The following is a 51,584-nucleotide window of genomic DNA, read 5'->3' as shown; positions in this document are numbered from 1 at the left end:
CCCTCCCCCTAACCCCCTCCCGCAAGGGGAGGGGGGACAAGAGAAAAATGGATCTCAGCTGTTCCGAAAGGTTTCGCAAGCGAGAGAGGCGACACCGCCTTGATGCGATCGGACGACCCGATCCGACCTCAACTCATCCCGTTCCAGCCAGCGCCAGCGCGGCGAGGACGGCGATCAGGACCAGTTGCGCCCCGGCGATCCACAGCAGCCGGGTGCGGAACGGCTCCTTGCGTGTCTTGTGGCGCAGCAGCCGCTGCCCGGCGATGGCGCCGGGCGTGCCGCCGATCGCCGCCACGGCCAGCAGCGTGCGCTCCGGGATCCGGCGCCGGCCGGCGACGGCGCACCATTTGTCCCAGGCGAACAGGGCGAAGGCGGCCAGGCTGGCGGCGAGGAGATACAGCGCCAGGGCGGTCATTCGATCGGAAGGATGGGTCGGTCGAAGCGGAAGGCGCTTTCCGCCAGCATGGCGCCGCCGAAGCGCTCCAGCCGGTCGGCATAGGGTTCGCCGCCGAGATGGCGGTAGAAGCCGGTGGCGCGGAAATTGGCGGTCAGGGCCCACAGCATGAAGGGGGTCATGCCGCGCTCGGCGAACCAGTCGGAGGACGCGGCCATCAGCGCCCGTCCGTGCCCCTTCCCCTTCGCCCGGTCGAGCAGGTAGAGGGCGAAGATCTCGCCCCAGTTCCAGCCCGGCGCGCCGCGGGCCCGGCCGCACAGGGCGAAGCCGACCGGCACCGCGCCGCCGGCCGGGGTCGGGTCCAGCGCCAGGAAGGTCGCGGTGCCGTCCTCATAGGCCAGCGAGCGCTCATGGCCGCGCTCGCGCTGGGTCACGGTCATGCGGTCGAGATACTCGTCCGGCACCAGGCCGCGATAGGTCTCCTGCCAGGACTGGACATGGATCCGCGCGATCGCCGGCGCATCGGCCAGGATCGCGCGGCGGATCATGTCAGCCTTCCTCTTCCGCCGCCTCGCCGGCATCGGCGGCCTCGCCGACGTCAGTCTCACCGGCCTTCGGCCCGCGCTCCAGCACCGCGAGGAAGAAGCCGTCGGTGCCGTTGGCCGCGGGCGACAGGCGCAGCATGCCGGTGGTCGGGGCCGGGCCGGTGCCGACCGTCTCGTCCCACACCGTCTCGACCGGCAGCAGCCGGTAGTCGGGATGGGCGGCCAGGAAGCCCTCGACCTGCGCCTCGTTCTCCTCGCGCAGCAGCGAGCAGGTGGCGTAGATCACCCGGCCGCCATCCGGCTTGGCCAGGCGGGCGGCGCTGTCCAGGATCTCGCGCTGGACGCCCAGCAGGCGCTCCAGGTCCATCGGCCGCCAGCGCGCATCCGGGTTGCGGCGCCACGCGCCGGTGCCGGTGCAGGGCACGTCGACCAGCACCCGGTCGAACTTGCCGCGCTGCTTCTTCACCCAGCGGTCGCGCTCGTTCTCCAGCAGGCGCGGCTCGACATTGTCGATGCCGGCGCGGCGCAGCCGCTCCTTGCCGCGGTCGAGCCGGCCCTTGGACACGTCGCAGGCGACGACCCGGCCCTTGCCCTTCATCCGCGCCGCCAGGGCCAGCGCCTTGCCGCCGGCGCCGGAGCAGAAATCGACCACCTGCTGGCCCGGCCGGGCGTCGACCAGAAGGGCGACCAGCTGCGAGCCCTCGTCCTGCACTTCGATCAGGCCGGACTGGAAGGCGGGGTGGCGGCCCAGCTGCGGCCGGCCCTTGACCCGGATTCCCAGCGGCGACAGCGGCGTCGCCACGACATCGAGCTTGCCGGCGGTCAGCGTCTGCAGCACCTCGTCGCGGGTGCCGCGCAGCTCGTTGACCCGCAGGTCGAGCGGCGCCTGGTCGAGCAGCGCGTTGACCTCGACCTCGAAGCGGTCGCCGAACATGGCCTCCAGTGAGGGCGAGGCCCAGTCCGGGATCTCGCTGCGCACCGGCTTCGGCATGTCGGGATGGTCGAGCGGCTGGCCGGCCGTGGCCTTGACCAGCTTGTCCTCGGGTCCGTCCAGCGGGATCGGCGCGTAGGTCTCGCCCGAGAACAGGCGGCCCATGTCCTTGACCGCGATGCCCTCGGCCAGAGTGAGCTCGGCGATCACCCGGTTGCGCGGCGTGTCCTCGGCCTCGACCCGGGCTAGCCACCAGCCCAGCCGGGCGTGATGGCGCAGCACGGCGTAGACGCGAGCGGCGACCTCGCTGCGGTCCTTGGACCCGATGAAGCGGCGGGTGCGGAAATAGGCCGAGACCAGGGCGTCGGCGGGGCGGTTCTCGATGCCGAGGCGTTCGAGAATGTCGATCGTGGCCTGGATGCGGGCGGAAGGGGTCATGGACTCAAGCGTAACAGGAAAACGCGCCTTCTACCGCGCTTCGCCTGTGCCGCGCCAGCGTTTGCCCGACGGCGCGGGCGAGCTATGCGTTTGCCGGTATCAGGCTGCCTGGAGCCCCGCCTGCCATTCCTCGCGCACATCGGCCTCGGGATCCTCCGGCCGCGCCGCCGCCGCCCGGCGCAGACCGTCCCGGCCGAGCAGGCGGCCGAGGGCCCAGACCGCGGCGCCGCGGACCAGGGCCGAGGCATCGTCCAGCAGCGGCTCGACCGCCGGCGCCAGCGCCGGATCGCCGCTGTTGCCGATGGCGACCAGCACGTTGCGCAGGAAGCGGTCGCGGCCGATGCGCTTGATCGGCGAGCCGGAGAAGGCGGCGCGGAAGCCGGCATCGTCGAAGCGCAGCAGCGACACCAGCGCCGGGCCGTTCAGCTCCGGCCGCGGCGCCAGCGCCGCCTCGCGACCCGCGGCGGCGAACTTGTTCCACGGGCACACCGCCAGGCAGTCGTCGCAGCCATAGATGCGGTTGCCGAGCAGCGGCCGCATCTCGCGCGGGATCGGGCCCTTGTGCTCGATCGTCAGGTAGGAGATGCAGCGCCTGGCGTCGAGCCGGTAGGGCGCCGGGAAGGCCGATGTCGGGCAGATGTCGAGGCAGGAGCGGCAGGAGCCGCAGCGGTCGCGCTCCGGCTCATCCGGCGGCAGCTCGATCGCCAGGTAGATCTCGCCCAGGAACAGCCAGGAGCCCCAGTCGCGCGACACCAGGTTGGTGTGCTTGCCCTGCCAGCCGATCCCGGCCTGCATCGCCAGCGGCTTCTCCATCACCGGCGCGGTGTCGACGAAGACCTTCAACTCGGTCTCGAAGCTGCGGTGGATCCAGCCGCCCAGCGCCTTCAGCTTCTTCTTGACCACGTCGTGGTAGTCGCGGCCCTGGGCGTAGACCGAGATCACCCCCCTCTCCCGCTCCCGCAGCAGCGGCAGCGGGTCCTCGGCCGGGCCGTAGTTGAGGCCGAGCGACAGCACGGTCAGGGCGTCGGGCCACAGAATCTGCGGGTCGGCGCGGCGGTCGGCATTCGCCTCCAGCCAGCCCATGTCGCCGTGCTGGCCCTCGCCGAGGAACAGCTCCAGCCGCTCCCGCAGCCTGGGATCGGGCGCGGCGGCGGCGAAGCCGGCGCTGCCGAAGCCGAGGGCGAAGGCCTCGGCCCGGATACGGTCTTTGATGGCGGCCGCGCCGCTCATCCCCGTCCGCGGTAGGGCGGCACGCCCTGGTCGGGCAGCCACAGCCCGTCGGGCGCCGGCCCGCTCTGGTAGAACACGTCGATCGGGATGCCGCCGCGCGGGTACCAGTAGCCGCCGATGCGCAGCCAGCGCGGCTTCATCGCCTTGATCAGCCGCTCCGCCACATAGACGGTGCAGTCCTCGTGGAAGGCGCCGTGGTTGCGGAATGAACCGAGGAACAGCTTCAGCGACTTGCTCTCGACGATCTTCGCCGCCGGGGCGTAGTCGATCACCAGATGGGCGAAGTCGGGCTGGCCGGTCATCGGACACAGCGAGGTGAACTCCGGCGCGGTGAAGCGCACCAGATAGAGCTGCTTCGGGCGCGGGTTCGGCACCGTCTCCAGCACAGCCTCTTCCGGCGAGGCCGGCAGCGCCGTGGCCTGGCCGAGCTGGGTGAGCGCTTCCGTGCCCTTCGTCTTGCGGGCCATGGTGTCTCCTCAGAGGGCCGCGATGTCGCCCAGCGCCTGCTCCGCCTCGAAGGCGGCGGCGAAGGCGTCGAGCGTGCCGGCGGCGATGGCGCCGCGCAGCCCGGCCATCAGGTCCTGATAATAGGTCAGATTGTGCTGGGTCAGCAGCATCAGACCCAGCACCTCCTCGCTGCGCACCAGATGGTGCAGATAGGCGCGGCTGTAGCTGCGGCAGGCCGGGCAGCGGCAGCTGTCGTCCAGCGGCCGCTGGTCGTCCTGGTGGCGGGCGTTGCGCAGGTTGACCGTGCCGCGGCGGGTGAAGGCCTGGCCGGTGCGGCCGGAGCGGGTCGGCAGCACGCAGTCGAACATGTCGACGCCGCGGCGCACCGAGCCGACCAGGTCGGACGGCTTGCCCACCCCCATCAGGTAGCGGGGCCGGTCGTCCGGCAGCGCCGGCACGGTGACGTCGAGGGCGGCGAACATCCGCTCCTGCCCCTCGCCCACCGCCAGGCCGCCGATGGCGTAGCCCTCGAAGCCGATCGCGGTCAGCGCCGTGGCGGATTCCAGCCGCAGCTCAGGGTACACGCTGCCCTGGACGATGCCGAACTGGCCGAAGCCGGGCCGGGCGACGAAGGCGTCGCGCGAGCGCTGAGCCCAGCCCATCGACAGGCGCATCGAGCTGGCCGCCACCTCCGGCTCCGCCGGGAACGGCGTGCACTCGTCGAAGGCCATGGTGATGGTGGCGTCGAGCAGGTGCTGGATCTCGGTCGACCGCGCCGGGGACAGCCGGTGCTCGCTGCCGTCGAGATGCGAGCGGAAGGTCACCCCGTCCTTGTCCATGCGCCGCAGCTGCGACAGCGACATCACCTGGAAGCCGCCGGAATCGGTCAGGATCGGGCCGGGCCAGTTCATGAAGCGGTGCAGGCCGCCCAGCCGGGCCACCCGCTCCGCCCCCGGGCGCAGCATCAGGTGATAGGTGTTGCCCAGCACGATCTGCGCGCCGGTGGCCGCCACCTCCTCCGGCCGCATCGCCTTCACCGTCGCGGCGGTGCCGACCGGCATGAAGGTCGGGGTCTGGACCACGCCATGGGCGGTGTGCAGGCGGCCGGTGCGGGCGGCGCCGTCGCGCGCCAGGGGCTCGAGGCGGAAGGCGGGTTCAGTCATCTCGATCCGACCGGTGCAGCAGGCAGGCGTCGCCATAGGAGTAGAAACGGTAGCCCGTGGCGATGGCATGGGCATAGGCCCGGGTCATCCGATCCATGCCGGCGAAGGCGCAGACCAGCATGAACAGGGTCGACCGCGGCAGGTGGAAATTCGTCACCAGCAGGTCGACGGCGCGGAAGCGGTAGCCCGGGGTGATGAAGATCGCGGTCGACCCGTCGAAGGGCCGCACGGTGCCGTCATCGGCCGCCGCGCTCTCCAGCAGGCGCAGGCTGGTGGTGCCGACCGAGACGATGCGGCCGCCGGCGGCGCGCGCGGCGTTGACCCGGTCCGCGGCCTCGGCGGTCAGCACGCCGCGTTCGGCATGCATGACATGGCCTTCGACCGTGTCGCTCTTGACCGGCAGGAAGGTGCCGGCGCCGACATGCAGGGTCAGGCGCACCGTCTCGATGCCCCGCGCGGCCAGCGCGTCGAGCAGCGGCGGGGTGAAGTGCAGCCCCGCGGTCGGTGCGGCGACGGCGCCGTCATACCGGGCGAAGACGGTCTGGTAGTCGGCGCGGTCGCGCTCGTCCGGCCCATCCGGCCGGTCGATATAGGGCGGCAGCGGGATCTCGCCGTGGCGCTGCAGCTGGGCGGCCAGGTCGGCTGGATCATCAAACGCGACCTCGACCTCGCCGGCCTCGCCCTTGGCGACGATGGTGGCGGCGAAATCATCGGCGAAGCGCACGACGTCGCCGGGCTTCAGCTTCTTCGCCGGGCGGGCGAAGGCGCGCCAGCGACCGGCCTCGGCCGGCTGGTGCAGCATGATCTCGATACCCGCCAGGCCGCGCTTGCCGTGCAGCCGGGCGGGGATGACGCGGGTATCGTTGACCACCAGCAAGTCGCCGGCCCTGAGCCGCCCCGGCAGGTCGCCGATCCGGCGGTCGGTCAGGCCGTCGGCCGCGACCTCCAGCAGCCGGGCGGCGTCGCGCGGCTCGGCCGGCCGGTCGGCGATCAACTGCCGCGGCAGGTCGAAATCGAACTCGTCGACACGCATGGCGAAGGCCGGGTCAGCCGTTCTGCAGCGCCGGCATCGGCATGAAAAGGTTCATCAGCGCCCGGAACGGGGCCAGGAACAGCAGGGCGCAGGCCAGCTTCACCGCCAGGTCGCCGGCCATCAGGGTCAGCAGCGGCAGGCCGGTGCCGGCGAAGGCGATGGTGAAGAAAAGCGCGGTGTCGACCACCGAGCCGAGGGCCGAGCCGATGAAGGGGGCGCGCCACCAGGCGGCGCGGCGCAGCCGGTCGAAGATGTGGATGTCGAGCAGCTGCCCGACCAGGAAGGCGGTGCCGGAGGCGACGGCGATGCGCCAATCCGCCAGCCACAGCGACAGCAGGATGGCGAGCGCGAAGCCGACATAGACGACCTGGCGGGCGCGGCGCGGACCGAAGAAGCGGTTGGTCAGGTCGGTGACCAGGAAGGTGACCGGATAGGTGAAGGCACCCCAGGTCAGCCAGTCGTTGATCGGGAACTGGACCAGATAGTTCGAGGCCACCACGACGGTGATCATCGCGATCAGCGCCAGGCCCATGCCGCGGGTTTCGGTGCGCAAGACAGGCTCTTCCAATACAAAACGCCCGCGGCGCAGCCCTCGGCGCCCGGGTCCGGTGGGGCTTTTAGCGCAACTCGGGCGGCTTGGCCACCCTTACGCCAGGCGTGGTCACGCCAAGCGAGGCCGCAGCATCCGCCCCAGCAGGAACAGCACGATGCCGATCACCAGGAAGACGCCGAAGATCATGGCGAACAGGCCGGGCAGGAACCAGCGCCCGACGAAGCCGTCGATCGACGCGTCGGCCGGATCGGCAGGGTCGTAGGCGACCGGCACGCGCTGGCCGAGCGCGAAAGAGGTGCTACGCACGCCGCTGCGGAACTGCGCCGTTGCCCCCTGTCCCGTCGTGAATTCGACCACCGGACCGACGGCGAAATCGACGATGACGCCGTTGGCCTTGGCCTGCCGGCTGCTATTCATCTCCAGCAGGCCCAGCACGCCGGCGGCGACCAGCCCCAGCAGGCCGAGACAGACAAAAACCAGACCGACCTTCGATAATGCCCTGACGCCGGTGACTCGTGCCGTCGCCGCCTCCCCTCGTTTCGCTCGGGATCGGACATAAGCCGGTATTGTGGCAATCTCCGGGACGGTCAAGGCTGGACCAGCAGGAACACAACCGCACCGGCACCCAGCAGCAGGAAGGGGCTGACCCGGGTGAGCAGCAGGGACAGGCAGGAGATGCCGGCCATGGCCCAGGCCAGCACCCCGCCCTCTGCCGCCTGCAGCAGGGTGAAGGACGCGGCCAGCACCATGCCGGCGGCGACCGGCGCCAGCCCGGTCTCGACCGCGCGCTGCCACGACGCGCCGCGGTACCGCGCCCACAGCCGCGCCAGGCCGTAGACCAGCAGCGAGGACGGCACGAAGATCGCGGCGGTCGCCACCAGCGCCCCGGCCCAGCCGGCGGCCTGCCAGCCGACCAGCGTCACCAGCAGCGACCCCGGCCCCGGCGTCATGCGCGACAGGCCGAACAGGTCGAGGAAGCGGGCGTCGGTCATCCAGCCATAGACGCCGACCGACTGGCGGTGGATGTCGGCGACGATGCTCTGGCCGCCGCCGACGCTGAGGAAGGACAGCGGCACGAAGACGATCAGCAGCCGCAGCAGGATGCTGTCCATCGGCTCAATCCTTCCGCGGCCGCCAGGCGGCGTAAGCGACGCTGAGCGGCGCCAGCACCGCCATCACCGGCAGCAGCGGCAGGCGCAGCACGCCGATCGCCACGAAGGTCACGATGATGATAGCGACCGGCACGGCGGAGCGGGCCGCCCGGCGCGCGGCGTGGACGCCCATCTGCAGCGACAGCCCGACCGCGGCGGCCGCCGCCCCGGCCAGGGCCAGGTGGACGGACGGGTACTGCGCCACCTCGGCGAAGGCCGCGGCGGCGGCGATGGCGACCAGCATCGCCGGCACGATCATGCCCAGCACCCCGGCCAGCGCCCCCGGCCCGCCGCGCAGCCGGAAGCCGATCCACAGCGCCAGGTTGACGACGTTGACGCCAGGGAACGCCTGGGCCAAAGCGAGGCCGTTGAGGAAATCGGCCTCGGAGACCCAGCGCCGGTTCTGCACGAACTCCCTCAGCATCCAGCCGCTCAGGCCGCCGCCGAAGCTGGTCAGCCCGATCTTGCTGAAGGCCAGGAAGATCTGCCCCAGGCTCGGCGGCCCGGCCGGCGCCGCCGTCTCCGCTGCGGTCTCAGCCATGCCGGCCCCCGATTCTCCGCGATGCCCTCACTCAAGCGCACGTGCTGCACGACAACAAGGGGCGCGGCAATGGATCTGAGCGGATCGCCATGCCAATCCCGCCGACGTATCGACAGCTGTTGACACGGAGCGGTTCACGACCAATGTTTATACGGATGTATCTACAGTAGATCATGTGAGGGTCCGGATGCGGATGACTGTGAAGAAATGGGGCAACAGCGCCGCCGTGCGCATCCCCGCTTCGATCATGGAGGTCGCCCAGATCTCGATCGACCAGCCGGTGGATGTGCGGCTGGAACGTGGCCGGATCGTCATCGAGCCGATCTTGGAAGACGGCATCGCCGGCGCCGATCTCGACACCTTGCTGGCCGGCGTTACCGACGAAAACCGGCACGACGCGGTGGAATTCGGTCCAGCCGTCGGCAAGGAAGTCTGGTAGATGGCCAAGCCGCCCGCCTACGTCCCTGATCGCGGCGATGTCATCTGGATCGACTTCGATCCCCAGGCAGGCCATGAGCAGGCTGGGCACCGCCCCGCCCTCGTCCTGTCGCCTGCGGTCTACAATGCCAAGGTCGGACTGCTGATCGCCTGCCCGATGACGACGAAGCTCAAGGGCTACCCCTTCGAGGTTCCAATCGCCGGCGCCGCCCCCAGTGCAGCGCTGGCCGATCAGGTGAAGTCTCTCGACTGGCGAGCACGTGGTGCGGCCTTCAAAGGCCGAGCCTCAGCCAACGAAGTGATGGACGTCCGCAAGAAGCTTCGCGCGTTGGTCTAGCGCCGCGCCTCAGAACTCCTCGACGCTGAGCACGCCGGGCACCGACTTCAGCGCCGCCTTGGCCCGGCCGCCGACGGCGTAGCCGCCGGGCAGTTCCATCTCGACCTCCTCGGTCGGCGACAGCAGCAGCTGCAGGTTGACCTTGCAACGCCCCTGCCCTTCGCGGTCGAGCAGCCCGTGCAGCGGCTGGATCGCATGCACCCCGTCGACATAGATGACGAAGCGGGCGGGGCTATTCGCCAGGGCCTGATCGATCGGCTCGACCGACGTCGCGGTCAGCCGCAGCTCCTCGCCGCGGCTCTGGATCTCCACGGTCATCGCCAAAGCGGCGCCGACCTCGAGCAGCTGCCGGGCCGTGGCCAGGGTCTCGGCGAAGAAGGTGACCTCGAACACGCCGCTGGCGTCGGAGAAGGTGCCGAAGCACATGCGGTTGCCGGTCTTGGTCGTCATCTCGCGCTTCGCCATCAGGATGCCGGCGAGGCGGAGCTGGGTCTGGCCGAGCCGTATCTTCTGGCCGATCTCGGCCGAGCGCACCGAGCGGAGGCGCTTGGTGTTGTAAGTGTCGAGCGGATGGGCCGACAGGTAGAAGCCGACCGCGTCGAACTCCTGCCGCAACCGCTCCAACGAATCCCAGTCCGGGATGCTGGGCAGCGGCGGCGCGCTCAGCCCGCCGCCTGATGGGCCGCCGAACAGGCCGATCTGGCCGCTCTCGCGCTCGGCCGCCATGGTGTGGGCGTAGCGCAGCAGTGTCTCGAAGGAGGCGACGACGCGGGCACGGTTGCCGTCGATCGAATCGAAGGCGCCGGCGCGGGCCAGGTTCTCCAGCTGGCGCTTGTTCATGAGCTTGAGGTCGAGCCGCCGGGCCAGGTCGAACAGGTCTTTAAAGGGCCCGCCGCGCTCGCGCTCGATCACCAGGCTGCGCATCGCCTCGGGCCCCACGCCCTTGATCGCGCCGAGGGCGTAGCGGATGGCCTTGTTGCCGTCGGGCAGCGCCTCGACCGCGAACACCGCCTCCGATTTGTTGATGTCGGGGATCAGCAGCTTGATGCGCAGGCGCGTCAGCTCCTGCCGGAAGACGTTCAGCTTGTCGGTGTTGCCGAGGTCGAGCGTCATCGACGCCGCCAGGAACTCGACCGGATGGTTCGCTTTCAGATAGGCGGTCTGGTAGGCGACGATGGCATAGGCGGCGGCATGCGACTTGTTGAAGCCGTAGCCGGCGAACTTCTCGACCTGGTCGAAGATGGTGGAGGCCTGGCCGGCCGGCACGCCGCGGGCCACCGCGCCCTCGACGAAGGTGGCCTTCTGGGCATCCATCTCCGCCTTGATCTTCTTGCCCATGGCGCGGCGCAGCAGGTCGGCGCCGCCGAGCGAATAGCCCGCCAGCGTCTGCGCCACCTGCATCACCTGCTCCTGATAGACCATGATGCCGTAGGTCTCTTCCAGGATCGGCTGCAGCGACGGATGCAGGTAGTCGGGCGCCTTGGTGCCGTTCTTGACCTCGATGAAGGTGGGGATGTTGTCCATCGGGCCGGGGCGGTACAGCGCCACCAGCGCGATGATGTCGCCGATGCGGCTCGGCTTCATCCGGCGCAGCACGTCGCGCATGCCCGAGCTTTCCAGCTGGAACACGCCGGTCGCCTCCGCCCGGCCGAGCATGGTGTAGGTCGGCGTGTCGTCGAGCGGGATATGCGCCAGGTCGATCTCGACGCCGCTGGCCTTCAGCAGGTTCTCGGCGGTGCGCAGCACGGTGAGCGTCTTCAGGCCGAGGAAGTCGAACTTCACCAGCCCGGCCTGCTCGACATACTTCATGTTGAACTGGGTGGCCGGGATCGGCGAGCGCGGGTCTCGGTACAGCGCCACCAGCTCGTGCAGCGGCCGGTCGCCGATGACGACGCCGGCGGCGTGGGTCGAGGCGTGGCGGTACAGCCCCTCCAGCTTCATCGCCAGGTCGATCAGGTGGCGCACCGCCGGGTCGTTGTCGCGCTCCTGCTGCAGCGCCGGCTCGCCCTCGATCGCCTGGGTCAGGGTGACCGGGTTGGCCGGGTTGTTCGGCACCAGCTTGCAGATCCGGTCGACCTGGCCGTAGGGCATCTGCAGCACGCGGCCGACGTCGCGCAGCACGGCGCGGGCCTGCAGCTTTCCGAAGGTGATGATCTGCGCGACCCGGTCGTGGCCGTATTTGTCGCGGACATAGGTGATCACCTCGTCCCGCCGGTCCTGGCAGAAGTCGATGTCGAAGTCCGGCATCGACACGCGCTCGGGATTCAGGAAGCGCTCGAACAGCAGGCCGAAGCGCAGCGGGTCGAGATCGGTGATGGTCAGCACCCAGGCGACGACCGAGCCGGCGCCGGAGCCGCGGCCCGGCCCGACCGGGATGTCGTGCGCCTTGGACCATTTGATGAAGTCCGCGACGATCAGGAAGTAGCCCGGGAACCCCATCTTCTCGATGACGTCGAGCTCGTAGTCGAGCCGGGCGGTGTATGTCTCCCGCACCGCCGCGCGCTCCTCCGCCGTCATCTCCGGCGTGTAGACATGCGCCTCCAGCCGGGCTTTCAGCCCCTCATGGGCCTGGGCACGCAATTCCTCCACCTCGGTCCGGCCGGCCTCGCTCGGGAAGGTCGGCAGGATCGGGTCCCGCTTCTTCGGCATCACCGCGCAGCGCCGGGCGATCACCATCGTGTTGTCGACCGCCTCCGGCAGGTCGGCGAAGAGCTGGCGCATCTCCTCGGCCGAGCGGAAGCGGTGGTCGCGCGTCACCCGCCGGCGGTTGGCCTCGACCACATAGGTGCCGTCGGCGATGCACAAGAGGGCGTCATGCGCCTCGTACATGTCCTCGCCGGCGAAGAAGCAGTCATTGGTGGCGACGAGCGGCACGTCCTCCTGATAGGCGAGGTCGATCAGCCCGGCCTCGATCCGGTCCTCCTCGTCCATGCCGTGGCGCATCAGCTCGACATAGAGCCGGCCGGGGAACAGCGACTTCAGGGTGCGCAGCGTGGCCAGCGCCCGGTCCGGATGCTCGGCCAGCAGCAGGCGGCCGACCGGGCCCCGCGGCCCGCCGGTCAGGGCGATGACGCCCTCGGTGTGGCCCTCCAGCGCCTCCAGCGCGAGCTGCGGCGCCAGCCCCTGCTCGGTCTCCAGATAGGCGCGGCTGGTCAGCGCCATCAGGTTCTCGTAGCCGCGCTCGTCCTGCGCCAGCAGCACCAGGCAGTCCGGGTCGGCGATGGCCGGGCCGCCGACGCGGGCGCCCGACTCCGTTTCCGCCCGGGTGATGCTGAGGATGGTGCCGATGATCGGCTGGATGCCGTAGTCCTTGGCGGCGAAGGAGAATTCCAGCGCGCCGAACAGGTTGCCGGTGTCGGTGACCGCGACGGCGGGCATCTGCAGCTTCTTGCAGATGCCGACCAGCTCCTTGGTCTTGATCGCCCCTTCCGAGAGGGAATAGGCGCTGTGCACGCGCAGATGGACGAAATCGGCGTGTGGCATGCGGCGGCTCTCCGCGGCGACGGAACAGGGGCGGCCCGATGGAATCGGGCAACGGCTTATTGATAGGCTATCTTACACAATAACCGAACCAAAAACTGTCATGCCCGGGCTTGACCCGGGCATCCAGAAACTGTCGAGATCTTCTGGATTGCCGGGTCAAGCCCGGCAATGACAATAAAAGAACTATCGTGTCAGTCGTATATTCTCGCTAACGCCGTTGCCCGAGCCATCGCGCCATGCGCTGCATGGCCTCGTCCTGCGTCAGCGTTCGCCCATCCTCGACCGCCTGATCGCCGTGGGCGATGCCTTCGAGCTGCGCAATGAGGACCGATTCGCGGTTCCGCTCCAACTCGGCGAGGAGGTCGATGGCCCTGCGCCCAAGGGTTGTCGTCGGTTCGCTTCGCATGTCGCAATCTTAAGGGATCGCCTTACCCCGAGCAAACATTCACTCGTATCGCAAGGCCTCGACCGGGTCGAGCCGCGCGGCCCGCCAGGCGGGGTAGATCGAAGCCAGCAGCGACAGGGCCAGCGCCATGCCGCAGACCAGCAGGACCTCGGCGGTGTCGATCTCGGTCGGGATCCGGGTCAGGGAGTATTGCCTGGGGTCGAAGATCGGCGTGCCGGTCAACTGCTGCAGCCATTGCCGCAGAGTTTCCAGGCTGTCGGCCAGGGCGATGCCGAGGCCGAGCCCGGCCAGGGTGCCGATGACGCCGATGGTGGCACCGGCCAGGAAGAAGATGCGCAGGATCGATCCGCGCGTGGCGCCCATGGTGCGCAGGATGGCGATGTCGGCACCCTTCTCCTTCACCAGCATGATCAGGCTGGAGATGATGTTGAAGGCGGCCACCAGAACGATCAGCGACAGGATCACGAAGAGCACATTGCGTTGCCCGGCGACGATGTCGAGATAGCCGGACAGCCACTGCTTCCAGTCGAGGAAGCGGACTCCGGAACCAGCGGCTTGCTGCAGGGCCATGGCGATCTCGCCGATCCGGTCCGGGTCGCGGACCATGAGGTCGAGCCGGGAGACGCCCTGGCCGAGGCCGAGGAGCGACTGCGCCGCCGGCAGCGGCAGCACGGCGACGCTCGTGTCGAAATCGTAGAGACCGGCGTCGAAGATCGCGGCCACGGTGAAGGCGCGCGCGGTCGGGCCGGCGGATTGCGCGCCCTGCCCCGCGGCGCCCGGCGCCAGCAGCGTCAGCTTCCCGCCGAGGCCGAGACCGAGCTTCTCGGCCAGGCCGCGGCCGATCGCCACCGCGTCGCCGCCGGTGAAGGCGCCGGGCGCTTGCAGCTGCAGGTTCTGCGCGATCAGCGGCCGGGCCAGGAAATCCTCCGGCCTCTCGCCGCGGATCTGCACTCCGGCCGCGGCCCTGCCGGCGCTGGCCAGCGCCTGGCCCTCGACCACCGGCAGCACCCGGGTGACGCCGTCGACCCCGCGCAGCCGATCGGCCCTCTCCTCGTAGTCGCCCATGTCGCGGCCGCCCAGCGGGGCAACACTGACATGGGCGTTGAGGCCGAGGAACCGGGCCAGCAGCTCGGTCTGGAAGCCGTTCATCACCGAGGTCACGGTGATCAGCGTGGCGACGCCGATGATGATGCCGAGCAGCGAGAAGCCGGCGATCAGCGAGACGAAGCCCTGGCCGCGGCGGGCCCGCAGGTAGCGGAAGGCGACGGTGCGTTCGAAGGCGTTGAACATCGGATAGCTCTTACACTCGCCGGTACAGCAAGGCACGTCCTGATGGAATCAACTGCAGCAGGATGTCGAAGTCGGCGATGTTCGCCGTCAACACGGCCAAGCCAAGCTTCTGCGCCTGCAGGAATAGGGTACAGTCGTGCAGGGTACGCATCTTGTGGTCGGCGGCATAGCCCTGAAGACGGCACAGCATCCCGGACAGCAGCGCCGCCCGCCCCAGGACATCCGGGTCCGGTGCGAACACCCGATGAGGTGGCATCGACCTGATCACCAGGCGGATCTGGGCGATGGCCGCCGGCGTCCGGGTATCGGTCGGGTCGAGCGCACCGACCAGATGCATGAGTTCCTGAATCGCAATCGTCGAGTGGTTGGTCGGGCGACGCTCGATCAGGTCATTCAGACTCGCAGGCGAGCGGTTCCCAATTTGGTCGATATAGACGCAAGTATCGAGCAACACCCCCCGCCGATCGATGTCACCCTCGGTGATGAAAGGGAGTGCAACATCCTGCCGCCGCGCGAGCGTTCGCTGCCGATCGAAGCGTGCCCATCGCAGGGCAGCATCGAAATCGAAATCGGCCACTCAGTATTCGAGTTTCAAATTAGAATCGACCGTACCGCGGATATCCTCAAAAACCTCGACAAAATTACTTTCCAGCGCCAGACAGGCCAGGGCGAACTCGATCAGATCGGTGTCGCTCTCGATGCCAGTTAGCCGCTTGGCTTCCGCGACCAGCCGCGGGCTGACCTGGACACCGATACGGTCACTCTTGTCGCGCAGCAGGCCCAACCGTCTGGCCGCCGCCATCACCGATTCAAACCGGGCCTTGTCGATCTCGGACGGCCGGTTGCGCGCCTTCTTCGCGGTGGCGGGCATCGATCTGGCCCCTTCATTGAAGAGAACGGAATTCTGTCAACATAGGCATGTCCACGATCAGCGACAAGCGGAGGGGCCGTATCCTTCACCGCGCCGCCAGCACGCCGTCGCGCATCTCCACAACCCGGTCCATGCGCGCGGCCAGATCCAGGTTGTGGGTCGCGATCAGGGCGCCGACGCCGGTCGAGCGCACCACCTCGACCAGCATCTCGAAGACGGCGTCCGAGGTGGTGTGGTCGAGATTGCCGGTCGGCTCGTCGGCGATCAGCACCTTCGGCGCGTTGGCCAGCGCCCGGGCGATGGCGACGCGCTGCTGCTCGCCGCCCGAGAGCTGCGCCGGGCGATGCTCCAGCCGGCCGGCCAGGCCGACCCGGGCCAGCAGCTCCTGCCCGCGCTGGCGGGCCTCGGTGCGCGAGCGCCCGGCGATCATCTGCGGCAGCACCACATTCTCGATGGCGCTGAACTCCGGCAGCAGGTGGTGGAACTGATAGACGAAGCCGATGGCCGTGCGGCGCAGCGCCGTGCGCGGCCCGTCGCCCAGGCCGTCGCAGCGCTGGCCGGCGATGGTGATCGTGCCGCCATCCGGCTGCTCCAGCAGACCGGCGATGTGCAGCAGGGTCGATTTGCCGGCGCCGCTGGGGCCGACCAGGGCGACGATCTCGCCCCCGGCCAGCGACAGTTCGGCGCCGCGCAGCACGTCCAGCCGGGTCTCACCCTGGTGGAAGCTGCGGCGGATCCCTTCGAGGCGCAGGACCTCGGCGGCGGAAGACGACATGGCGTCACTCATAGCGCAGGGCCTCCACCGGATCGAGCCGGGCGGCCCGCCAGGCCGGGAAGATCGAGGCCAGGAAGGTCAGGCCGATGGCGAGGAGGCAGACCGCCACCACCTCGCCCGGGTCGACCAGCGCCGGCAGCGAGGCCAGGAAGCTGAACTCGGCGGCGAAGGTGCCGGGGCCGAGCACGCTCTGCAGCCATTCGCGGATGGCGTCGATATTGGCGGCGAGCCCGAGGCCGAGCGCCAGCCCGGCCAGGGTGCCGACCGCGCCGATGGTGGCGCCGGCCAGGAAGAAGATGCGCAGGATCGAACCGCGCGAGGCGCCCATGGTGCGCAGGATGGCGATGTCGCCACCCTTGTCCTTCACCAGCATCACCAGGCTGGAGACGATGTTGAAGGCGGCCACCAGGATGATCAGGGTCAGGATGATGAACATGGCGCTGCGCTCGACCTGCAGCGCCGTGAAGATCGTGGCGTTGGCGTCGCGCCAGTCCGACACCTTGAGGTCCGGTCCCACCGTCTCGGCCACCCTCGCCCGCACGGTATCGAGCCGCTCCGGATCGGTGGTGAAGATGTCGAGGCCGCCGGCCTGGTCCTTCATCTGGAACAGCTGCTGCGCCGCCTCGAGCGGCATGAAGACAGTGGCGGAATCGACCTCCTGCAGCCCGGTCGTGAAGATCGCGGCCACGGTGTAGGTCTTGGCCCGCGGCACCAGCCCGAAGGCGGTGCGATTGAAATGCGGCGTGACCAATGTCAGCTCGTCGCCCAGGCGGACGCCGAACTGCCCGGCCAGGCCGCTGCCGATGGCGACCCCGTCGGTGCCGGAGAAATCCTCCGGCCGGTCGATCAGGATCGACCGGGCGATCGCGGGCCGGGCCAGGAAATCCGCCGGCTCGACGCCCCGCACCGCCGCCGGCGCGCCCTGCAGGCTGGTGAAGTCGGAATCGCGGCTGACCAGCGCCTGGTCCTCGATCACCGGCGTCACCCGCACCACGCCCGGCACCTGCCGCAGCTTGTCGGCCAGCGGACCATAATCCGGCAGGCCGGCCCCGGCCGCGGCGCTGACCTTGAGATGGGCGTCGAAGCCGAGCACGCGCTGCACCAGCTGGGCGCGGAAGCCGTTCATCACCGACATGACGATGATCAGCGTCGCCACCCCCAGCAGGATGCCGAGGAAGGAGAAGCCGGCGATGACGGAGATGAAGCCCTCCTTCCTGCGGGCCCGCAGGTAGCGGAAGGCGACGGTCCGTTCGAAGGCGTTGAACATGCGGGGCGCCGGCCGTTCCCTGCCTCAGCCCTTGATCCGCGCCACCACGGCGTCGAGCGGCAGCTCGATCTTCTCGCCGGTGGCCCGGCGCTTGATCTCGGCCACGCCGTTGGCGGCGCCGCGCGGCCCGATCACCACCTGCCAGGGCAGGCCGATCAGGTCCATCTCGGCGAACTTCGCCCCCGCCCGCTCGTCGCGGTCGTCGTAGAGCGGGTCGAGGCCGGCGGCCTGGAAGCGCTGGTACAGGTCCTGGGCCGCCGCGTCGCAGGCGGCGTCGCCCGGCTTCAGGTTGATCAGCCCGACATCGAAGGGCGCCACCGCATCCGGCCAGATGATGCCGGCCTCGTCATGGCTGGCCTCGATGATGGCGCCGGCCAGGCGCGACACGCCGATGCCGTAGCTGCCCATCTCGACCGGCCGCGGGGTGCCGTCCGGCCCGGCCACGGTCGCGCCCATCGGCGCCGAGTATTTGGAGCCGAAATAGAAGATGTGGCCGACCTCGATGCCGCGCCGGGTCTGCAGCTCGGCCGCCGGAACCGGGCAGTTGGCGGCATCGTGCATCTCGTCCGCCGCGGCGTAGAGGCCGGTGACGCGGTCGACGAAGGCGGCGAGATCGTCGTCGGGGCCGAGCTGCCGGGCCTCGGTGTCCAGCTCCAGCAGCCGGGGATCGACATAGACCTGGCTCTCGCCGGTTTCGGCCAGGATCTGGAACTCGTGGCTCAGGTCGCCGCCGATCGGGCCGGTGTCGGCCTTCACCGGCACCGCCTTCAGCCCCAGCCGGGCGAAGGTGCTGAGGTAGCAGACGAAGAACTTGTTGTACGACCGCCGCGCGGCCTCGTAGTCGATGTCGAAGCTGTAGGCGTCCTTCATCAGGAACTCGCGGCCGCGCATCACGCCGAAGCGGGGGCGCACCTCGTCGCGGAACTTCCACTGGATGTGGTACAGCAGCTGCGGCAGTTGCTTGTAGCTCTTCACCGACGAGCGGAAGATGTCGGTGACCATCTCCTCGTTGGTCGGCCCGTACAGCATGTCGCGGTCGCTGCGGTCGCGGATGCGCAGCATCTCCTTGCCGTAGTCGTCGTAGCGGCCGCTTTCGCGCCACAGATCGGCCGGCTGGATCGTCGGCATCAGGATCTCTTGGCAGCCGAAACGGTCCTGCTCCTCGCGCACCACCTGCTCGATCTTCTTCAGCACCCGGAAGCCCAGCGGCAGCCACGAATAGATGCCGGCCGCCTGCTGCCGGATCATGCCGGCGCGCAGCATCAGCCGGTGCGACACGATCTGCGCCTCGCTGGGATTCTCCTTCAGGGTGGGCAGGAAGAACTGGGACAGGCGCATCGAGCGGGCCTTCGTCTGGAACCGTTGGGAAAACTTCAGGCGCGCGACTTTAGGGAAGGACCGGCAGCCTGTCCATGCGGGGTTCCGCGGCACCGCGATTCTCCCGATGCTCGCCACAATGATCATGCCCCGAGGAGTGGTGTAGGAGGCCGCCTGCAGGGCGGCGGCCGGTCATCGGGTTCCAGCCCGACTCACATCATCCTCCTGCGGCGAGACTGCTCGCTCCGGACCCACTGGGTCCGATCCAGCACCCTCCGGCGGCGGCGCTGCTCGCTCCGGATCATCTGCGTCCGATCCACCCCCCTCTGACTGCGGTGGCGTGGACGCCACGTTCGATATCCGGTCCTCTTCGATCGCCCGGGGCACCGTCTGGGTGTAGACAAGCACGGTGAACAAGGCGCTCTCCGCGTCAGTCTGCAAAGTGGCTGCGCGTTGCGCGATGAGATTGGGCAGGTCCGCTATCGGGATCGGTACTTCCGCCGCGACCACCTCACCGTAAAACGCGTCCAGGGCAGCTTCCACTCGATGGTGCCCTTCGCTGTTTTCGCTCAAGGTCTCGCTCGGCTTCTTCTTCTTCGGCGTGCCGAATTGCATTTCGTACAGATGGCACAGGGCCTGACAAAAGATACTTGAAATCACCGTATTGGTGAAGATGCGGAGCGCTTCGTTCGGGATCGCATCTTTCCCGGCCGGACCCAACCGCATTCCTCCGTTGAGCGCCAGATATGTATTGAACACCAAGACAAATGCGAAGAACTTATTGATATCGTTTGCAATCACAAATCCTTCCTTCAGTAGCTCCTTTGGGCTTTTCAATTGCCACTTGGCTTCATATTCGAGTGGGCCGATCGTCCCGAATTCGTTGCCCGCGATCAGTTTCACGAGCGGCGGAGTCAGCAGGCCGTAACCGACCAGCGCCGTGGCCCAGAAAAGGGCGACTTGGCCCCCTTTTCGAAGGCGGTCGCCGGGATCCAGGTCCGGATATCCCCCGGGCCCGGTAAAATCGTTTGAATATGACCAAGGGGTGGCGAGGAGGAAGCTCAAGGTAAAGGTGGTGGCCCCCGCCGCAAATGTCGCGACCTTTCCCCAACCGGTCGGCTCGACGCCGGCAAGCTGCGGCACCTTGATCGTCTTGAATCTCTTCAAGACTTCAAGGACGGTTGCAAAGAAAGCGGCACCTGCCGTCTGCGTAGAGAGGCCGGCAGCGACACCGTAGCCTTTCGCGAACCCCACAGCACCAAGCATGGAGAAGGCATAGATAAGGTCTCCGATGGTCGCATCCCAGTTCTCGTCTTTGGCGTTGAAGGCAGCCGAGGTAAGCAGGATAAGAGAGCTGACTGCTTGACCCGTGTAATAGACGCCTTCGGCAAGCCCGGTACGCTCGTCAGGCTGGCCGAGCTTCAGCGACTGAGCGGTTCCAGATTGGACACCTGTCCGGAAACCAAACCCTAGGACGCCGATCAGACCCATCGTCTTGGCAATGGCCCAGAAGTTGAGCCCCCAGCGTATAGCGGCATTCTTGTCGGAAGGTCTCGCGCCAATCTCGTTGATGATTTGCCGGACAGCTGCCTGGACTGCGTCAAGGTCCGGAGCGGGCTGTGCCGGATCGTCCGAGTCAGTCCGAGTGCCCATGAAAGCTACGAAGTCGGGATCTTTGAAGACGGCATCCACCTTCCGGGCTAGTTCGAGGTCGCGGTTGAGCAACTCGGTGACTGCCGCTGTCACCTCCGCTCCGGACGGCAGCATCTCGATCCACTCGCCCCCCGGAGCGGGCTGCGGCGATGCCGCGGTGATGGCCCCCTCCTGATTTCCACTGCCGCTGTTCCCCGCCTGGGACGATGCGGGGAGGTTGCCACTGGCGTGAGACCTCGTTAGGGCATCGACCCAGCTGGTAAATCTCGGTTGGTTCGCCAGGTCGGCGTCACCGCTCCGGCCTCCGTTCCCTCGTCCGGTCCCTGGTGCATCCGTCATCGGCCTGTCCTCCGTTGCTGTGCCCTGAGAGCCAATTGTGAATCAGCGTGGAATAACTGAAGGAATGATTGAACGAACCTGCCGGCGCGGGATGTGAGAGGCGGTGACGGGGAGGCGACCTGGCAGGGATGATGGTGGTTGTGAGCAGCCCTGAGACCAGAATGAGTGAGCGGAAGCGGCCGAGATCGCCAGCCCCGGTTTTGGCATGGTTCAATGCACGACCGGAATGAATGACCTTCGTGGTCTGCGCCGCGGCGATGCCGCCGGCTTGCGCAATCGCCCATGGAATAGGCTTCGGCTTCATCGTCTATATGGGCGTTAGAGCGCTCGCCGGACGCGTGTGGGACATCCATCCGGCGACGGCGATCCCGGGCATTTTGTTCGTATACAAATTCGCCCTGATCTGACCGCATGGGGGGCATGCGATTCTGCGTGACAGCCGCGTTGATCCTCGCTAAGGTCCGCCTCGCCTAAACAAAAAGATCCATAAGGGCAGGCTCGAGTTTAGGGAGGAAACTGTCGGGAGTGCCGGCAGGACTAAAGTCCGCCGGACACAATTAAAAAGACAGGTTTTCGACCGGCAGGCGCTTCGGCCCTGCCGTTTTTTTGTGCATGGAACACGATCGGCCGAAGCCTATGTCGGCCAACGCGCCAGGGTGCGCGAAATGGCGTTTCCGATCTGATCGATTGATGGCGGCGGGCATTCGAAATATCGCCCGAACGCCGCCGCCAGTTCCTGCAGCTTCGCTCCCGGGAGCGCCGACAGCGCGGCCGGCGTCACGTCGGGACCGACGACCTCCCATAGGACTTCGCAGCATTCATGCGCAGAGGCCAGCTCGAACGGGACGGGCGGACAGACCGCGTCGGCAAAGGCCTCGCCCATGGCGGTTTCGAAGTCGGCCCGCGCCTGACTGTCCATAGCCGTCCCTTCCCTCATCCGCCGGGCGCGCGGATCGTCGTCAGGACGTTGAGCGGCACGAGCGCCTCGCCGGGCCGGGGCACGAGCCCGACGAGCATGAAGACGTCGCGGCCGTCGGAGCTTTCATAGCCATGGGTCCATGTCTCGCGGCGCTCGGTCTCCTGCGTCACGGCCCGCCAGCGGCGCCGGCTGATCATCTCCTCGTCGAAGCGGCTCCGAAGCGCCCCGGCATCGGCCTTCGCGTCCAGGGTGAGATGGATCATCGTCAGCCTCGTCTTGCCGCCGTACCGCTCCGCCAACGCATCGAAGACCGGCCCCCAGGCACGGTGGTCGCGCAGCATGACGCCGTCCCCGAACGGATATTCGTCCGGCTGTCCGACGCCCGCCGGCCAGGGCGGGATGGTGCGCTCCGAGGCCGGCGAACGATCCCAAGCCAGGCCGACGACCAGCGCCACGACGGCCGCGACGGGGAACACAAGAACGCCCCTTCGAAGGGGACTCATCGAGCGAAGGCTGATCATGGATCCCCAGTACTCGCGCCATATCAACTTTAGTTCCGGACATCATTGCCGGCGATTTATGTCCATTTTAGGATCTCGGCTTTCATATAACTGTCATATCGTCTGAATTCGACTGATTGTCCGATCGATCCACTGCCCAGCCGGCGCCATTATTTAGAGCAATCCTCCCGGGAGCCCGTCGGGCAGGACGAACTTCAGAGCGGCGCGGGGTTCCCCCGGCCGGGATGCGAGGGGGACGCATGAAGCCAACGCCGCTTTGGACCGCGAGGCTCGGAAAGGAACGGCGCGTCAGGGCCAGGGCGCCCGTCTTCGCCGGCGATGTCGTGTACCAGGTCTTCCACTACGACAAGGGCGGCTTCTTCGAGAGCGTGATGCTCGCGCTCGACGCCGGAACCGGTGCCGAGCGCTGGCGGACGACGATCGGGCATGTGGCGAACGAATCTGTGGTGGGGCCGGACGGCACCGTCTATCTCAGCAGCTTCGAAGGCTCCATCCGGGCCTATGACAGGACCGGCCAGGTGCTGTGGGGGGCACCGGAGGCGGAATGCAACATCGGCATCCCCAGCCTCGCCGGCGACGGGCGCCTGGTGGTCGCGGAGATCCACGGCGGCGGCCGCCGTACCTGGTGCCTCGATGCCCGGTCGGGCGCCGTACTCTGGACCTTCCACAATGGCGGCCACAGCTACGCCATCGCCGCCACGACGGAGACGGTCGTACACGCCACGGTCGTGGCCGGCGCCAAATTCGGCGAGAGCACGATCCATCTCTTCGCCCTCTCGGCCGAGAACGGGCGCCGCCTCTGGTCGGCGACCCATGACCAGTATCTGTTCATGCCGAGGATCGTCGACGATCTCGTGGTGGTCGGCGCGCGCGGCGCGCTGCTCGCCTACAGCAGGTCCGACGGCAGGCCCGTGGCGCGCCTGGACCTGCCGCCGCCGGCGGTGGCGAAGGCCCTCACGCCGCTGGCGGACGGCTTCCTGCTCAGCGACGACACGCCCCTGGCGGCCGCCGACGACGCCCCCGCGATCCGCCGCGTGGCGCTGCGCCGGAAGCGATCCCTGTTCCGCAGCGCGGTGGAGCTCGCGCCGCTCTGGACCGCTCCCCTGCCCCAAGGAATGGTCGGCCGCCCCGTCGATCTCGGGGCGGTCGCGGCGGTCCTGCTCGAAGGCGGCGACCTCCACATCCTCAATCTCGGCGACGGCCGCCAGGTTGCCCTGCACAAGCGGAGCGGAGAGGACAGCGGCGCCGGAGGCATCGCCTGTTCGGGACCGCTGCTGGCGGTGGCGAACGGCCGGACTCTCGAGGTCTACAGGCAGTCCGACCTGATCGCTCGCTGAACGGGCATCGCCGGCCTCAGGCCCCGCGCCGCCAGGGCGGGTCCAATTTCAGGATCCTGGCGTAGACCGGGCAGCCGGGGTGGTGCGTGCCGGCCAGGTAGCCCAGGCTCATCAGGAATTCGCCGACGATCTCGCCGCCGGTGAAGCGGAAGGTCTTCTTGAACAGCTTCACCCAGTCCGCCTTGGTCAGCGGGTGGTGGGCGTCGAGCCAGGCGGCGAAGCTGCCGTGGCTCGCCCGGATCGCCTGCAGTCGCTTGGCGTTGTCGATCGCGGCGTCGACCTTCAGCCGGTTGCGGATCACCCCGGGATCGGCCAGCAGCCGGGCGCGGTCGGCCTCGCCGAAGGCCGCGACCTTGTCGATGTCGAAGCCGGCATAGGCGCGGCGGAAGGTCTCGCGCTTCTTCAGCATCAGGTCCCAGGACAGGCCGGCCTGGTTGATCTCGAGGATCAGCCGCTCGAACAGCACGGCGTCGTCGCGGGCCGGGAAGCCGTATTCGGTGTCGTGATAGGCCTTGTGCAGCGGGTCGCGTCCGGCGAAGGCGCAGTAACCCGTTGCCGGCGCCGGATCCTTCACTGCTGCGCTCTCGTCCATGATTCCGCCCAATCCCGGAAGGAGAACACGTTCTCGGTGATCAGAACGTCGATCACCACCCATAGCACGACGGAGATGGCGGTGGTGATCAGCACCTTGCGCCACATCCGCGGATTGGCCGGTGCCCCGACCTGGTGGCCCGGCTGCGCGTCGTCGACCTCGGGCCGCACGCCCCAGGGCAGGACCATGAAGATCACGGTCCACCAGATGATGACGAAGACGACGATGCCGCTGACCAGGCCCATGCGGTCCCTCCCGGAGTGTCTGCCCTCTTACCCGCCTGACCTGACGGGCAACATGGGTCTTTTCGTCCTGGCTCAGACCTGCTCGATCTCGGTCAGGGTGCCGGCGAGGTCGGCCGGGTGCAGGAACAGCACCGGCTTGCCATGGGCGCCGATCTTCGGCTCGCCGTCGCCGAGCACGCGCAGCCCCGCCGCGACCAGCCGGTCGCGCGCCGCCAGGATGTCCTCGACCTCGTAGCAGAGGTGGTGGATGCCGCCCTTCGGGTTGCGCTCCAGGAACCTGGCGATCGGCGAGCCCTCGCCCAGCGGATGCAACAGCTCGATCTTGGTGTTCGGCAGGGTGACGAAGACGGTGGTCACGCCATGCTCCGGCAGCTCGACCGGCGCCGACACCTCCGCCCCCAGCGTCTCGCCGTACAGCGCCACGGCGCCCGGAAGGTCCGGCACGGCGATGGCGACGTGATTGAGGCGGCCGATCATGGTGTGCTCCCTCGGACTGGTCTTTGCCTGCCACACTTGTCATGCCCGGGCGGATCCTCGGGTCAAGCCCGAGGACGGGCATCCACAGACTGTCGACATCTTCTGGATTGCCGGGTCAAGCCCGGCAATGACAGGAAGGGGCTGTTGGGCGCAGTCCTTTGGCTCTTACAGCCGGACCAGATGCACTTCGGTGACCGGCTTCTTGCCGTGCCAGCTGCGGATCGTGCGCCGCACCGTCACCCGCGCCGCCTCGGTGATCGCCGTGTCGTCGTTGCGCTGGGCCCGCGGCAGGGCTCCGATCGCCGAGCGCACCTCGTCCGCCACCTCGGCCTCGCTGTCGGCCTGGTCCTCGGCGTCCTCGATGCCGAGCAGCGCCACCCTCGGGTCCGCGGCCAGCCGGCCGTCGCGGTCGAGCACCAGGGTCACCACCGCGGCGCCGTTGTGGATGATGCGCTGGCGGTCGCGGATCGCCTCGCCGCCGATCGGCACCAGATGGTGCCCATCCAGTGCCAGCCGGCCGTGCTCGACATTGTCGACGATCTCCAGCGGCCCCGGCGCCAGGCGGATCAGGGCGCCGTTGCGCGGGATCAGCGTCTGCTTCACCTGCCCGGCCTCGGCCAGCGCCGCATGGGCGCGCATGTGCCGCTCCTCGCCATGCACCGGCACCACCGCCTGCGGCCTCAGCCACTGGTAGAGGGTGGTCAGCTCGTCCCGTGCCGGGTGGCCGGAGCAGTGCACCATGGCGTCGTCCGGCGTGATGATCGTCACGCCCTGCGCCACCAGCGCGTTCTGGACCCGGCCGATCGCCTTCTCGTTGCCCGGGATCTCGCGGGCCGAGAACACCACCGTGTCGCCGGCATCGAGCGTGATGTGCGGATGGCTGTCGCCGGCGATGCGCGACAGGGCCGACCGCGCCTCGCCCTGGCTGCCGGTGCAGATCAGCACGATCTTGTCGCGCGGGATGTAGCCGACCTGGTCCTCGCGCACGAACGGCTCCGGCAGGTCGGTCATGTAGCCGGTGCTCTGCGCCGCCTCCATGATCTTCCACAGCGACCGGCCGACCATGGCGCATTGCCGCCCGGCCTGCCGCGCCGCCAGCGCCACGCTGTGGATGCGCGCGACGTTGGAGGAGAAGCAGGTGACGACGACGCGGTTCGGCTGGGCCGCGATCACTTCGGCCAGCCCCTTGCGCACCTCTTCCTCCGAGCCGGAACGGCCGGGGTTGAGGGCGTTGGTGCTGTCGCCCATCACCGCGAGCACGCCCTCGTCGCCGAGCCGGCGCAGCTTGGCCTCGTCGGTCACGGCGCCGATCTGCGGCGCCGGGTCCAGCTTCCAGTCGCCGGTGTGGACGACGGCGCCGTGCTTGGTGCGGATCACCAGCGCGTTCGGCTCCGGCACCGAATGGGTCATGGTGATGAAGCCGACGCCGAACGGGCCGATCTCGACATCGCCGCCCAGCGGCACCTCGATGATCGGCACCTGGTCGGCGAAGTCGGTCTCGCGCAGCTTGATCCGCAGCACCGCGGCGGTGAAGGGCGTGGCGTAGATCGGGCAGCGCAAATCGGGCCACAGATGGGTGATGGCGCCGATATGGTCCTCATGCGCGTGGGTGATGACCATCGCCAGCAGCTTGTCGCGCCGCTGCTCGATGAACACCGGGTCGGGCACGATCAGGTCGACGCCGGGGATCGATTCGTCGGCGAAGGTGACCCCGCAATCGACCATCAGCCAGTGGCCCGCATGACCGTAGAGATACAGGTTCATCCCGATCTCGCCGGCGCCGCCGAGCGGCAGGAAATAAAGGGCGTCGTCGGGGCCGGTGGCGCCGGCCGCGGGAGATGCATTCATGTGGTGGTGTTTCGCTCGTAGATGAGGCGCAGTCCGCGCAGGGTCAGTTCGCTGTCGATGTGGTCGATCATATGGGTCGCCTGGGCGAAAACGCTACCGAGGCCGCCGGTGGTGATCACCGTCACCGGCGGCGTGCCGGTCGGCGACAGCTCGGCCTTGATGCGGGTGATCAGCCCTTCGATCATGCTGAGATAGCCCCAGAACATGCCGGATTGCATGGCGCTGATGGTGCCGTAGCCGATCACCTGCTCGGGCCGCACGATCTCGACCTTGGGCAGCTGGGCCGCCACCTTGTGCAGCGCGTCGAGCGCCAGCTGCGGCCCCGGGGCGATGATGCCGCCGACGAAGTCGCCATCGGCGTTGACCACATCGAAGGTGGTGCCGGTGCCGATGTCGACCACGATCAGCGGCTTGGGATACTTGGCGCCGGCGGAGACGGCGTTGACCAGCCGGTCGGCGCCGGCCTCGCGCGGGTTCCGCAGCAGGTTCTTGATGCCGAGCTGGACGTCGGGGTCGCCCACCCGCATCGGGTCGGTGCCGAAATGGTCGCGGCACAGCTTGGCCAGGTTGAAGGTGGCGGCCGGCACCACGCTGGACAGGATCGAGCGGGTGACGTCGACCGGGCGCAAGCCCCGCATCGCCATCAGCGAGACCAGCCAGACGGCGTATTCGTCGGAGGTGCGGCGGCTGTCGGTGGCGATCCGCCATTGGCCCTTCTGCTGCGCCCCGTCGAACACCGCGAAGACGATATTGGTGTTGCCCGCATCGATGGCGAGAAGCATCTCAGCCCCTCCCGAAGAAGACGTCGCCTGCGGTGATGCTGTGCCGCCCCGTGTCGGTGCGCAAGATCAGAGCGCCGCTGGGATCGATATGCTCGAACACGCCCTCCAGCGTCTCGGTCTCCAGCCGCACCTTGATGCGGGCGCCGAGGCCGACGGCGCGGCCCAGCCAGGCCGCCCGGGTGGCGTCGAAGCCGTCCGCCAGCCACTCCGCCAGGCGCCGGTCCAACGCCGCGACCAGGCGTTCCAGCACCGCCCCAACCGTCGCGTCCTTGGCGCCGGCGGCGTGCAGGCTGGTGGCGTTGTAATCGGCGAGCTGGGGGTGATGGGCGACGTTCACCCCGATGCCGGCGACGATCCAGTCGACTTCGCGTGGATGAGGGGTCCTGTCCGGCGCGACCGCGGCCTCCAGCAGGATGCCGGACAGCTTGTCGCCGGCGATCTGCACGTCATTCGGCCATTTCAGCTTCGGCTCGAGTCCGAAGCCGGCCACCGCATCGGCCACGGCGATGCCGACCACGAAGGTCAGCTCCCCGGCCCGGCTGAACGGCACCTGCGGCCGCAGGATCGCCGAGCAGTAGAGGTTGCCTTCCGGCGCGGACCAGGCGCGGCCGCGCCGGCCCCGGGCCGCGTCCTGCCGCCGGGCCGAGACGATGGTGCCATGCGGGGCGCCCACCGCGGCGAGCGCCCGTGCCTCGTCATTGGTGCTGCCGACGCTGTCCCGTGCGTCGAGCCGCCAGCCTGGTGGCAGTGTGACTGGGAGTGGGAAGTCGGGCATCAGCCCCCGAACAGGCTGGCCGCGGCCGCCTGGGCTGCGCCGGTCAGCGGCGCCGGCAGCAGCCAGAACACGACGATGAACAGGGTCGAAACGGCGAGGATCGCCGGGATGGCGGCACCTTCCGCCTTGTCGAAGGCGACCTTCGGCTCGTCGAAATACATCACCCGGATGATCTTCAGGTAGTAGACCGCCGACACCACGCTGGCCAGCACGCCGATCACCGCGAGCACGATGAAGCCCTGCTCGATCACCGCCTTGAACACGTAGAGCTTGGCGAAGAAGCCGGCCAGCGGCGGGATGCCGGCCATCGAGAACATCATCACCACCAGGGCGAAGGCCAGGCCAGGGCTGGACTTGCCGAGGCCGGCGAGGTCCTGGATCCCCTCGACCTGCTTGCCGTTGATGCGCATCGACAGGATCACGGCGAAGGCGCCGAGGCTCATCGGCACGTAGATCGCCATGTAGACGATCACGCCGGTGATGCCCTGCTGGGTGCCGGCGGCGAGGCCGAGCAGGGCGAAGCCGACATGGCCGATCGAGGAATAGGCCATCAGCCGCTTGATGTTGGTCTGCGCGATCGCGGCGAAGGCGCCGAGGATCATCGACAGGGCCGAGGCGACGACAATGATCTGCTGCCACTGGCTGGTGAGATGGCCGAACGGCTCGACCAGCACGCGGACGAACAGCGCCATGGCCGCCACCTTCGGGGCCACCGCGAAGAAGGCGGTGACCGGGGTCGGCGCGCCCTCGTAGACGTCCGGCGTCCACATGTGGAACGGCACGGCCGAGACCTTGAAGGCCAGGGCGGCGCAGATGAAGACCAGGCCGATGATCACGCCCATCGAGTTGCCGCCGAGCACGCCGCCGGCCGCGGCCTGGCCGGACAGGGCCTGGGCCAGCGCGTCGAAGCTGGTGGTGCCGAGGAAGCCGTAGACCAGCGAGATGCCGTACAGCAGCAGGCCCGAGGACAGGGCGCCGAGCACGAAGTATTTCAGCCCGGCCTCGCTCGACCGCTCCGAATCCCGGTTGAAGGCGGCGACGACATAGAGCGACAGGCTCTGCAGCTCGAGGCCGAGATACAGCGAGATCAGGTTGTTGGCGCTGATCATCAGCAGCATGCCGACGGTGGCCAGCACGAACAGCACCGGAAACTCGAAGCGCGCCATGCCCTCATGCTCGAGGTAGTCGAGCGACAGGATCAGGGTGAGCGCCGAGCCGAGCAGGACCAGGATCTTCATGAACACGGCGAAGCCGTCGGCCACGAACATGCCGTTGAAGGTCACCGTCCGGCCGCCCGGCCCCATCACCAGCAGCGCGCCGGCGATGATGAAGGACATCACCGCCAGCGAGGCGACGATCCGGGTCGACTTCTCGCCCAGGAAGACACCGATCAGCAGCAGCGCCATGCCGGCGCAGGCCAGGAAGATCTCCGGCAGGGCCGGCATCAGATCGGGAAAAGACACCATGGCGATCGGATCCCCGGCTCAGCGGACGGCCAACGCGACCGCGTCGGCGCGGCCGAGATCGGCGTGGTATTGGGTGATGAGGTGGTCGACCGAGACCGACATCACGTTCAGGAAGCTGGACGGGTAGATGCCCATCCACAGCACCACCAGCGCCAGCGGCACGAAGAGGACGATCTCACGCGGGCTGAGGTCGGTCATCTTCCGAACATCCTCGCGGGTGATCTCGCCGAAGATGACCTTGCGGTACAGCAGCAGCATGTAGGTGGCGCCGAGCACCAGGCCGGTCGCGGTCAGGGTCGCGACCCAGGTGTTCACCTGGAACAGGCCGGTCAGGATCAGGAACTCGCCGACGAAGCCCGAGGTGGCCGGCAGGCCGACCGAGCCGAGCAGCATGATCATGAAGAACACGGCGTATTTCGGCATGTTGGTCGCCAGGCCGCCATAGCGCGCGATCTCGCGGGTGTGCAGCCGGTCATAGACCACGCCGACGCAGAGGAACAGCGCCGACGAGACCACGCCGTGGCTGAGCATCTGGAAGATCGAGCCTTCCACGCCCTGCTGGGTCAGCGAGAACATGCCGGCGGTGACGAAGCCCATATGCGCGATCGAGGAGTAGGCGATCATCTTCTTCATGTCCTCCTGCGCCAGGGCGACGAGGGAGGTGTAGATGACCGCGACGATCGACAGGCCGTAGACCAGCGGCGTCAGCAGCGCCGTCGCCTCGGGCAGCATCGGGATCGAGAAGCGCAGGAAGCCGTAGCCGCCCATCTTCAGCAGCACGCCGGCCAGGATCACCGAGCCCGCGGTCGGCGCTTCTACATGCGCGTCCGGCAGCCAGGTGTGGACCGGCCACATCGGCACTTTCACGGCGAAGGAGGCGAACATGGCCAGCCATAGCCAGACCTGCATGTCGTAGCCGAAATCCGTCGCCAGCAGGGTCGGGATGTCGGTGGTGCCGGCCTGGACGTACATGGCCAGGAGGGCCACCAGCATCAGCACCGAGCCGAGCAGCGTGAACAGGAACAGCTTGAAGGCGGCATAGATGCGGCGCGGGCCCGATCCCCAAATGCCGATGATCACGAACATCGGGATCAGCACGCCTTCGAAGAAGACGTAGAACAGCACATAGTCGAGCGCGCAGAACATGCCGATCATCATGGTCTCGAGGATCAGGAACGAGACCATGTACTCCTTCACCCGGCTGTGGATGCTCTCCCAGCTGGCGAGGATGCAGATCGGCATCAGGAAGGCCGACAGGACGACGAACAGCACCGAGATGCCGTCCACGCCCATGTGGTAGGCGATGTTGAGGTCCGGGAACCAGGCCACCTTCTCTTCCATCTGGAAGCCGACCGCGGTCGGGTCGAAGCCGAGCCAGATGGCGACCGAGAGGGCGAAGGTGACGAGCGTGGTCCACAGCGCCACCCAGCGCGAGGTGGCGGCCACGGCGGCCTCGCTGCCGCGGGCCAGGAGCAGGATCAAGGCTGCTCCGACCAGCGGCAGGAAGGTGGCGAGCGAGAGGATCGGCCAGTTACCCATGAGTCACTCTCACATCCGGCCGCCGAAGACATACCAGGAGACCAGCGCGACCACGCCGATCACCATGGCGAAGGCATAGTGGTAGACATATCCGCTCTCAAGCCGGCTGGCCCGGCGGGCGACGCCGATCGAGGCGGCGGCGATGCCGTCCGGCCCGAGCCGGTCGATGATCGCCCCGTCGCCGCCCTTCCACAGGGCGCGGCCGAGGACGAAGGCCGGCTTGACGAACAGCGCGTCGTAGATCTCGTCGAAGTACCACTTGCGGAAGAACAGCTGGTGGATCGGCTTGAACGCCCGCACCACCGCGCCCGGCAGCCCCGGCGCCTGGATGTAGAACAGCCAGGAGGCGGCGAGCCCGACCAGGCCGGCGACCAGCGGCAGCAGCTTGACCCAGAGGGCGACGTGATGCGCCGCCTCGATGCTGTCCTGGGCAGGCAGCACCAGGATCGCCTCGCGCCAGAAGTGCTCGCGCCCCTCGCCGACGAAGACATCGTAGCCGATCAGTCCGGCCAGCACCGCGCCGATGCCGAGCACAATCAGCGGCACCAGCATCACCGGCGGGGATTCATGGACATGGTCCATGGTGTGATGGTCGGCGCGCGGCTTGCCGTGGAAGGTCAGGAACAGGAGACGGCCGCTGTAGAAGGCGGTCATCACCGCCGCCAGGACGCCGAGCCAGTAGGCGAAGGCGCCGACGCCGGTGTGGGCGCCCCAGGCGGCCTCGAGGATCATGTCCTTGGAGTAGAAGCCGGCGAAGCCGAACACGCCGGGGATGCCGATGCCGGCGAGCGCCAGGCTGCCGATCCACATCAGGGCGTAGGTCGACGGGATCAGCCGCCAGATGCCGCCCATCTTGCGCATGTCCTGCTCGCCGCCCATGGCGTGGATCACCGAGCCGGCGCCGAGGAACAGCAGCGCCTTGAAGAAGGCGTGGGTCAGCAGGTGGAAGATCGCTGCCTGGTAGGCCGAGACGCCGATGGCGAAGAACATGTAGCCGAGCTGGCTCATGGTCGAATAGGCGATGACCCGCTTGATGTCGAACTGGGTCAGGCCGATCGTCGCGGCGACGAAGGCCGTCAGCGCGCCGACGACGCAGACCACGGCCAGCGCGTCCGGCGCGTATTCGAACAAGGGCGACATGCGCGCCAGCATGAACACGCCGGCGGTGACCATGGTGGCGGCGTGGATCAGGGCCGAGACCGGGGTCGGGCCCTCCATCGCGTCCGGCAGCCAGGTGTGCAGGCCGAGCTGGGCCGACTTGCCCATGGCGCCGACGAACAGCAGCAGGCAGGCGGTGGTCAGGGCCGGCAGGTCCATGCCGAGGAAGTCGATCCGCGCATTCACGAGGTTCGGCGCGGCGGCGAAGATCTCCTCGTACCGCACCGTGCCGAAGATCTTGTAGACGGCAAAGATGCCCAGCGCGAAGCCGAAGTCGCCGACGCGGTTGACCAGGAACGCCTTCACCGCGGCGGCGCGGGCGCTCTCCTTCTCATGCCAGAAGCCGATCAGGAGATACGAGGCCAGGCCGACGCCCTCCCAGCCGAAGAACAGCTGCACCAGGTTGTCCGCCGTCACCAGCATCAGCATGGCGAAGGTGAACAGGCTGAGATAGGCGAAGAAGCGCGGCTTGGAATGGTCGTGCGACATGTAGCCGATCGAGTAGACGTGCACCATCGCGGAGACGGTGTTGACCACGATCAGCATCACGGCGGTCAACGTGTCGAACTTCAGCGCCCAGTCGGCGACGAAGGTGCCGCTGCTGATCCACAGGAACAGCGAATGGGTGCGGACGTTGCCGTCGATGGCGACGTCGAAGAACAGCCACCAGGAGATGACGCAGGCGACGCAGACGGCGAGCGTCGTCACGGCCATCGAGGCGCGGTCGCCGATGAGGCGGCCGAACAGTCCTGCGATCAGGAAGCCGGCCAGCGGCAGGAAGATTGCGGCGATGTCCATCGGGGGCGCCTCAGCCCTTCATCATGTTGATGTCCTCAACCGCGATCGAGCCGCGGTTGCGGAAGTAGACGACGAGGATCGCGAGGCCGATCGCCGCCTCGGCGGCGGCGACGGTCAGCACGAACAGCGCGAACACCTGCCCCACCAGGTCGCCGAGCGCGACCGAGAAGGCGACGAGGTTGATGTTGACGGCGAGCAGCATCAGCTCGATCGACATCAGGATGACGATGACGTTCTTGCGGTTCAGGAACACGCCGAAGATGCCGAGCGTGAACAGGATCGCCGCGAGGACGAGGTAATGCCCGAGTCCGATCGTCATGGCGTCAGGCCCCTTCCCCGGTGCCGATCTTCTTGATCACCATCACCTCCTCGCGCCGGCGCGAGAGCTGCTTTGAGATCACCTGGCGGCGGACGCCGGCGCGATGGCGCAGGGTCAGCACGATCGCCCCGATCATCGCGACCAGGAGGACGAGGCCCGCGGCCTGGAACGGATAGGCATACTGCGTGTAGATCAGCTGGCCGAGCGCCGCGGTGTTGGTCGGGCCCGACGGCGCCGCCGGGGCCAGGATCGACGGGCCGCCGACCGAGCCGTAGAGCAGGAACAGCTCGACCAGCAGCACCACGCCGATCAGCGCGCCGATCGGCAGGTAGCGCAGGAAGCCGGCCCTGAGCTCGGCGAAGTTGATGTCCAGCATCATCACGACGAACAGGAACAGCACCGCGACCGCGCCGACATAGACGACGACCAGGATCATCGCCAGGAACTCCGCCCCGATCAGCACGAACAGCGCCGCCGCGTTGAAGAAGGCGAGGATCAGAAACAGCACCGAATGCACAGAGTTGCGGGCCGAGATCACCATCACGGCGGCAGCCACGGTGATCGCGGCGAACAGATAGAAGGCCAAGGCCTGGATGATCATCTCACGGTGCTCCCTGTCGTCCCCTTGCGGACGCTCGAGGTCACGGTTGCTCTACCCCTCTCGCGGCCTGGCCCCCGATGCGGGAGCCGGGCCGAATCCCCCGGCGAGGTGTCGCGGCGGGTCTTACCGGTACGGCGCGTCGGCCGCAATGTTCGCGGCCAGTTGCGCCTCCCAGCGGTCCCCGTTCTGCAGCAGCTTTTCCTTGTTGTAGAAAAGCTCCTCGCGCGTCTCAGTCGCGAACTCGAAGTTCGGTCCCTCGACGATCGCATCCACCGGGCAGGCCTCCTGGCACAGGCCGCAATAGATGCACTTGGTCATGTCGATGTCGTAGCGCGTGGTGCGGCGGCTGCCGTCGCCGCGCGGCTCGGCCTCGATGGTGATGGCCTGAGCCGGGCAGATCGCCTCGCACAGCTTGCAGGCGATGCACCGCTCCTCGCCGCTGGGATAGCGGCGCAGCGCGTGCTCGCCGCGGAAGCGCGGGCTGAGCGGCCCCTTCTCGAACGGGTAGTTCAGCGTGGCCTTCTGCTTGAACATGTAGCTGAAGGTCAACGCCAGTCCGCCCAGGATTTCCTTGAGCAGCAGGCTGCGGGCGGTGCGGTCGATGAATGCCATGGTCTCGGCCTCTCAGTTCGGCAGCCAGCCGAAGGCGGTGAGCACGCCGGCGGTGATCACCACCCAGGCCAGCGAGAACGGCAGGAACACCTTCCAGCCCAGGCGCATCAGCTGGTCGTAGCGGAAGCGCGGCAGCGTCGCCCGGACCCAGATGAAGACGAACAGGCAGAAGAAGATCTTCAGCACGAACCAGATCACGCCCGGGACCCAGGTGAAGGGCGCGATGCCGAAGGGCGGCAGCCAGCCGCCGAGGAACAGGATGGTGGTCATCCCGCTCATCAGAATCATGTTGGCGTATTCGCCGAGGAAGAACAGCGCGTAAGTCATGGACGAGTACTCGACCATGAAGCCGCCGGTGATCTCGGATTCGCCCTCGGGCAGGTCGAATGGCGCCCGGTTGGTCTCGGCCAGCGCCGAGATGAAGAAGATCACGAACATCGGGAACAGCGGGATCGCGAACCAGATGGTCTGCTGCGCCCTGACGATGTCGGAGATGTTGAGCGAGCCGACGCAGAGCAGCACGGTGATGATGACGAAGCCGATCGAGACTTCGTAGGACACCATCTGCGCCGCCGAGCGCAGGCCGCCGAGGAAGGCGTATTTCGAGTTGGAGGCCCAGCCGGCGATGATGATGCCGTAGACGCCGAGCGAGGAAATGGCGAACAGGTAGAGGACGCCGACATTGATGTCGGCCAGCACCAGGCCGTCATCGAACGGGATCACCGCCCAGGCCACGAGGCTGAGGAAGAAGGTGATCATCGGCGCCAGGATGAACAGAAACCGGTTGGCGCCGGACGGGATGATCGTCTCCTTGCTCAGCAGCTTGATGCCGTCGGCCATTGGCTGCAGCAGGCCGAACGGGCCGACCACCATCGGGCCCTGGCGCAGCTGCATCGCCGCCATCACCTTGCGCTCGGCATAGGTCAGATAGGCCACCACGATGATCAGCGGCACGACGATCAGCAGGATCTGGATGACGATCCACAGCATCGGCCAAACGTATCCGCCCCAGAAACCCATCGCCCTACTCCGCCGCCGCTTTGTGCTGGCCCACGATCTCGTCGATGCACTGCGCCATCGTCTCCGAGGCGCGGGTGATCGGGTCCGTCATGTAGAAGTTCTCGACCGCCGAGACGAAGGGCGCGGAACCCATCGCGCCCTCGGCGCCGAAAGCCCCCCACTCGCCCGCCGCCCGGGTGTCCGGCGCCCCGAAGACCGGGTTCACCGCGACCAGGCGCTGGCGCACCTCGCGCAGGCTGTCATAGGGCAACTTGTGGCCTAGGACGTCGCTGGCGGCGCGCAGGATCTTCCAGTCCTCGCGCGCCTCGCCCGGCGGGAACACCGCCATGCGGGCCTGCTGCACGCGGCCCTCGGTGTTGACGTAGGTCGCGTTCTTCTCGGTGTAGGCGGCGCCCGGCAGGATCACGTCGGCGCGGTGGGCGCCGCGGTCGCCGTGATGGCCCTGATAGACCACGAAGGCGTTGCCCAGCCGGCCGGTGTCGATCTCGTCGGCCGCGAGCAGCCAGACGAAGTCGATCTCGCCCTTGCCGGCGCCGTCGAGGATGCCGGCGACGTCGCGGCCGCCCGGGCCCGGCAGGAAACCGAGGTCCATGCCGCCGACCCGCGCCGCCGCGGTGTGCAGCACGTTGAAGCCGTTCCAGTCGTCGCGGACCAGGCCGAAGGCCTCGGCGATCCGGCGGCAGGCGGCCAGAACCTGGGCGCCGTCCTCGCGGGTCAGAGCCCCCTGCCCCACGATCAGCAGCGGCGCCTTGGCGTTGCGCAGCACCTCGGCGAAGCCGTCGGTGCCGTCGGCGATCGCCGCCAGCGTCTCCGGCCCGGCACCGAGATGGCGGGTGCGGTAGGTCAGGTCGACAGCCGGGCCGACCACGCCGACGGTCAGGCCGTTCTTCAGCCAGCGCTTGCGGATGCGGGCGTTGACGATCGCCGCCTCGGAGCGCGGGTTGGTGCCGACCAGCAGGATGACGTCGGCCTGCTCGATCCCGGCGATGCCGCTGTTGAAGAGGTAGGCGCCGCGCGGCCCGGCCGGCAGCTTCGTGCCGTCCTGGCGGCAGTCGAGGTTGGGCGAGCCGAAGGCGGTCATCAGGTCCTTCAGCGCGACCATCGCCTCGGCGTCGACGGTGTCGCCGGCGATCGCCGCCATGCGCTGTCCGTCCAGCCCCTTGGCCTTGGCGGCGATGGCCTGGAAGGCCTCGGCCCAGCTGGCCGGCTGCAGCTTGCCGTCACGCCGGACATAGGGCCGGTCGATGCGGCGGCGCTTCAGCCCGTCGATCGCATAGCGGGTCTTGTCGTTGATCCACTCCTCGTTGACGTCCTCGTTCAGCCGCGGCAGCACGCGCATCACCTCGCCGCCGCGGGCGTCGATGCGGATGTTCGAGCCGATGGCGTCGAGCACGTCGACCGTCTCGGTCTTGCGCAGCTCCCACGGCCGGGCGCTGAAGGCGTAGGGCTTGGAGGTCAGCGCCCCGACCGGGCAGACATCGACCAGGTTGCCCGACAGCTCGGACGCGATCGCCTGCTCGACATAGGTGGTGATCTCCATGTGCTCGCCGCGGTTCACGCCGCCGAGCACCGGCACGCCGGCGATCTCGTCGATGAACCGGATGCAGCGGGTGCACTGGATGCACCGGGTCATGAAGGTCTCGATCAGCGGCCCGAGATACTTGTCGGTGACCGCGCGCTTGCCTTCGGTGTAGCGGCCACGGTCGAAGCCGTAGGCCACGGCCTGGTCCTGCAGGTCGCACTCGCCGCCCTGGTCGCAGATCGGGCAGTCGAGCGGATGGTTGATCAGCAGGAACTCCATGATGCCGCGCCGCGCGTCGCGCACGATATCGGTGTTCGTCCGGATCACCATGCCGTCGCCGGCCGGCATCGCGCAGGACGCGATCGGCTTCGGCGCCTTCTCCATCTCGACCAGGCACATCCGGCAGTTGGCCGGCACCGAGAGCTTGTCGTGGAAGCAGAAGCGCGGCACCTCGATGCCGAGGCGCTCGCAGGCCTGCAGCACCGACGTGCCCGGCTCGACCTCGATCTCGACCCCGTCAATCGTCAGCTTGGGCATCGGTGCCTTCCTATTCCGCAGCTTCGCGGCGATGGGCGCGGTCGCGATAGTCGCGGATCCGCTCCTCCATCTCGTCGCGGAAATGCCGGATCAGCGCCTGGACCGGCCAGGCCGCCGCATCGCCGAGGGCGCAGATGCTGCGGCCGTCGATCTGCTTGGTCACCTGCAGCAGCATGTCGATCTCGTCCGACCGCGCATCGCCGGTGACCATGCGCTGCATCACCCGGTACATCCAGCCGGTGCCCTCACGGCACGGCGTGCACTGGCCGCAGCTCTCATGCATGTAGAAGCGCGACAGGCGGGCGACCGCGTAGATCACGTCGGTCGACTTGTCCATGACGATCAGCCCGGCGGTGCCGAGCGCCGACCTGACCTCGCGCAGCGCGTCGAAATCCATCAGGACGGTGTCGCACACATCCTTCGGCAGGATCGGGGCCGAGGAGCCGCCGGGGATCACCGCCTTCAGGTTGTCCCAGCCGCCGCGCACGCCGCCGCCATGGCGCTCGATCAGCTCCCGCATCGGGATGCCGAGCTCTTCCTCGACATTGCAGGGCTGGTTCACATGGCCGGAGATGCAGAACAGCTTGGTGCCCTGGTTCTTCGGCCGGCCGATGCCGGCGAACCATGCGCCGCCGCGGCGCAGGATCTCGCCGACGACGGCGATGGTCTCGACGTTGTTGACCGTGGTCGGGCAGCCATACAGGCCGGCGCCGGCCGGGAATGGCGGCTTGTTGCGCGGCTGGCCCTTCTTGCCTTCGAGGCTCTCCAGCAGCGCGGTCTCCTCGCCGCAGATATAGGCGCCGGCGCCGCGGTGCAGGTACAGGTCGAAGTCCCAGCCGGTGCCGGCCGCGTTCTTGCCGAGCAGGCCGGCGTCATAGGCCTGGTCGATCGCGACCTGCATGTTCGAGGCTTCGCCGTAGAACTCGCCCCGGATGTAGATGTAGCAGGCATGCGCCCCCATGGCGAAGGAGGCCAGCAGCGCGCCCTCGATCAGCCGGTGCGGGTCGAAGCGCAGGATCTCGCGGTCCTTGCAGGTGCCCGGCTCGGATTCGTCGGCGTTGATGACGAGGTAGCTCGGGCGGCCGTCCTTGCTCTCCTTCGGCATGAAGGACCACTTCATGCCGGTCGGGAAGCCTGCGCCGCCGCGGCCGCGCAGGCCGGAGGTCTTGACCTCGTCGATGATCTTGTCGCGGCCGAGATCGACTAGCGCCTTGGTGTCGCTCCAGATGCCGCGGCGGCGGGCGCCGTCCAGGCCCCAGTCGTCCCAGCCGTAGAGATTGGTGAAGATGCGGTCTTCGTCGCGCAGCATCACTTCTCTCCCTTGTCCGTGGTGCCGGCGTGGCCACCGCTCGTCTCGACCTTCTGCACCGGCCTGCCCTTCTTCTCGGGCTCGGCATCGCCACGATGGGCACCGGGAGAAGCCTCGGCCTGGGCCGCGACCTCATGCGCCGGCGGGGCGCCGCCGGGCGCCGGGTCCGGCTGATCGGCCTTGCTGCCGTCCGCTACCGGAGGGGCGGCCGAGGCCGGGACCGCCGGGCGGTGGCCCGGCCGCATGTTCAGCAGCGTGGTCGCGCCGGACAGGGCCTCGGAGTTCGTGCGGCCGTTCTGCGGGCCCGGCGTGGTCTGCTGGCCGGCCTTCAGCGCGTCGATCAGCGCCACGGTCTTGTCGTAGTCCAGATCCTCGTAGAAATTGTCGTTGATCTGGACCATCGGGGCGTTGACGCAGGCGCCCAGGCACTCGACCTCGAGCACCGAGAACAGGCCGTCCTCGCTGGTCTCGTGGTGGCCGCAGCCAGCCTTGTCCCGCAGGGCGTTCATCACCTCGCCCGAGCCGCGCAGCCAGCACGGCGTGGTGGTGCAGACCTGGAAGAAGTGGCGGCCGACCGGGGCCTTGTTGAACATGGTGTAGAAGCTGGCGACCTCGTACACCCGGATCCGCGGCATCTCCAGCAGGTCGGCGACGTGGTCCATCGCCACCCGCGGCACCCAGTTGTGGTGCTGGCGCTGGGCGATGTCGAGCAGCGGGATCACCGCGCTCTGCTGCTTGCCCTCGGGGTACTTGGCGATGATCTTCTTCGCCCGCTCGAGATTCTCGGGCGTGAAGGCGAATTCCTTCGGCTGGTCCGCCTCCGGCGCAATCCCTGCGGCCGTCATCGGTCGATCTCCCCGAACACGATGTCCTGGCTGCCGATGATCGCGACCGCATCGGCCAGCATGTGCCCCCGGCTCATGAAGTCGAGCGCCTGCAGATGGGCGAAGCCCGGGGCGCGGATGCGGCAGCGATACGGCCGGTTGCTGCCGTCCGCGACCAGATAGACGCCGAACTCGCCCTTCGGCGCCTCGACCGCGGCGTAGGTCTCGCCGGCCGGGACGTGGTAGCCCTCGGTGTAGAGCTTGAAGTGGTGGATCAGCGCTTCCATCGAGCGCTTCATCTCGGCCCGCGGCGGCGGCGACACCTTGCGGTCGGTGGTCTTGACCGGGCCGTCCTTCGGCATCTGCTCCAGGCACTGGCGGATGATGCGGTTGGACTGGCGCATCTCCTCGATCCGCAGCAGGTAGCGGGCGTAGCAGTCGCCGGTCAGGCCGACCGGGATGTCGAAGTCGAGCTTGTCATAGACCTCGTAGGGCTGTGACTTGCGCAGGTCCCAGGACACGTTCGAGGCGCGCAGCATGACGCCGGTGAAGCCCCAGGCCTTGGCCTGCTCGGCCGTGACCACGCCGATATCGACCAGGCGCTGCTTGAAGATCCGGTTCTCGGTCAGCAGGCTCTCGAGGTCGTCGACGAATTTCGGGAAGCGCTCGGTGTAGGCCCAGATGTCGTCGGCCAGGCCGGCCGGCATGTCCTGGGCGACGCCGCCCGGACGGAAATAGTTTGCGTGCAGCCGCGCGCCCGACACCCGCTCGTAGAACTCCATCAGGAGCTCGCGCTCCTCGAAGCCCCACAGCGACGGGGTCACCGCGCCGACGTCGAGCGCGTAGGTGGTGATGTTGAGCAGATGGTTGAGGACGCGGCCGATCTCGCAGAACAGCACCCGGATGTACTGGCCGCGCTCCGGCACGGTGATGCCGAGCAGCCGCTCCACCGCCAGGGCGAAGGCGTGCTCCTGATTCATCGGGGCGACGTAGTCCAGGCGATCGAAATACGGCGTCGCCTGCATGTAGGTCTTGTACTCGATCAGCTTCTCGGTGCCGCGGTGCAGCAGCCCGATATGCGGATCGGCCCGCTCCACCACCTCGCCGTCCAGCTCCAGCACCAGGCGCAGCACGCCGTGCGCCGCCGGGTGCTGCGGCCCGAAGTTCATGGTGTAGGGCTTGATCTGGGTCTCGACCATGATGCTTACGCCTTCGGCTCGTTCAGCACCGCCTTCTCGTCGCCCGGCAGAACCGGGCCGTCTCGCGTCATGCCCTCCCACGGGCTGAGGAAGTCGAAGGTGCGGAAATCCTGGGTCAGCTTCACCGGCTCGTACACCACCCGCTTCTGCTCGCTGTCGTAGCGGACCTCGACATAGCCGGTCAGCGGGAAATCCTTGCGCAGCGGATGCCCCTCGAAGCCGTAATCGGTGAGGATGCGGCGCAGGTCCGGGTTGTCGGCGAAGAAGATGCCGTACAGGTCCCAGGCCTCGCGCTCGAACCAGGTCGCAGCCGGGAAGGTGCCGGCGGCGGACGGCACCGGCGTGTCCTCGTCGGTCGTCAGCTTGATCCGGATTCGGCGGTTATGCCGGAAGCTGAGCAGGTGGTATATGACCTCCAGCCGCTCCGGCCGGGTCGGGTAGTCGGCGCCGCAGATGTCGGTCAGCTGCTCGAACAGGGCGTCGGGCGCGTCGCGCAGATGGGTCAGCACCCGGACGATCGACTCGCGCCGCACGGTCAGGGTCAGCTCGGCCGTCGGCGACACCGCGTGGCCGAGCACGTCCTCGCCCAGCGCCGCCGCGAGGGCCGTGCCGAGATCGGTCAGTTCCTGGATCGATGCCATTCTTGCTTCCCGATCCCTCAGCGGATGATCCGGTTGCCGCGCCGGATCTTCTTCTGCAGCTGCATGATGCCGTAGACCAGGGCCTCGGCCGTCGGCGGGCAGCCCGGGACATAGATGTCGACCGGGACGATGCGGTCGCAGCCGCGCACCACCGAATAGGAATAGTGGTAGTAGCCGCCGCCATTGGCGCAGGAGCCCATGGAGATGACCCAGCGCGGCTCCGGCATCTGGTCGTAGACCTTGCGCAGGGCCGGGGCCATCTTGTTGGTCAGGGTGCCGGCGACGATCATGACGTCGGACTGGCGCGGGCTGGGCCGCGGGATGACCCCGAGTCGATCCAGGTCGTAGCGCGGCATGTAGGCGTGGATCATCTCCACCGCGCAGCAGGCCAGGCCGAAGGTCATCGGCCACAGCGACCCGGTGCGGGCCCAGTCGATCAGCGAATCGAACCGGGTCAGCAGGAAGCCCCTGTCCTGGATCTCGGCATTGGCGGCGCGGATCACCGCGTCCTGCCCGGCGCCCGGCGGGATCGGGGTACCGACGCCCACGGGGCTGCCCGGCTGCGTCGCGCTCACTCCCATTCCAGCGCTCCCTTCTTCCACTCGTAGATGAAGCCGACGGTCAGGATTCCGAGGAACACCATCATCGACCAGAAGCCGAACATCCCGATGTCCTTGAGCGCCACGGCCCAGGGGAACAGGAAGGCCACTTCCAGGTCGAAGATGATGAACAGGATCGAGACCAGATAGAACCGGACGTCGAACTTGGAGCGCGCATCGGCGAAGGCGTCGAAGCCGCACTCATAGGCCGAGAGCTTCTCGCTGTCCGGGTTCTGCTTCCCGACGACGAGGGACGCGCCGACCGCGGCGCCGGCGATCACGATGGCGATCGCCAGGAAGACGAGGATCGGAAAGTACTCCGACACTAGAGAGGTCGTCATCGCTCACCCGTCACACGTGGAGCCTGCGCGATCTTGATCGGCAGGCGCTCCACCCCAAATCTCTTTCTTCGTCGTGAAGGCCGTCCGTCACGGCCGCCCTTCCGGCGCGGCCTTTATAGGCCGGCATGTCAGACGAGAGAAGCGAATTTCCGCCATATTTCGTAGATGCGAATGCTTCTCAACCGCATGATTTTACTGGGATCTTCGCCCTTCCGGGCGGTGCCGCGGAAGGCCAGTTGGACCGGGGCGTCCAGCCGCGTCCAAATGCAGCAAGGGCCGCAAAGCCCGTCGCAGACGAGGCCGGCCCGGCGTCAATAACAGCGATGGTCGGGGAAGTGGCGCGAGTGACGGGACTTGAACCCGCGGCCTCCGGCGTGACAGGCCGGCGCTCTAACCAACTGAGCTACACCCGCGCAGGGCGCCGGCAACGATCACGGAGCCTTCGGCGGACCGCCGAAACCCGGAGCGAGACCGGAAAACAGGACGTGGCGCGAGTGACGGGACTTGAACCCGCGGCCTCCGGCGTGACAGGCCGGCGCTCTAACCAACTGAGCTACACCCGCGCATCTGGCCGCTCATCGCGGCGAGGCGCTTGAGATACCCACTCCACCGGGGGCTGTCAACTTGTATTGCCAGCGGGCGGGCGGGATTTTCGCGGCGCCCCGAACCCTTGGATTCGGGACCGCTCCGGCGTCGATGCCGCCAGGAACTGGTGGGCGATGACGGGCTCGAACCGCCGACACTCGGTGTGTAAAACCGATGCTCTACCAGCTGAGCTAATCGCCCGGGCGGGCCCGCGGGGGCGAACCCGCAGGGCCCGGACATGAAGCGGCCGGTCGGGCCTGGGCGCCGACCGGCCGGTTCAGGTCCATACGCGGAGGCTTACTTCTTCTTGCCGCCGGCGCTGTTGACGGAGTCCTTCAGGCCCTTGCCGGCCTTGAACTTGACCTGCTTGGAGGCGGCGATCTTGATGGTCTCGCCGGTCCGCGGATTGCGGCCCTCAGACGCGGCACGCGCCGCGACGCCGAAAGTGCCGAACCCAACGAGGCGGACTTCCCCCCCCTTCGTCAACGTCTTGGTCACGCCGTCGATGAAGCTGTCGATGGCGTTGCCAGCATCGGCACGCGACAGACCGGTGCTTTCCGCGACGTGTGCGACGAGATCGTTCTTGTTCACGTGTCGGCCTCCTTTAGGCTCTGTGTTGGTCGTTCCAGCGGGTTCGCCGGATACAGGTACTCTCCAAACCGACAACCGTTCGATGCGCCTTCTCCCGACACCGAAACGTCACGAAATGTAAGCGTATCGCGGAAACACGGTCAATCGTCGGCGGCCCTGAAACACATGGAATTCTGCCAAGTTCCAAGGCCGCCACAATTGCTCAGTGACGGATCACCGCTTCGTCGTCGCCATCGGCGGCAACGGGGGCGATGTCGTCCACATCCGCATCCTTCCATTCGATCGGCTCCAGAGGACGCACCAGGGCGTTCTTCAGAACCTCCTCGACACTGGCGGTCGGCAGGATTGCCAAGGCCTTCTTCACCGAATCCGGAATATCCGCAAGGTCTTTTTCATTGTCCTTCGGAATAATCACCGTCTTGATGCCGGCCCGGACCGCCGCCAACAGCTTCTCCTTCAGCCCGCCGATCGGCAGCACCCGCCCGCGCAGGGTGACCTCGCCGGTCATCGCCACGTCGCAGCGGACCGGGTTTCCGGTCAGCGCCGAGACGATGGCCACGACCATGGCGACGCCGGCCGACGGCCCGTCCTTCGGGGTCGCCCCCTCCGGCACATGGACGTGGATGTCGCGCTTGCCGAACAGAGTCGGCTTGATGCCGAAGGACACGGCGCGGGCCTTGGCGAAGCTTTCCGCCGCCTGCACCGATTCCTTCATCACGTCGCCGAGCTTGCCGGTGGCAACCACGCGGCCGCGGCCGGGGACCGGCACGGCCTCGATCGTCAGGATCTCGCCGCCGACCTCGGTCCAGGCCAGGCCGGTGACGACGCCGACCATGTCCTCGAGCTCCGTCTCGCCGTAGCGGAACTTGCGCACGCCGGCGTATTTGTCGAGATCCTCAGTCTTGACGACGATCTTCTTGACGTCGCTCGACAGGATCTCGCGCACTGCCTTGCGCGCCAGGCCCGCGATCTCACGCTCCAGGCTGCGGACGCCCGCTTCCCGGGTGTAGTAGCGAATCAGGTCGCGCAGCGCCTCGTCGGTCAGCGTCCACTCGCCCTTCTTCAGGCCGTTGGCCTCGGCCTGCTTCTGGATCAGGTGGCGCTTGGCGATCTCGATCTTCTCATCCTCGGTGTAGCCGGGGATGCGGATGATCTCCATCCGGTCCATCAGCGGCTGCGGCATGCGCAGGCTGTTGGCCGTGCAGATGAACATCACGTCCGACAGGTCGTAATCGACCTCGAGATAGTGGTCGTTGAAGGTCGAGTTCTGCTCCGGATCCAGCACCTCCAGCAGCGCCGAGGACGGGTCGCCGCGGTAGTCGGCGCCGAGCTTGTCGATCTCGTCCAGCAGGAACAGCGGGTTCGACGACTTCGCCTTCTTCATGCCCTGCAGGATCTTGCCGGGCATCGAGCCGATATAGGTCCGCCGGTGGCCGCGGATCTCCGCCTCGTCGCGGACGCCGCCGAGCGACATGCGCACGAAGTTGCGGCCGGTGGCCCGGGCGATCGACTTGCCCAGCGAGGTCTTGCCGACGCCCGGCGGGCCGACCAGGCACAGGATCGAGCCGCGAATCTTGTTGGTCCGCTGCTGCACGGCGAGATATTCGAGGACGCGCTCCTTGACCTTCTCCAGGCCGAAATGGTCGTCGTTCAGCACCTGCTCGGCATGCAGCAGATCCTTCTTGATGCGGGTCCGCTGCTTCCAGGGAATCGACAGCATCCAGTCGAGGTAGTTGCGGACCACCGTGGCCTCGGCCGACATCGGGCTCATCGAGCGCAGCTTCTTCAGCTCGCCCATGGCCTTGTCGCGGGCCTCCTTGGTCAGCTTGACCTTGTTGATCCGCTCCTCGAGCTCCGCCGCCTCGTCGCGGCCGTCCTCGCCCTCGCCGAGCTCCTTCTGGATCGCCTTCAGCTGCTCGTTCAGATAGTACTCGCGCTGGGTCTTCTCCATCTGCCGCTTGACCCGGCTGCGGATGCGCTTCTCGACCTGGAGGACGCCGATCTCGCCCTCCATGAAGCCGTAGACCTTCTCCAGCCGCTCGCTGATCGAGGCGATCTCGAGGATCTGCTGCTTCTCGGGGATCTTCAGCGACAGGTGCGCGGCGATGGTGTCGGCCAGCTTGGCGCCGTCCTCGATCTGGTTGACCGAGACCAGCACCTCCGGCGGGATCTTCTTGTTGAGCTTGATGTACTGCTCGAACTGGGCGACCGCGGCCCGGCCCAGCGCCTCGACCTCCTGCGCGTCGGCGGTGACCTCCTCGAGCGGCTCCACCTGAGCCTGGAAGAATTCGGGGTTGTCGGCGTAGCGTACGATGCGGGCGCGCTTGACGCCCTCGACCAGCACCTTGACGGTCCCGTCCGGCAGCTTCAGCAGCTGCAGCACCGTCCCGATCGTGCCGACGTCGAAGATCTCCTCCGGCGACGGGTCGTCCTGCGAGGCGTTGCGCTGGGTGACCAGGAGGATCTGCTTGTCCTCCTTCATCACGTCCTCAAGCGCGCGCACCGACTTCTCGCGGCCGACGAACAAGGGCACGATCATGTGCGGGAAGACCACGATGTCCCTCAGAGGCAACACCGGGTACAGCGTGTCTTTGTTCAGATTCAACATGCGTTCTGCCTTACTGGGGTGGGCAGCGGCCCGAGGAGCGGCGCCGCGCCGGCGCCGGACGAAGGAGACCCGGCGCGCCCAATAGACGTGGCGATGACCGGAGGCCGTTCAAGGGACGGGGATGCTGCAGCCCTCATGACCAAGTCACAAGAGCGCAATCGGGCCACAGTGGCAAGCCCGGGGCGGCGCGCTGCGGCGATTTCGAAACGAAACAGCCGATGCCCGGGGGCATCGGCTGTCAGGTCGGTCAGGATCTATCGCTTGCCCGGCGTCAGGCGCCGGGGGCGCGTTCCTGCTGTTTCTCGGCGTAGATCAGGAGCGGCTTGGCGCGGCCGTCGACCACCTCGCGGTTGACCACGATCTCGACCACGCCGTTCATGCTCGGCAGGTCGTACATCGGCTCGAGCAGGATGCTCTCCATGATCGAGCGCAGGCCGCGGGCGCCGGTCTTGCGCAGGATGGCGCGGGCGGCGATGCCCTTGAGCGCGTCCTCGGTCAGCGACAGATGGACATCCTCCATCTCGAACAGGCGCTGGTATTGCTTCACCAGTGCGTTCTTCGGCCGGGACAGGATCTCGATCAGCGCCTCCGAGTCGAGGTCCTCGAGCGTCGCCACCACCGGCAGGCGGCCGACGAATTCGGGGATCAGGCCGAATTTCAGCAGATCCTCGGGCTCGACCTCGCTGAAGATCTCGCCGGTCGTCCGCTCATCCGGCCCGCGCACATCGGCGCCGAAGCCGAGCGAGCTGCCGCGGCCGCGCTGCGAGATGATCTTCTCCAGCCCGGAGAAGGCGCCGCCGCAGATGAACAGGATGTTGGTGGTGTCGACCTGCAGGAACTCCTGCTGCGGGTGCTTGCGCCCGCCCTGGGGCGGCACCGACGCAATGGTGCCTTCCATGATCTTCAGCAGGGCCTGCTGCACGCCCTCGCCCGAGACGTCGCGGGTGATCGAGGGGTTGTCCGACTTGCGGCTGATCTTGTCGACCTCGTCGATGTAGACGATGCCGCGCTGCGCCCGCTCGACATTGTAGTCGGCGGCCTGCAGCAGCTTGAGGATGATGTTCTCGACATCCTCGCCGACATAGCCCGCCTCGGTCAGAGTGGTGGCGTCGGCCATGGTGAAGGGAACGTCGAGGATGCGGGCCAGGGTCTGCGCCAGCAGCGTCTTGCCGCAGCCGGTCGGCCCGATCAGCAGGATGTTCGACTTCGCGAGCTCGACCTCGCCGTTCTTCTGGCCGTGCGCCAGCCGCTTGTAGTGGTTGTGCACGGCGACCGAGAGCACCTTCTTCGCGTGCTCCTGGCCGATCACGTAGTCGTCCAGAACCTTGCGGATGTCCTTCGGCGTCGGGACCCCGTCGCGGTTCTTGACCAGCGTGGTCTTGTTCTCCTCGCGGATGATGTCGGTGCACAGCTCGACGCACTCGTCGCAGATGAACACAGTCGGGCCCGCAATCAGCTTGCGAACCTCGTGCTGGCTCTTGCCGCAGAACGAGCAGTAGAGCGTGTTCTTCGAGTCACCGCCTGCGGTCTTGCCCATCACTGCCTCACTTCCGCATCCGCGATACCGACCCGCGTGCTCCTGGCGCACGGGCCGGGATGCGGTTGCCTCCAGATGGCGGCGGTTCCACTCTGCGACAAGCTCGTCCCGTCGCAAGGCAGATCCGCATCATCACGAATCAACATAGCGCCCTTCGGCCCTGTTCGGTAGGGCCGCGGGCAAAGAGATCGATTATTCGGCAACGGTCGGACGCCGCTCGACGACCTCGTCGACGATTCCGAAGCCCTTGGCTTCGTCGGCCGACATGAACTTGTCGCGGTCCATCGAGCGCTCGATCTCCTCGAGCGACTGACCGGTGTGCTTGACGTAGACCTCGTTCAGCCGCTGCCGCAGCTTGAGGATCTCGCGCGCCTGGATCTCGATGTCCGAGGCCTGGCCGCGGGCGCCGCCGGAGGGCTGGTGCACCATGATTCGGCTGTTCGGCAGGGCGAAGCGCTTGCCGGGCGCGCCGGCGGCCAGCAGCAGCGAGCCCATCGACGCCGCCTGGCCGATGCAGACGGTCATGATCTTCGGCTGGATGTACTGCATGGTGTCGTAGATCGCCATGCCCGCCGTGATCACCCCGCCCGGCGAGTTGATGTAGAAGGCGATGTCCTTCTTCGGGTTCTCGGATTCCAGGAACAGCAGCTGAGCGCAGACCAGGCTGGCCAGCTCGTCGTAGATCGGCCCGGTCAGAAAGATGATCCGCTCCTTGAGGAGGCGGGAATAGATGTCATAGGCGCGCTCGCCGCGATTGGTCTGCTCGACGACCATCGGGACCAGGGCGTTCATGGTCGGCTGATACGGAGGCATACGTTCCTCGAAAGGCTCGCGCGGGCCGGCAGGGCGCCGCGGCTCACCCCTACATTAGGGGAGGTCCGCGGCGACCTTCAACCGATCAAGCGCCGGAAGCGGTGTCGGTGGCGGCCGGCTTGGCGTCGCCCGCCTCGTCCTCGTCCGGATCGCGCGCCAGCTCCTCCGGCGTCACGGTGGTGTCGTTGACCTTGATCTTGCCGAGGATGAGGTCGACGACCTTCTCCTCGAACAGCGGCGCGCGCAGATTCTCGATCGCCTGCGGGTTCTTGCGGAAGAAGTCGACGACCTGCTGCTCCTGGCCCGGATAGCGGCGGGCCTCGGCGATCAGGGCGCGGTTCAGCTCTTCCTGCGTCACCTCGACGTTCTCGGCGCGGCCGATCTCGGCGAACAGCAGGCCCAGGCGGACGCGGCGCTCGGCGATGGCGCGGTACTCGGCCTTCAGCTCGTCCTCCGGCTTGTTCTTGTCCGGATTGTCCTCGCCGCCGGTCTCGATCGACTGCTGCACCTGTGTCCAGATCTGGTCGAACTCGAGGTCGACCATGCCCTGCGGCACGGCGAAGTCGACCAGCTCGGCCAGCTTGTCGAGCAGCTTGCGCTTGGCGCGCAGGCGCGACACCCGGCCGAACTCCTGCTCGGTCTGGCCCTTGACCGCGTTGCGCAGGCCCTCGAGGTCCTCGAAGCCCAGCTCCTTGGCGAAATCCTCGTTGACCTCGGGCACCACGCCGGCCTCGATCGACTTGACGTCGACCTCGAAGGCGGCCGGCTTGCCGGCGTGCTCGGGGCTCGGATACGCCTCGGGGAAGCTCAGCGAGACAGTGACGTGCTCGCCCGGCTTCTTGCCGATCAGCTGGCCCTCGAAGCCCGGGATGAAGCGGTTCGAGCCGATCTCCAGGCGGAAGTCCTTGCCGGACATCTCCTCGCTCGGCGCGCCGCCGTCGAGGCTGCCCTCGAAGTCGATGATGGCGACGTCGCCGGCCTGCAGGCCGCGCTCCTCGGTCACCGGCTCGAACTTGCGGCGGGTCTCGGCGATCCGGGACAGGCCGGCCGCGATCTGCTCGTCGGTCACCTCGGCGACCGGGCGGTCGATCTCGACGCTGTCGAAGGCCGGCGCGGTGATCTCCGGCAGCACCTCGACATCGACCTTGTATTCCAGGTCCTTGCCCTCGTCGAAGCTGGTCACCTCGACCTTCGGGCGCAGGGCCGGGCGCAGGTTGCGCTCCTCCAGGGCCTGGCGGGTGCCCTCGTCGACGGCCCCTTCCAGGACCTCGCCCATGACCGACTTGCCGTAGCGCTGCTTCATCAGCGACACCGGCACCTTGCCGGGGCGGAAGCCCGGGAGCTTGACCCGGCCCGCGAGCTTGACGAGCTCCGTCTGGACGCGCTGTTCGATGTCGGCCGCAGGCACGACGATCTTGAACTCGTGCCGCAGACCCTCGGTGCTGGTTTCGATCACTTGCATCGGTCTTCAGGAATCCGTCGATGTGACAGGTCGGTCGAGCTGTGCCCTGTCGGGATGTTCAATGGTGCGGGCGGAGGGATTTGAACCCCCACGGCTTTCGCCGCTGGAACCTAAATCCAGTGCGTCTACCAATTCCGCCACGCCCGCGAAGACCCCCACCCCTGCCCGCCCCCGAAAACGCGCACAAATAGGCGGGCAACGAAGGGAGTCGGCCCTGCGAAGGGGCGGTCATAGCACAGGGTTTTTGCGGACGACAGGCAAAACGCGGGGCTACAGCCGGTCGAGCAGGCGGTCGAGCACCTTGGGCAGCGCGTCGATCACGTCCTCGGCGATCAGCCCGGCGCCGACCTGCTGCGCCGCGGCGCCGTGCAGCCAGACCGCGGCGCAGGCGGCCTCGAAGCCAGGCATGCCCTGCGCCGTCAGCCCCAGCACGATGCCGGCCAGCACGTCGCCGGTGCCGCCGGTGGCCAGGGTCGGCGGGGCGTTGGCGTTGACGACCGCGTGCCCGTCCGGCGCGGCGATGATGGTGTCGGCCCCCTTCAGCACCACCACGGCGCCGACCGCGGCCGCGGCCTGAAGGGCCCGGACCAGGCGCGGCGCCTCGGCCTTGCCGAACAGGCGGTCGAACTCGCCCTGATGCGGCGTCAGCACGCAATCGGCATCGAGCAGGCCGGCCAGCGCCTGCGGCTCGCCGGCATAGCTGGCGAGGCCGTCGGCATCGAGCACCAGCGACTTGCCGGCATCGCGCACCGCCGCCACCGCCTGGCGCAGCGCCGGCCCGGCGCCGCCGCCGGGGCCGATCAGCACCGGGCCGAGGCGCCGGTCGGCCAGCAGTCCGTCCCAGCGCTCCGTCGGCAGCGCCATGGCGCCGGGCCAGTCGGCACGGAAGGCCGGTAGCGCCGACTCGGGCGCGACCACGGTGAGCAGGCCGGCGCCGGTCCGCCGTGCCGCCCGCGCCGCCAGCCGGGCCGCGCCGGTCAGGCTGCCGCCGGCGAGGATCAGCGGGTGGCCGCGGTCGTATTTGTGCTGTGCCGGCGCCGCCTGCGGCAGGGCGGCGCGCCACAGCGCCGGCCCGTTTTCGTGCAGCCGCGGGCCGATCGCGTCGAGCACCAGGGCGTCGATGCCGATATCGGCCACCCGGGTCTCGCCGCAGAGGGTGCGGCCGGGCAGCAGCAGGTGGCCGGGCTTGCGGCGGAAGAAGGTTACGGTCAGCGCCGCCGGCGCCACCGGGCCGGGGGCGGAGCCGTCGTCGCCGAACAGGCCGCTGGGCACGTCGACCGCGACCACCGGCAGGCCGGAGCCGGCGGCCGCCTCGATCAGGGTCGCGGCCTTGCCCTCCGGCGCCCGGTTGAGCCCGGCACCGAACAGGGCGTCGACGATGAGGCCGGCTCCGTCCAGCACAGCA

The 51,584-nt window shown here is 68.0% G+C and carries 52 protein-coding genes and 4 tRNA genes; 4 read left to right on the top strand and 52 right to left on the bottom strand.

The genetic code is table 11. From position 1 onward, the window contains the following. Positions 1-133: 133 nt before the first annotated feature. From ACTOWL_RS26695 to ACTOWL_RS26645, 11 genes are all read right to left on the bottom strand, one after another. A complete protein-coding gene (locus ACTOWL_RS26695) occupies positions 134-415 on the bottom strand; it encodes a DUF1294 domain-containing protein (RefSeq protein ID WP_441324323.1) in 282 nt (93 codons plus the stop codon). Beyond that, on the bottom strand, positions 412-942 hold the full coding sequence (locus ACTOWL_RS26690; RefSeq protein ID WP_441324322.1) for a GNAT family N-acetyltransferase: 531 nt from the start codon (positions 940-942) through the stop codon (positions 412-414). Before ACTOWL_RS26690 ends, ACTOWL_RS26695 begins: the two co-directional genes overlap by 4 nt. A 1-nt stretch (position 943) precedes the next feature. Next, positions 944-2,308 (bottom strand): RsmB/NOP family class I SAM-dependent RNA methyltransferase, encoded by a 1,365-nt coding sequence (locus ACTOWL_RS26685; protein ID WP_441324321.1) that lies wholly within the window; start codon positions 2,306-2,308, stop codon positions 944-946. Between the two features lie 99 nt (positions 2,309-2,407). Beyond that, positions 2,408-3,538: a tRNA epoxyqueuosine(34) reductase QueG gene (gene queG, locus ACTOWL_RS26680; RefSeq protein WP_441324320.1), complete on the bottom strand. Its 1,131-nt coding sequence runs from the start codon at positions 3,536-3,538 to the stop codon at positions 2,408-2,410. Next, positions 3,535-4,005: a preQ(1) synthase gene (gene queF / locus ACTOWL_RS26675; protein WP_441324319.1), complete on the bottom strand. Its 471-nt coding sequence runs from the start codon at positions 4,003-4,005 to the stop codon at positions 3,535-3,537. The genes queG and queF overlap by 4 nt, the downstream gene beginning before the upstream one ends. Before the next feature lie 9 nt (positions 4,006-4,014). Continuing rightward, complete coding sequence (gene tgt, locus ACTOWL_RS26670) at positions 4,015-5,148, bottom strand: tRNA guanosine(34) transglycosylase Tgt (RefSeq protein WP_441324318.1); 1,134 nt, start codon at positions 5,146-5,148, stop codon at positions 4,015-4,017. Then, positions 5,141-6,181, bottom strand: coding sequence for a tRNA preQ1(34) S-adenosylmethionine ribosyltransferase-isomerase QueA (queA, locus tag ACTOWL_RS26665; protein ID WP_441324317.1), 1,041 nt, complete (start codon positions 6,179-6,181; stop codon positions 5,141-5,143). The genes tgt and queA overlap by 8 nt, the downstream gene beginning before the upstream one ends. Positions 6,182-6,194: 13 nt before the next feature. After that, positions 6,195-6,734, bottom strand: a complete 540-nt coding sequence (locus ACTOWL_RS26660; RefSeq protein ID WP_441324316.1) for a queuosine precursor transporter — start codon at positions 6,732-6,734, stop codon at positions 6,195-6,197. 108 nt (positions 6,735-6,842) lie between these two features. Further along, on the bottom strand, positions 6,843-7,325 hold the full coding sequence (locus ACTOWL_RS26655) for a DUF3592 domain-containing protein (protein WP_441324315.1): 483 nt from the start codon (positions 7,323-7,325) through the stop codon (positions 6,843-6,845). Further along, the gene (locus ACTOWL_RS26650) at positions 7,322-7,846 is read right to left on the bottom strand and encodes a chromate transporter (RefSeq protein WP_441324314.1); all 525 of its coding nucleotides are present in this window, start codon (positions 7,844-7,846) and stop codon (positions 7,322-7,324) included. Before ACTOWL_RS26650 ends, ACTOWL_RS26655 begins: the two co-directional genes overlap by 4 nt. A gap of 4 nt (positions 7,847-7,850) precedes the next feature. After that, a complete protein-coding gene (locus ACTOWL_RS26645; RefSeq protein WP_441324313.1) occupies positions 7,851-8,426 on the bottom strand; it encodes a chromate transporter in 576 nt (191 codons plus the stop codon). 199 nt (positions 8,427-8,625) lie between these two features. Between ACTOWL_RS26645 and ACTOWL_RS26640 the strand changes: the two genes are divergently transcribed. Together ACTOWL_RS26640 and mazF are read left to right on the top strand one after the other, a co-directional pair. Continuing rightward, positions 8,626-8,865, top strand: a complete 240-nt coding sequence (locus ACTOWL_RS26640; RefSeq protein ID WP_441324312.1) for an AbrB/MazE/SpoVT family DNA-binding domain-containing protein — start codon at positions 8,626-8,628, stop codon at positions 8,863-8,865. Then, positions 8,866-9,201: an endoribonuclease MazF gene (gene mazF / locus ACTOWL_RS26635; RefSeq protein ID WP_441324311.1), complete on the top strand. Its 336-nt coding sequence runs from the start codon at positions 8,866-8,868 to the stop codon at positions 9,199-9,201. 9 nt (positions 9,202-9,210) lie between these two features. On the opposite strand, the gene dnaE is transcribed toward mazF, so the two are convergent. The 9 genes from dnaE to ACTOWL_RS26590 form a co-directional block, all read right to left on the bottom strand. Then, positions 9,211-12,684, bottom strand: coding sequence for a DNA polymerase III subunit alpha (gene dnaE, locus ACTOWL_RS26630; protein ID WP_441324310.1), 3,474 nt, complete (start codon positions 12,682-12,684; stop codon positions 9,211-9,213). Between the two features lie 208 nt (positions 12,685-12,892). Next, positions 12,893-13,090, bottom strand: a complete 198-nt coding sequence (locus ACTOWL_RS26625) for a hypothetical protein (protein ID WP_441324309.1) — start codon at positions 13,088-13,090, stop codon at positions 12,893-12,895. A 39-nt stretch (positions 13,091-13,129) separates the two neighbouring features. After that, a complete protein-coding gene (locus ACTOWL_RS26620; protein ID WP_441324308.1) occupies positions 13,130-14,380 on the bottom strand; it encodes a lipoprotein-releasing ABC transporter permease subunit in 1,251 nt (416 codons plus the stop codon). Positions 14,381-14,390: 10 nt separating this feature from the next. Continuing rightward, complete coding sequence (locus ACTOWL_RS26615; protein ID WP_441324307.1) at positions 14,391-14,957, bottom strand: type II toxin-antitoxin system VapC family toxin; 567 nt, start codon at positions 14,955-14,957, stop codon at positions 14,391-14,393. Beyond that, the gene (locus ACTOWL_RS26610; protein ID WP_441324306.1) at positions 14,958-15,251 is read right to left on the bottom strand and encodes a hypothetical protein; all 294 of its coding nucleotides are present in this window, start codon (positions 15,249-15,251) and stop codon (positions 14,958-14,960) included. It lies immediately after the preceding gene. Positions 15,252-15,336: 85 nt separating this feature from the next. Further along, positions 15,337-16,026, bottom strand: a complete 690-nt coding sequence (locus ACTOWL_RS26605; protein ID WP_441324305.1) for an ABC transporter ATP-binding protein — start codon at positions 16,024-16,026, stop codon at positions 15,337-15,339. 4 nt (positions 16,027-16,030) lie between these two features. Further along, positions 16,031-17,293, bottom strand: a complete 1,263-nt coding sequence (locus tag ACTOWL_RS26600) for a lipoprotein-releasing ABC transporter permease subunit (protein WP_441324304.1) — start codon at positions 17,291-17,293, stop codon at positions 16,031-16,033. Between the two features lie 24 nt (positions 17,294-17,317). Beyond that, complete coding sequence (gene proS / locus ACTOWL_RS26595; RefSeq protein WP_441324303.1) at positions 17,318-18,631, bottom strand: proline--tRNA ligase; 1,314 nt, start codon at positions 18,629-18,631, stop codon at positions 17,318-17,320. 171 nt (positions 18,632-18,802) lie between these two features. Further along, complete coding sequence (locus ACTOWL_RS26590; protein ID WP_441324302.1) at positions 18,803-20,377, bottom strand: hypothetical protein; 1,575 nt, start codon at positions 20,375-20,377, stop codon at positions 18,803-18,805. Positions 20,378-20,832: 455 nt separating this feature from the next. Here ACTOWL_RS26590 and ACTOWL_RS26585 point away from each other — a divergent pair, with 455 nt between their 5' ends. Next, positions 20,833-21,009, top strand: a complete 177-nt coding sequence (locus ACTOWL_RS26585) for a hypothetical protein (RefSeq protein WP_441324301.1) — start codon at positions 20,833-20,835, stop codon at positions 21,007-21,009. Between the two features lie 227 nt (positions 21,010-21,236). Here the strand turns inward: ACTOWL_RS26585 and ACTOWL_RS26580 are convergent, their stop codons facing one another. Together ACTOWL_RS26580 and ACTOWL_RS26575 are read right to left on the bottom strand one after the other, a co-directional pair. Then, positions 21,237-21,521, bottom strand: coding sequence for a hypothetical protein (locus tag ACTOWL_RS26580; RefSeq protein ID WP_441324300.1), 285 nt, complete (start codon positions 21,519-21,521; stop codon positions 21,237-21,239). 14 nt (positions 21,522-21,535) lie between these two features. After that, entirely contained in the window at positions 21,536-21,976 is a 441-nt protein-coding gene (locus ACTOWL_RS26575; protein WP_441324299.1) for a hypothetical protein, read from the bottom strand. A 290-nt stretch (positions 21,977-22,266) separates the two neighbouring features. Between ACTOWL_RS26575 and ACTOWL_RS26570 the strand changes: the two genes are divergently transcribed. After that, entirely contained in the window at positions 22,267-23,379 is a 1,113-nt protein-coding gene (locus ACTOWL_RS26570) for an outer membrane protein assembly factor BamB family protein (protein ID WP_441324298.1), read from the top strand. Between the two features lie 16 nt (positions 23,380-23,395). Here the strand turns inward: ACTOWL_RS26570 and ACTOWL_RS26565 are convergent, their stop codons facing one another. The 30 genes from ACTOWL_RS26565 to ACTOWL_RS26420 all read right to left on the bottom strand — a co-directional run. After that, entirely contained in the window at positions 23,396-23,971 is a 576-nt protein-coding gene (locus tag ACTOWL_RS26565) for a DNA-3-methyladenine glycosylase I (RefSeq protein ID WP_441324297.1), read from the bottom strand. Beyond that, on the bottom strand, positions 23,950-24,216 hold the full coding sequence (locus ACTOWL_RS26560; RefSeq protein WP_441324296.1) for a DUF1467 family protein: 267 nt from the start codon (positions 24,214-24,216) through the stop codon (positions 23,950-23,952). The genes ACTOWL_RS26565 and ACTOWL_RS26560 overlap by 22 nt, the downstream gene beginning before the upstream one ends. Before the next feature lie 72 nt (positions 24,217-24,288). Further along, the gene (gene mce / locus ACTOWL_RS26555) at positions 24,289-24,693 is read right to left on the bottom strand and encodes a methylmalonyl-CoA epimerase (RefSeq protein WP_441324295.1); all 405 of its coding nucleotides are present in this window, start codon (positions 24,691-24,693) and stop codon (positions 24,289-24,291) included. A 165-nt stretch (positions 24,694-24,858) separates the two neighbouring features. Next, on the bottom strand, positions 24,859-26,541 hold the full coding sequence (locus ACTOWL_RS26550) for a ribonuclease J (RefSeq protein WP_441324294.1): 1,683 nt from the start codon (positions 26,539-26,541) through the stop codon (positions 24,859-24,861). After that, on the bottom strand, positions 26,538-27,323 hold the full coding sequence (locus tag ACTOWL_RS26545; protein ID WP_441324293.1) for a type III pantothenate kinase: 786 nt from the start codon (positions 27,321-27,323) through the stop codon (positions 26,538-26,540). The genes ACTOWL_RS26550 and ACTOWL_RS26545 overlap by 4 nt, the downstream gene beginning before the upstream one ends. A 1-nt stretch (position 27,324) precedes the next feature. Continuing rightward, on the bottom strand, positions 27,325-28,098 hold the full coding sequence (locus tag ACTOWL_RS26540; RefSeq protein ID WP_441324292.1) for a biotin--[acetyl-CoA-carboxylase] ligase: 774 nt from the start codon (positions 28,096-28,098) through the stop codon (positions 27,325-27,327). After that, on the bottom strand, positions 28,098-29,561 hold the full coding sequence (nuoN, locus tag ACTOWL_RS26535; protein WP_441324324.1) for an NADH-quinone oxidoreductase subunit NuoN: 1,464 nt from the start codon (positions 29,559-29,561) through the stop codon (positions 28,098-28,100). The genes ACTOWL_RS26540 and nuoN overlap by 1 nt, the downstream gene beginning before the upstream one ends. A 21-nt stretch (positions 29,562-29,582) precedes the next feature. Beyond that, positions 29,583-31,103, bottom strand: coding sequence for an NADH-quinone oxidoreductase subunit M (locus tag ACTOWL_RS26530; RefSeq protein WP_441324291.1), 1,521 nt, complete (start codon positions 31,101-31,103; stop codon positions 29,583-29,585). 9 nt (positions 31,104-31,112) lie between these two features. Continuing rightward, positions 31,113-33,059, bottom strand: coding sequence for an NADH-quinone oxidoreductase subunit L (nuoL, locus tag ACTOWL_RS26525; RefSeq protein WP_441324290.1), 1,947 nt, complete (start codon positions 33,057-33,059; stop codon positions 31,113-31,115). 10 nt (positions 33,060-33,069) lie between these two features. Further along, entirely contained in the window at positions 33,070-33,378 is a 309-nt protein-coding gene (gene nuoK, locus ACTOWL_RS26520) for an NADH-quinone oxidoreductase subunit NuoK (protein WP_309796378.1), read from the bottom strand. Positions 33,379-33,382: 4 nt separating this feature from the next. Next, the gene (locus tag ACTOWL_RS26515; protein ID WP_441324289.1) at positions 33,383-33,979 is read right to left on the bottom strand and encodes an NADH-quinone oxidoreductase subunit J; all 597 of its coding nucleotides are present in this window, start codon (positions 33,977-33,979) and stop codon (positions 33,383-33,385) included. A 123-nt stretch (positions 33,980-34,102) separates the two neighbouring features. Then, positions 34,103-34,591, bottom strand: coding sequence for an NADH-quinone oxidoreductase subunit NuoI (nuoI, locus tag ACTOWL_RS26510; protein WP_395677049.1), 489 nt, complete (start codon positions 34,589-34,591; stop codon positions 34,103-34,105). 12 nt (positions 34,592-34,603) lie between these two features. After that, positions 34,604-35,611 (bottom strand): NADH-quinone oxidoreductase subunit NuoH, encoded by a 1,008-nt coding sequence (nuoH, locus tag ACTOWL_RS26505; protein ID WP_441324288.1) that lies wholly within the window; start codon positions 35,609-35,611, stop codon positions 34,604-34,606. Between the two features lie 4 nt (positions 35,612-35,615). Further along, positions 35,616-37,670 (bottom strand): NADH-quinone oxidoreductase subunit NuoG, encoded by a 2,055-nt coding sequence (gene nuoG / locus ACTOWL_RS26500; RefSeq protein ID WP_441324287.1) that lies wholly within the window; start codon positions 37,668-37,670, stop codon positions 35,616-35,618. A 10-nt stretch (positions 37,671-37,680) separates the two neighbouring features. After that, positions 37,681-38,979: an NADH-quinone oxidoreductase subunit NuoF gene (nuoF, locus tag ACTOWL_RS26495; RefSeq protein ID WP_441324286.1), complete on the bottom strand. Its 1,299-nt coding sequence runs from the start codon at positions 38,977-38,979 to the stop codon at positions 37,681-37,683. Beyond that, complete coding sequence (gene nuoE / locus ACTOWL_RS26490) at positions 38,979-39,824, bottom strand: NADH-quinone oxidoreductase subunit NuoE (protein ID WP_441324285.1); 846 nt, start codon at positions 39,822-39,824, stop codon at positions 38,979-38,981. Before nuoE ends, nuoF begins: the two co-directional genes overlap by 1 nt. Continuing rightward, positions 39,821-41,002, bottom strand: a complete 1,182-nt coding sequence (locus ACTOWL_RS26485) for an NADH-quinone oxidoreductase subunit D (protein ID WP_441324284.1) — start codon at positions 41,000-41,002, stop codon at positions 39,821-39,823. The genes nuoE and ACTOWL_RS26485 overlap by 4 nt, the downstream gene beginning before the upstream one ends. 5 nt (positions 41,003-41,007) lie before the next feature. Next, a complete protein-coding gene (locus tag ACTOWL_RS26480) occupies positions 41,008-41,643 on the bottom strand; it encodes an NADH-quinone oxidoreductase subunit C (RefSeq protein WP_441324283.1) in 636 nt (211 codons plus the stop codon). Between the two features lie 17 nt (positions 41,644-41,660). Continuing rightward, positions 41,661-42,224 carry a NuoB/complex I 20 kDa subunit family protein gene (locus ACTOWL_RS26475; protein ID WP_441324282.1) on the bottom strand — a complete coding sequence of 188 codons (564 nt, stop codon included), beginning with the start codon at positions 42,222-42,224 and terminating at the stop codon, positions 41,661-41,663. Continuing rightward, entirely contained in the window at positions 42,215-42,583 is a 369-nt protein-coding gene (locus ACTOWL_RS26470) for an NADH-quinone oxidoreductase subunit A (RefSeq protein WP_441324281.1), read from the bottom strand. The genes ACTOWL_RS26475 and ACTOWL_RS26470 overlap by 10 nt, the downstream gene beginning before the upstream one ends. Positions 42,584-42,919: 336 nt before the next feature. Beyond that, positions 42,920-42,996 (bottom strand) — tRNA-Asp (locus ACTOWL_RS26465). Positions 42,997-43,069: 73 nt separating this feature from the next. Further along, a tRNA-Asp gene (locus ACTOWL_RS26460) sits at positions 43,070-43,146 on the bottom strand. A 147-nt stretch (positions 43,147-43,293) separates the two neighbouring features. Then, positions 43,294-43,369 (bottom strand) — tRNA-Val (locus ACTOWL_RS26455). A gap of 96 nt (positions 43,370-43,465) precedes the next feature. Beyond that, entirely contained in the window at positions 43,466-43,759 is a 294-nt protein-coding gene (locus tag ACTOWL_RS26450) for an HU family DNA-binding protein (protein WP_342239489.1), read from the bottom strand. 202 nt (positions 43,760-43,961) lie between these two features. After that, positions 43,962-46,367 (bottom strand): endopeptidase La, encoded by a 2,406-nt coding sequence (gene lon / locus ACTOWL_RS26445; RefSeq protein ID WP_441324280.1) that lies wholly within the window; start codon positions 46,365-46,367, stop codon positions 43,962-43,964. A gap of 271 nt (positions 46,368-46,638) precedes the next feature. Continuing rightward, a complete protein-coding gene (clpX, locus tag ACTOWL_RS26440) occupies positions 46,639-47,904 on the bottom strand; it encodes an ATP-dependent Clp protease ATP-binding subunit ClpX (protein WP_441324279.1) in 1,266 nt (421 codons plus the stop codon). 192 nt (positions 47,905-48,096) lie between these two features. Then, a complete protein-coding gene (clpP, locus tag ACTOWL_RS26435) occupies positions 48,097-48,717 on the bottom strand; it encodes an ATP-dependent Clp endopeptidase proteolytic subunit ClpP (protein ID WP_441324278.1) in 621 nt (206 codons plus the stop codon). An 85-nt stretch (positions 48,718-48,802) separates the two neighbouring features. Continuing rightward, complete coding sequence (gene tig / locus ACTOWL_RS26430) at positions 48,803-50,179, bottom strand: trigger factor (protein ID WP_441324277.1); 1,377 nt, start codon at positions 50,177-50,179, stop codon at positions 48,803-48,805. Positions 50,180-50,241: 62 nt separating this feature from the next. Then, a tRNA-Leu gene (locus tag ACTOWL_RS26425) sits at positions 50,242-50,326 on the bottom strand. A gap of 123 nt (positions 50,327-50,449) precedes the next feature. After that, positions 50,450-51,584: NAD(P)H-hydrate dehydratase (locus tag ACTOWL_RS26420; protein ID WP_441324276.1), on the bottom strand; the 1,135-nt coding region annotated here is incomplete at its 5' end.

The sequence above is a fragment of the Inquilinus sp. CA228 genome (assembly GCF_052078665.1).
Taxonomy (GTDB): Bacteria; Pseudomonadota; Alphaproteobacteria; order DSM-16000; family Inquilinaceae; genus Inquilinus.
This window is presented reverse-complemented; position numbering and strand designations above follow the sequence as displayed.

Coding starts and splice junctions, on each gene's coding strand:
- ACTOWL_RS26580 (WP_441324300.1), bottom strand. CDS start 21,521: ATGGACAGTCAGGCGCGGGCCGACTTCGAAACCGCCATGGGCGAGGCC.
- nuoE (WP_441324285.1), bottom strand. CDS start 39,824: ATGACGGCCGCAGGGATTGCGCCGGAGGCGGACCAGCCGAAGGAATTC.
- ACTOWL_RS26530 (WP_441324291.1), bottom strand. CDS start 31,103: ATGGGTAACTGGCCGATCCTCTCGCTCGCCACCTTCCTGCCGCTGGTC.
- queG (WP_441324320.1), bottom strand. CDS start 3,538: ATGAGCGGCGCGGCCGCCATCAAAGACCGTATCCGGGCCGAGGCCTTC.
- nuoL (WP_441324290.1), bottom strand. CDS start 33,059: ATGGACATCGCCGCAATCTTCCTGCCGCTGGCCGGCTTCCTGATCGCA.
- ACTOWL_RS26515 (WP_441324289.1), bottom strand. CDS start 33,979: ATGATCATCCAGGCCTTGGCCTTCTATCTGTTCGCCGCGATCACCGTG.
- queF (WP_441324319.1), bottom strand. CDS start 4,005: ATGGCCCGCAAGACGAAGGGCACGGAAGCGCTCACCCAGCTCGGCCAG.
- ACTOWL_RS26620 (WP_441324308.1), bottom strand. CDS start 14,380: ATGTTCAACGCCTTCGAACGCACCGTCGCCTTCCGCTACCTGCGGGCC.
- ACTOWL_RS26470 (WP_441324281.1), bottom strand. CDS start 42,583: ATGACGACCTCTCTAGTGTCGGAGTACTTTCCGATCCTCGTCTTCCTG.
- nuoF (WP_441324286.1), bottom strand. CDS start 38,979: ATGCTGCGCGACGAAGACCGCATCTTCACCAATCTCTACGGCTGGGAC.
- queA (WP_441324317.1), bottom strand. CDS start 6,181: ATGCGTGTCGACGAGTTCGATTTCGACCTGCCGCGGCAGTTGATCGCC.
- ACTOWL_RS26550 (WP_441324294.1), bottom strand. CDS start 26,541: ATGAATGCATCTCCCGCGGCCGGCGCCACCGGCCCCGACGACGCCCTT.
- ACTOWL_RS26645 (WP_441324313.1), bottom strand. CDS start 8,426: ATGGCTGAGACCGCAGCGGAGACGGCGGCGCCGGCCGGGCCGCCGAGC.
- clpX (WP_441324279.1), bottom strand. CDS start 47,904: ATGGGCAAGACCGCAGGCGGTGACTCGAAGAACACGCTCTACTGCTCG.
- ACTOWL_RS26475 (WP_441324282.1), bottom strand. CDS start 42,224: ATGGGAGTGAGCGCGACGCAGCCGGGCAGCCCCGTGGGCGTCGGTACC.
- ACTOWL_RS26650 (WP_441324314.1), bottom strand. CDS start 7,846: ATGGACAGCATCCTGCTGCGGCTGCTGATCGTCTTCGTGCCGCTGTCC.
- ACTOWL_RS26695 (WP_441324323.1), bottom strand. CDS start 415: ATGACCGCCCTGGCGCTGTATCTCCTCGCCGCCAGCCTGGCCGCCTTC.
- mce (WP_441324295.1), bottom strand. CDS start 24,693: ATGATCGGCCGCCTCAATCACGTCGCCATCGCCGTGCCGGACCTTCCG.
- ACTOWL_RS26610 (WP_441324306.1), bottom strand. CDS start 15,251: ATGCCCGCCACCGCGAAGAAGGCGCGCAACCGGCCGTCCGAGATCGAC.
- mazF (WP_441324311.1), top strand. CDS start 8,866: ATGGCCAAGCCGCCCGCCTACGTCCCTGATCGCGGCGATGTCATCTGG.
- ACTOWL_RS26685 (WP_441324321.1), bottom strand. CDS start 2,308: ATGACCCCTTCCGCCCGCATCCAGGCCACGATCGACATTCTCGAACGC.
- ACTOWL_RS26560 (WP_441324296.1), bottom strand. CDS start 24,216: ATGGGCCTGGTCAGCGGCATCGTCGTCTTCGTCATCATCTGGTGGACC.
- ACTOWL_RS26600 (WP_441324304.1), bottom strand. CDS start 17,293: ATGTTCAACGCCTTCGAACGGACCGTCGCCTTCCGCTACCTGCGGGCC.
- ACTOWL_RS26585 (WP_441324301.1), top strand. CDS start 20,833: ATGACCTTCGTGGTCTGCGCCGCGGCGATGCCGCCGGCTTGCGCAATC.
- nuoI (WP_395677049.1), bottom strand. CDS start 34,591: ATGGCATTCATCGACCGCACCGCCCGCAGCCTGCTGCTCAAGGAAATC.
- nuoK (WP_309796378.1), bottom strand. CDS start 33,378: ATGACGATCGGACTCGGGCATTACCTCGTCCTCGCGGCGATCCTGTTC.
- ACTOWL_RS26605 (WP_441324305.1), bottom strand. CDS start 16,026: ATGTCGTCTTCCGCCGCCGAGGTCCTGCGCCTCGAAGGGATCCGCCGC.
- ACTOWL_RS26545 (WP_441324293.1), bottom strand. CDS start 27,323: ATGCTTCTCGCCATCGATGCGGGCAACACCAATATCGTCTTCGCGGTG.
- dnaE (WP_441324310.1), bottom strand. CDS start 12,684: ATGCCACACGCCGATTTCGTCCATCTGCGCGTGCACAGCGCCTATTCC.
- ACTOWL_RS26590 (WP_441324302.1), bottom strand. CDS start 20,377: ATGCTGCCGTCCGGAGCGGAGGTGACAGCGGCAGTCACCGAGTTGCTC.
- lon (WP_441324280.1), bottom strand. CDS start 46,367: ATGTTGAATCTGAACAAAGACACGCTGTACCCGGTGTTGCCTCTGAGG.
- nuoH (WP_441324288.1), bottom strand. CDS start 35,611: ATGGGTTTCTGGGGCGGATACGTTTGGCCGATGCTGTGGATCGTCATC.
- ACTOWL_RS26540 (WP_441324292.1), bottom strand. CDS start 28,098: ATGCCCGACTTCCCACTCCCAGTCACACTGCCACCAGGCTGGCGGCTC.
- tgt (WP_441324318.1), bottom strand. CDS start 5,148: ATGACTGAACCCGCCTTCCGCCTCGAGCCCCTGGCGCGCGACGGCGCC.
- ACTOWL_RS26625 (WP_441324309.1), bottom strand. CDS start 13,090: ATGCGAAGCGAACCGACGACAACCCTTGGGCGCAGGGCCATCGACCTC.
- ACTOWL_RS26565 (WP_441324297.1), bottom strand. CDS start 23,971: ATGGACGAGAGCGCAGCAGTGAAGGATCCGGCGCCGGCAACGGGTTAC.
- ACTOWL_RS26480 (WP_441324283.1), bottom strand. CDS start 41,643: ATGGCATCGATCCAGGAACTGACCGATCTCGGCACGGCCCTCGCGGCG.
- ACTOWL_RS26690 (WP_441324322.1), bottom strand. CDS start 942: ATGATCCGCCGCGCGATCCTGGCCGATGCGCCGGCGATCGCGCGGATC.
- tig (WP_441324277.1), bottom strand. CDS start 50,179: ATGCAAGTGATCGAAACCAGCACCGAGGGTCTGCGGCACGAGTTCAAG.
- nuoG (WP_441324287.1), bottom strand. CDS start 37,670: ATGCCCAAGCTGACGATTGACGGGGTCGAGATCGAGGTCGAGCCGGGC.
- clpP (WP_441324278.1), bottom strand. CDS start 48,717: ATGCCTCCGTATCAGCCGACCATGAACGCCCTGGTCCCGATGGTCGTC.
- proS (WP_441324303.1), bottom strand. CDS start 18,631: ATGCGCCTGTCCCAGTTCTTCCTGCCCACCCTGAAGGAGAATCCCAGC.
- ACTOWL_RS26570 (WP_441324298.1), top strand. CDS start 22,267: ATGCGAGGGGGACGCATGAAGCCAACGCCGCTTTGGACCGCGAGGCTC.
- ACTOWL_RS26485 (WP_441324284.1), bottom strand. CDS start 41,002: ATGGTCGAGACCCAGATCAAGCCCTACACCATGAACTTCGGGCCGCAG.